Genomic DNA, 50,583 nt, shown 5'->3' on the forward strand with positions numbered 1-50,583 from the left:
CGGGGTGGGCAGCCAGGACGTCCCCGACGTCCAGGCCTGGGACAAGGCGCTGCGCGCCACTGGACGGCCCATCAACTTCGCGCTGTCCAACAACCTTCCGATCGCGGACGCCACCACCTGGAAGAGACTGGCGAACAGTTGGCGCACCCAGGGCGACGTGGAGTGCTACTGCGGCCCCGGCTCCAACGGCAGCGGCTATCCGCTCACCGACTGGTCGCACATCTCCTCCCGCTTCAACTCGGCGGCCTCCTGGCAGCCGCACGCGGGCCCTGGCGGCTGGAACGACCTCGACTCCCTGGAGATCGGCAACGGCGACCGGGTGGGCCTCACCGCCGACCAGCGCCGCTCCCACTTCACCCTCTGGGCGATGGCCGCCTCGCCGCTGCTGCTCGGCACCGACCTGACCGACCTCGACCCGGTCGACAAGGCGATGCTGACCAACGACCGCCTCATCGGGGTCAACCAGGACGGCGTCGCCGCCAAGCGGATCGTGAACAGCGGGGTGAAGCAGGTCTGGAGCAAGAAGGAGAGCGACGGCCAGTACGTGGTCGCCCTGTTCAACACCGGTACGTCCGGCAACGCGACGGTCGCCGTGGACTGGTCCCAGGTCGGCTTCACCGGCTCCGGAGACGTCACCGACCTGTGGTCCGGCTCCCACAAGGGCGTGATCGCCGACTCCTACAGCGCGACCCTGCGGCCCGGCGAGACCCGGCTGATCCGCGTGAAGCCCGTCAACTCCCTGAAGAGCGCGGCCGCTTCGCCGGGCATGGCCGTCGCCCCGTACGAGTACCTCGGCTGGGGCAACCCGCAGAACCCCACCTCGGTGATGTCGGCGACCGGCGTCAAGTGGTTCACGCTCGCGTTCATCCTCTCCGACGGCGGCTGCAACCCGAAGTGGGACGGCTCCCGCCCGCTGACCGGCGGCACCGACCAGTCGAGGATCGACGCGATCAGATCCGCCGGCGGTGACGTCATGGTCTCCGTCGGCGGCTGGAGCGGGAACAAGCTCGGCGAGAAGTGCTCCAGCGCCTCGGCGCTCGCCGGCGCCTACCAGAAGGTGATCAACGCCTACAAGCTGAAGGCCCTCGACATCGACATCGAGAACACCGAGTGGTCGAACGCCACCGTGCGGCAGCGCGTGGTCGACGCCCTGAAGACGGTGAAGGCGAACAACCCCGGCCTGAAGACCATCATCACCTTCGGCACCACCACCAGCGGCCCCGACTCCACCGGCGTCGACATGATCAAGCGGGCCGCGAACTCCGGTCTGGCCAACGACGTCTGGTGCATCATGCCGTTCGACTTCGGCGGCGGCACCACGAACATGGGCACCCTCACCACGCAGGCCATGGAGGGCCTCAAGGCACGGGTCAAGTCGGCGTACGGATACAGCGACGCCACCGCGTACGCCCACATCGGGCTGTCGTCGATGAACGGCACGACGGACGACTCCGGTGAGCGCGTCCGCGTCGCCGACTTCAAGACCATGCTCGCCTACGCCCAGCAGCACCACATCGGGCGCCTCACCTACTGGTCCGTCAACCGCGACCGCCCCTGCGGCTCGGGCACCGACGGCGACTCCTGCAGCGGTGTGACGCAGCAGCCGTACGACTACCTCAAGGTCTTCACCCAGTACACGGGCTGAAGGGAACATCCGTGAAAATCAAGAGAGTTCTGCCCTACGGCCTCGCCGCGGCCCTCGCGCTGCCCCTCGCCGGCCTGAGCCAGGCCACCGCGCTCGCGGCCACCGACTACCAGGCGGAGGACGCGACCGTCGTGCAGGGCACGGTGGCCACCAACCACACCGGCTACACGGGCACCGGCTTCGTCGACTACACCAACGTCAAGGGCTCTTATGTGGAGTTCACCGTCAGTGCCGCCTCCGCGGGCTCCACGGCCGTCACCTTCCGCTACGCCAACGGGACCGCGACCGACCGGCCCATGGACATCTCCGTGAACGGCACGGTCGTGGCGTCGGCCGTCTCCTTCCCGGCCACCGCCGACTGGAACACCTGGGCCACCAGGACCGTCGACGTCCCGCTCACCGCCGGCTCCGGCAAGATCCGCGCGACCGCCACCACCGCCGCCGGAGGCCCCAACCTCGACCGCATCGGCGTCGGCGCGGCCACCGACACGCAGGCCCCGAGCCGTCCCGGGCAGCCCAGTTGCTCCGACATCGGTGAGGACGGGCTCACCCTGGCCTGGGGCGCCTCCACCGACAACGTGGGCGTGACGGCGTACGACCTCTACGAGCACGGCAACAAGATCGGTGAGGCGCCCGGCGGTTCGACCAGCAAGGCGCTCACCGGCCTCAACCCGGGCACCACCTACAACCTCACCGTCATCGCCCGTGACGCGGCCGGCAACACGTCCCCGGCGAGCCCCGTCGTCGACTGCACCACCAAGGCCGGCTCCGACACCACCCCGCCGACGGGACCCGGCACCCTGTCCGCGGCGGACGTCACGGCGAACAGCGCCGTACTGAGCTGGGGCGCCTCCACCGACAACCGGGCGGTCGTCGGCTACGACGTGCGCAGTGACACCACCGTCTACACGTCCGTCACCGCCGGCACCTCGACCACGCTGACCGGGCTCGCCTGCAACAGCCCGTACAGCCTGAACGTCGTAGCCCGGGACGCGGCCGGCAACGTCAGCCCGCCGAGCAACACGGTCACCTTCACCACCAAGGCCTGTGCCACCGACGGCGGCGTCCCCTCCTCCGTCGCCGGCCTCTCCTCCGGCTGGACCATCCCCTGGGGCGTCTTCTGGCTGCCCGACGGCAAGAGTGCGCTGGTCACCGAGCGGGACGACTTCCGGGTCTGGAAGGTCACCAAGGACGGCACGAAGACGCAGGTCGGCACCGTCCCGAACGCCGTCACCACCAACGGCGAGGGCGGACTGCTCGGCGTCGCCGTCGACCCGAAGTGGGACACCAACCACTACGTCTACTTCATGCACACCGCCTCCGAGGGCAACCGCGTGGTCCGCATGACGTACGACGGCACCAAGCTCAGCGACTACAAGGTCCTGCTCCAGGGCATCAAGAAGAACCGCTACCACAACGGCGGACGCCTCGTCTTCGGCCCCGACGGCTACCTGTACGTCTCCACCGGCGAGGCCCAGACACCCGACCTGGCGCAGGACAAGGACTCCCTCAACGGCAAGATCCTGCGCATGACGACGGACGGGAAACCGGCCCCCGGCAACCCCTTCGGGAACTACGTGTACTCCCTCGGCCACCGCAACCCGCAGGGCCTCGCCTTCGACCGCAACGGCCGCCTGTGGGAAGCGGAGTTCGGCAACAGCTCCAAGGACGAACTGAACCTGATCAAGCCCGGCGCCAACTACGGCTGGCCGGTCTGCGAGGGCACCTGCTCCACCGCGGGGATGACCAACCCGAAGGCCACCTGGAACGTCTCCGAGGCCTCGCCGAGCGGCATCGCGATCGTGCGCAACGTCGTCTACATGGCCTCCCTGCGCGGCGAGCGGCTGTGGCGGATCCCGATCAACGGCGACAACGAGAGCGTCGGCACGCCGACCGCGTACTACGTGGGCACCTACGGCCGGCTGCGCACGGTCACCAAGGTGCCGGGCGCCGACCAGCTGTGGCTGTCGACCACCAACTGCGACAACAACGGAGGAGCGGCGGACGGATCGGACAAGATCTTTCGCGTGACGATCAGCTGACAGGCCGTCAGGCCGGTGACAGGGCCGTCAGGCCCGGTACAGCGCCTCGACCTCGTCCGCGTACGCCGTCTCGATCGCCTTGCGCTTGAGCTTCAGGGACGGGGTCAGCAGCCCGTGCTCCTCGGTGAAGGGCTGGGCGAGGATACGGAAGGTACGGATCGACTCGGCCTGCGAGACCAGGGTGTTGGCGGCGACCACGGCCCGCCGCACCTCGGTCTCCAGGTCGGCGTCCCGCACCAGCTGGGCCGCGGACATCCGCGGCTTGTCGCGCATCCCCAGCCAGTGTTCAACGGCCTCCTGGTCGAGGGTGACCAGGGCGGCGATGTAGGGGCGGTCGTTGCCCACGACGATGCACTGGGAGACAAGCGGATGGTCGCGCACCCGCTCCTCCAGTACTCCGGGGGAGACGCTCTTGCCGCCGGAGGTGACGAGGATCTCCTTCTTGCGGCCGGTGATGGTGAGATAGCCGTCCTCGTCGAGGGAACCGAGGTCCCCGGTGGCGAGCCAGCCGTCGTGCAGGGTCTCGTCGGTGGCCTTGTCGTTGTTGAGATAGCCCTGGAAGACGTTGGCGCCGTACAGCCAGATCTCGCCGTCGTCCGCGATGTGCACGGTCATGCCGGGGATGGGCTGGCCGACCGTGCCGTAGCGGGTGCGCTCGGGCGGGTTGGCGGTCGCCGCAGCCGTCGTCTCGGTGAGGCCGTACCCCTCGTAGATGTGCACGCCCGCGCCGGCGAAGAACAGTCCCAGCTTGCGGTCCATGGCCGAACCGCCGGTCATGGCCTGCTTGATGCGGCCGCCCATGGCCGCCCGCATCTTGGAGTAGACGAGCTTGTCGAAGAGCTGGTGCTGCATCCGCAGCCCCGCCGACGGACCGGGCCCGATGCCCCAGGCCTTGGCCTCCATGGCGTCCGCGTACTTCACCGCGACGTCGACGGCCTTCTCGAACGGACCGGCCTTGCCCTCCTTCTCGGCCTTGCGACGGGAGGCGTTGAAGACCTTCTCGAAGATGTACGGCACCCCGAGGAAGAACGTCGGCTTGAACGCGGCGAGGTCGGGCAGCAGGGCGGCCGCGTTCATCTGCGGCTGGTGGCCGAAGCGGACCCGGCCACGGACCGCGGCCACCTGCACCATCCGCCCGAAGACGTGCGCGAGCGGCAGGAACAGCAGGGTCGCCGCCTCGTCGCCCTTCTTGGAGTGGAACACCGGCTCCCAGCGCTCGATGACGGTGTCCGCCTCGTACATGAAGTTGCCGTGGCTGATCACGCAGCCCTTGGGCCGGCCGGTGGTGCCCGAGGTGTAGATGATCGTCGCGACGGAGTCGGGGGTCACGGCCTGCCGGTGGCGGTGCACCACGTCGTCCTCGATGGCCGCGCCCGCGTCGTACAGCTCCTGCACCGCGCCCGAGTCCAGCTGCCACAGCCGGTGCAGCTGCGGCAGCCGGTCGATGACGGTGGCGATCGTCATGGCGTGGTCCTCGTGCTCCACGATCGCGGCCGTGCACTCGGAGTCGTACAGCGCCCAGAAGCACTGCTCGGCGGAGGAGGTCGGGTAGACCGGCACCACCTGCGCGCCGATCGTCCACAGCGCGAAGTCGAACAGGGTCCACTCGTAGCGGGTGCGGGACATGATCGCGACCCGGTCGCCGAAGCGGATGCCCTGGGCAAGCAGTCCCTTGGCGAGGGCCATGACCTCGTCGCGGAACTCCGCGGACGTCACGTCCCGCCACTGTCCGTTCTCGTCCTTGCGGCCGAGGGCGATGTGGAGCGGGTCGTTCTGGGCATGCTCGAAGACGACGTCGGCCAGTCCGCCCACCGGGGGTGCCAACGCCAACGGAGGGTTGGTGAACTCGCGCAAACCCCGCTCCCCGCTCTCCCTGGCGCTCAGTGACGCTCCGCACAGCGCCGTGAAAGCTACCCCACCCAGACATCCGGCGGGAGAGGGGTCGAAGCCGAGCGGTGCTCACGTATGGCCTGGTCAGTACCGGAAAATACGCTCACATGGGGAAGGGTCGGACAGAAAACTGACGGTTGAGTAAGGTTCTGGGCCGTAATCTCCACCGAATCTGTACGAGCCCAGTACGGCTCGCGGCCTTGGTGAAACGGTTACCCACGGGACGCCGTCTCCTCTCCTCCCAGCGCCGCCGACCCGGAATTCGTCACTTCGCTCGGGGGTGTCGATCCGCCCGTCACTGCCGGTGCAGCCGATCCCCGCCCGCCAGAATCGCGGCGGCAAGCGCGTCCGCCGCCCCCTGAGCGGCCGTACGCCGGCGACCGTGCACCAGGACGAAGTCCACCCGCCCGAGCTCGGGCAGTCCGAAGCGTTCCGGCATCCGCACCAGCCCCGGCGGGATCAGCCCCCGGGAGTGCGCCATCACTCCCAGCCCGGCCCGCGCCGCCGCGATCAGCCCGTTCAGGCTCCCGCTGGTGCACACGATCCGCCACTCGCGTCCCTGCCGCTCCAGCGCCTCCAGAGCCAGTGTCCGGGTGATCCCCGGCGGCGGGTACACGATCAGCGGCACCGGCCGCTCCGTGTCCAGGCGCAGCCGTTCCGCCCCGATCCACACCAGCCGGTCGTGCCACACCAGCTCACCCCGGGGATCCTCCGGCCGCCGCTTGGCGAGCACGAGGTCCAGCTTCCCGGCGGCCAGCTGCTCGTGCAGGGTGCCCGACAGTTCGACCGTCAGCTCCAGATCCACCTCGGGATGGTCGTACCGGAAGCCCTCGAGGATCTCCGGCAGCCGCGTCAGCACGAAGTCCTCCGACGCCCCGAACCGCAGTCGCCCCCGCAGCCGGGTGCCGGTGAAGAACGCCGTGGCCTGGTCGTGCACCTCCAGGATCCGGCGCGCGAACCCCAGCATCGCCTCGCCGTCCTCCGTCAGCTCCACGGAGTGGGTGTCCCGCGTGAACAGCTGCCGCCCGGCGGCGTCCTCGAGCCGCCGTACGTGCTGGCTCACGGTCGACTGGCGCAGCCCCAGCCGCCGGGCGGCCTGCGTGAAGCTCAGGGTCTGCGCCACCGCCAGGAACGTTCGCAGCTGCGACGGGTCGTACATGGCGCCAGGTTATCGCGAAACGTGATGACAGTCAGAGTGGTATGCCGGATTCCCGATCAAGGGGTGAAAGAGGACGATGGAAGGGGACCTTCCGTCGTGAGGGAGGTACCCGTCCTGACCCCGTGTCGTCGTCCAACGCGAGTAAGTGGAGCACCGTGAAGCGCCTGAAGTGGCCGGCCTGGATGCCGGTCGACCCGTACATCCTGCTGCTGCTCGGCACGGTGGGCCTCGCGGCCCTCGTACCGGCACACGGGACCTCCGCGGACGTGGCCTCCGGAGCCTCCACGGCGGCGATCGCCTTCCTCTTCTTCCTGTACGGCGCCCGCCTGTCCACCCGTGAGGCCCTCGACGGCCTCAAGCACTGGCGGCTGCACGTCACGGTCCTCGCCTGTACGTTCGTGATCTTCCCGCTGCTTGGCCTGGCCGCCCGCGGACTCGTCCCGGTCTTCCTGACCGACCCGCTCTACCAGGGCCTGCTCTTCCTCACCCTGGTCCCCTCCACCATCCAGTCCTCGATCGCCTTCACCTCGATCGCCCGGGGCAACGTGCCCGCCGCGATCTGCGCCGGCTCGTTCTCCTCGCTGGTGGGCATTGTCATCACGCCGCTCCTCGCGGCCGCCCTGCTCGGCAGCAGCGGCGGGTTCTCCGCCGACTCGCTCCTGGAGATCGTGCTCCAGCTGCTCGTCCCGTTCCTGGCGGGCCAGGTGACGCGCCGCTGGATCGGCGGCTTCATCACCCGCCACAAGAAGGTCCTCGGCCTCGTCGACCGCGGGTCGATCCTGCTGGTCGTCTACACCGCGTTCAGCGAGGGCATGGTCCAGGGCATCTGGCACCAGGTGAGCCCGCTCAGGCTCGGCGGGCTGCTGATCGTCGAGGGCGTCCTGCTCGCCCTGATGCTCACCCTGACCTGGTACGGCGCCAAGGGCCTCCGCTTCGGCCGCGAGGACCGCATCGCCATCCAGTTCGCGGGCTCCAAGAAGTCCCTCGCCTCCGGACTCCCCATGGCCAGCGTCCTGTTCGGCGCGCACGCCTCCCTCGCCGTGCTGCCGCTGATGCTCTTCCACCAGATGCAGCTGATGGTCTGCGCGGTGATCGCCAAGCGCCGCTCGCACGACCCCGTGCCGGAGGAGACCGCGGAGCTCAGCGCGCCGGAGTCAGCCGCAGCGTCACGAACCTCGGTCGGTACAGCGACACGTTCCGGTTGAGCTGCGCCGAAGCGGCCGCCGTCTCCAGCCAGTTGACGTCGTAGCTGAGCACCAGCCGGCCCCCGCCGCTGAGTTCGAGGTGCGTCTGCGGGTTGTAGGCGGCGACCTGGCCCGAGGGCAGGGGCGGGGTGAAGTCCTTCTCCGGACCGTGCCACGGTCCGGTGGGGGAGCAGGCCCAGTACGAGGTCACGGCAGCCAGCCCCTTCGTCCCCGCCGCCATGGTGAACAGCACGTACGTCCCGTCCTGCCGTACGACGGAGAAGGCGCTGCCCACCCCGGTGCGCCGTCCGTCCCCGAGCACCGGGCGCGGGCGGGCCCCGGTCGTCCAGTCCGAGCCGTCCCAGTACTCCCAGGCGCCGGGCTCCGCGAGCCCGCCAACCGGCACCCGGGCCACATACGCCGACGACGCGGAACGGGACGCGGCCTGGCCGTCGTCGCCGCCGAAGACGTACGTCCACTCGCCGTCCTCGACCAGCGTCGTGCCGAACAGCACCCGCCGGGACGGGTCCTCGACCCGCTGCTCGTCGCGGACCTTCGTGATCGACTCGACGCGCAGGTCGGGCAGCGAGAGCGTGGCGACCTCGGTGGCGGTCGGGACGCCGTAGACCCAGGGGTACTGGCCCGCCGTCCGCACCCACAGCAGGACCCTGACGACCTGGTCGTCCGAGCCGGGGGAGCGGGGTTCGACGCGGGCCGCGACCGGCCAGCGCCACTGGTTCGGGCCGGGGTCCGGGAACAGGGGCGCGGGGAGGGTGGTCTCCAGGCGGCCGTCGCGCATCAGCACCGCCGAGTTGCGCACCAGGGGAGCGGTGGTGTCGCGCCAGGCGTGCGGCTCGCCGAACGGGTTGGGCGGGCCGTACACCCGGCCGAGGTAGGTGTCGGAGAACAGCCACAGCAGCCGTCCGTCGGGCAGCCGCACCGAGTGGGTGCCGTCACCGCCGGTCCAGTCGTCGCCGCGGCCGGCGTCGTCGCCGTAGCGGGCGAACTCGGCGGTGAGCCGGTCGTCCGCCGACCAGGAGCCGACGGTGCGCGGTGTGCAGTCGCCGCCGTCCCGCCCGTCGCCGTCCGGAAGAGCGGTGATCAGCACGGCTCCGAGCACCAGCGCCAGCAACAGACCGACGCCGGTGCCCGTTCGCTGTCGTGCTCGTGGGTCCTCGGGCACGGGTCGCGACGTTAGCGGCTGTCGCTCACCTGGTCCATGGGCAGCCACAGGACGGTGTTCCCCGCGACGGCGTCCGCGCCGGTGATCTCCTCGTCGGCCAGGGCCCGGTCCCAGACCCGGACGTCGTCGATCGCGCCGGTGAAGTGGGCCCGGCCGTCCACGCGCTGCCCGACGTGCACGCCGAACGGCGAGTTGCGGCTGACCGAGCCCGGCACGTCGGGAGTGCCGGTCGCCCTGCCGTCGACGAAGAGCGTGAGCCGGCCGCCGCCCCGGCGCAGGGCCAGCCGATGCCACCGCCCGTCGTTGTAGGCGCCGCTCGTGCTCACGAACGCCGTCTGTACGGTCCGCGCGCCCGCCCGCACGGTGATCAGCCCGCGCACCCGGCCGCTCGCGGGCTCCCCGCGCAGCCACACCTGCGGCTGCCCCGTGCCGACACCGCCCATCCACAGCAGCGGCTGCTCCCCGGTCCTGGCCGTGTACCGGAACCACAGGGAGGCGGTGAAGTCCTTCGTGCCGAGCGGGAGTTCCTCGCGGTAGGGCAGGCGTACGGCGTCGTCGGCGCCGTCGAACTCCAGGGCGCCGCCGATGACCCCGGCCCTCCGGCGGGCACCGCCCAGCACCGCCGCCCCCGGGGCGAGGGGAGCGAGGTCGGGGGTGGTCGGGTCGGGGCCGCGGCGCGGGGTCAGCCAGTTCTCGGTGAAGCGGGCGAAGCGGATCTCGTCGCGCGCGTCGACCGCTCCGCCCTCGTACAGCAGGCCCACCGTGTCCTCGTCGACCTGTGCCAGGTCGGAGTAGCCGGACCAGTCCGTGGTGACGACCGTGCCGCGGTCGACGGTGTCCCACGTGCGGCCACCGTCGTAGGAGGAGCGGATCATCATGGTGCGGCGGCGGTCGGGGTCCCCCGGGCAGGACAGCAGGATGCGCTCGCCGAGGTCGAGGGTGGCGCACTGCACCTGCGGTGCGTACAGGTCCGGGAGGGCACGGAAGGGCGAGTCGAAGGTGTCACCGCCGTCGAGGCTGACGGCCTGGGTGCGGTGGCCGAGGTCGCTGCCGTCCTGTTCGCGGCCGCTGACGAGGAGGGAGCCGTCGGTGCGCTCGGTGAGCGTCACCTCGGAGGGCTTCTGCCGGAAGGTGCCGTCGGCGGCCACCGGCCAGGAATCGGTGGCGCCGACCCTCCAGTGCTCGCCGCCGTCGTCGCTCACGACGAGCGCCGCGTGGCCGTCGGTGATCCGACTGCCGTCCCACGTCTCGGCGTTGACCCCGAACACCAGTCGCCCGGCGTGGAGTCCGTGGCTGAGCTGGATGCCGTGCACGGGGCCCGTGGCGTACCAGGCGTTCCACCGCGGGGGCAGGATCTCCTCGCTCAGGTCGCGGGACGCGGACCAGGTGAGGCCGTCGTCGTCGCTGTACTGGAGGTGGGGGACGCGGTCGCAGGGCACCCGGCAGTTCCCGCCGTCCGTACGGCCCGTGTTGTACGTCTCGGCCAGCAGGACCCGGCCCGTTGCGCGGTCCACGACCGGGGCCGGGTTGCCGTGGGTGTCGCCCGCGCCCTCGCTGACCACCTGGAGCGGGCCCCAGGTGCGGCCGCCGTCCGTGGAGCGCTTGAGGACGATGTCGATGTCGCCGGCGTCCCCGCAGTCGAGGACCCGGCCCTCGGCGAACGCGAGGAGGGTGCCGCCGGTGGTCCGGACGATCGCCGGGATGCGGAAGCAGGCGTAACCGGGGTCCCGGTCCGTCCTGAAGAGGATCTGCTGCTCGAACCCCGGTGCGGCGGACGGAGGTTGGGCCTGAGCGGGGCTCGGCAGGGCGAGCATTGCTGCGGTGGCGGACAAGGCGGTGGTGGACACGGCGGTCAGGAAGGATCTCGGACCTGCGCGACTCGACGGCACGGACGAACCTGCCCTTTCATTGTCGTACATCCGGAAATATGACCTTCGGGTCACGGACGGTAGTTCCGCACCCCGCGCCTCACAAGAACCGTGCGCGTGTCCCGTCACGGATGGAGTACGACCTTTCCGAGGTTGCGCCGCGCCTCGATCACCGCGTGCGCCTCCGCCGCGTCCTCCAGGGCGAACTCCCCGTGCACGACGGGCCGGAGGTCGCCGTCCAGGAACATTCGCCACAGCTCCCGCCGCCACCGCTCGTACAACTCCGGCCGCTCACGGGCGATCCGCGCCATCTGGAAGCCCGTCACGGACTTGGCGCCGACGAGGAGGTCGTACGCCTGGATCGTCCCGCCGCCCGAGCTGTACGCCACCAGCCGCCCGCCCGGGGCCAGGGCGGCGAGCGCCGGGGTGAGCAGCTCGCCGCCGACCGCGTCGAGGGCGTAGTCGACGGGGTCGCCCCAACTGTCGTCCGCGTACAGGGTGGTGGCGTCGGCGCCGAGCGAGCGCACGAAGTCCGTCTTGGCCGGGTCGGAGATGGCGCCCACGACGCGGGAGGCACCCCGGGCCCGCGCGAGCTGCACGGCGAGGTGGCCCACCCCGCTCGCCGCCGCCGTGATCAGCGCCGTCTCTCCCGGTTCGGGGTGCGCCGCCTCCAGCGCGCCGAGCGCGACCAGCCCGCTGCGGACCAGCACGACGGCGTCGGTCGCCGAGGCGCCGTCGGGGATCGGGGAGGCCATGGCTTCGCGCAGCAGCGCGAAGTCGGCGTAACCGTCGCCGAAGCACAGGCCCGTGACGCGTTCGCCGGGGCGGAAGCGGGTGACCCCGGCGCCGACGGCCGCCACCGCGCCGGCGAGCTCGCCCCCGAGCGGCACCGGCTCCGCGGCCTCGGTGACCTTGCGGACGACCGGGAGGGTCACGCCCACCGCCTCGCAGCGCACGAGGAGCTCGCCGGGGCCCGGCTCGGGGACCGGTGCCTCCTCCAGGAACAGCGGGCCACCCGTGGACTCGTAACGGACACGACGCATCGACCGGACCTCCCGTGGGTTCATTGGTGGTCCCAACGATAGGTGGGCGATCGTTGGGAAGTCCAATGAATAGTGGCTAGGCTGGCCCCATGGCCGAAGCACCCCTGCCCGCGATCCGCTCCCTCCCCAGCTGGCTCCTCGGCCGCGCCGCCGCCCGCGGCCGGGCTCTGGTGGCCGAGGCGCTGGCCGCCGAGGGCATGAAGATGTGGCACCACGTGGTGCTCTCCGCCGTCCGCGACCTCGCCCCCGTCGCCCAGGCCGACCTCGGCCGCGGGGTGCGGCTCGACCCCAAGGACCTGGTCGGCATCCTGAACGACCTCCAGTCCGCCGGTCTCGTCCTGCGCGAACCGGACCCCGCCGACCGCCGCAAGAACGCGGTGTCCCTCACGGACGAGGGAGCACGGCTGCTGAAACGCTGCGAGAAGGTGGCCCGGGAGGCCAACGACGAGCTGCTGGCCCCCCTCTCGGCGGCCGAACGCGCCCAGTTCATGAGCCTGTTGATCCGGATCTCCGGTACACAGGGCTGATGACGGATAACGTTCCGTCATGACCGGACCCCTCGCGCTCGATCCCGCCCGCAGCGCCCTCGTACTCGTCGATCTGATGGACCGGATCGTCGCGCTGCCCCTGGAACCCCGCACAGGCACCGAAGTCCTCGCCGCCGCCGAGAAGTTGGCGGCCGCCTTCCGTACCGCCGGCGCACCCGTCGTGCTGGTGCGGGTCGAGCGGCCCGGAGTCGCCGACCAGCCACCCGGCAGCGGGCTGGTGCCCGGCCTCGCCCGGCACGGCGACCTCGAGATCGTGAAGCGGACCATCGGCGCCTTCCAGGGCACGGACCTGGACGCCCGCCTTCGTCAACTAGGCGTCACCACGCTGGTGTTCGGCGGGATCGCCACCAACCTCGGCGTCGAGTCCACCGCCCGCGCCGCCCTCGACCTCGGCTACGACCTCGTGTTCGTGGAGGACGCCATGGCCGCCTTCACCGCCGCCGAGCACGAGGCCTCGGCACGACTCGACTTCCCGCGCCTGGGCACGGTGGCGACGGTTGACCAGGTGCGCTTCGTGGCGGGCTGAACGCTCGGACCCGTGGTCAGCTCTGGGTGGCCGTTGTGGTTTCCAGGGCGAGCCGGTGTTCTCCCGCGTACACGTTCATGGAGTGGCCGCGGAGGAAGCCGACGAGGGTGAGGCCGGTTTCGGTGGCGAGGTCGACGGCGAGGGAGGAGGGTGCGGAGACGGCGGCCAGGATCGGGATGCCGGCCATGACGGCTTTTTGTGCCAGTTCGAAGGAGGCCCGGCCGGAGACCAGCAGGATCACGCGGGTCAGGGGGAGGTTCGCGTTCTGCAGGGCGCGGCCGATGAGTTTGTCGACCGCGTTGTGGCGGCCGACGTCCTCGCGTATGTCGATCAGCTCGCCGTGTTCGGTGAACAGGGCGGCGGCGTGCAGGCCGCCGGTGCGGTCGAAGACCCGTTGGGCGGCCCGGAGCCGGTCGGGGAGGCTGGCGAGGAGGTCGGCTTCGATGTGGAGGGGGGGTGTGTCGTTGATGGGCCAGCGGGTGGTGGTGCGTACGGCGTCGAGGCTGGCTTTGCCGCACAGGCCGCAGGACGAGGTGGTGTAGACGTTGCGTTCGAGGGTGATGTCGGGGACGGGCACGCCGGGGGCGGTGGTGACGTCGACGACGTTGTACGTGTTCGACCCGTCGGCGGTGGCTCCGGCGCAGTAGACGATGTTCTGCAGGTCGCCGTGTCCAGCCAGGACCCCTTCGCTGACGAGGAAGCCGACGGCGAGTGCGAAGTCGTCGCCGGGGGTGCGCATGGTGATGGCGAGGGGTTTGCCGTTGAGGCGGATCTCCAGCGGTTCCTCCGCGACCAGTGTGTCGGGGCGGGACGAGATCGCCCCGTCGCGGATGCGGATCACCTTGCGTCGTTCCGTGACTCGTCCCATATGTGTCTCAGTCCCGGTTCTGTACGTGCTGGTAGCCGAAACGGCCCTTGCGGCAGAGGCTGCTCTGGATCACCGCTTGCCCGTGCGGGGTGGTGACCTTCACGACTTCATTGTCCTGCACATGGAGCGTGAGGTCGCAGCCCACTCCGCAGTGCGCGCACACGGTGTCGGTGCGGGTCTGTGACACCTCGTCCCAGGTACCCGCCGCTCGCCTGTCGAACTCCGACCTGAACGACAGGGCCCCCGTCGGGCATACGTCGATGCAGTTCCCGCAGAACACGCAAGCCGAGTCGGTGAGCGGCACGTCGTGTTCCACGGCGATCCGGGCGCCGAAACCGCGACCCGAAACAGCGATGGCGAAGGAGTTCTGTTCGTCCTCCCCACAGGCGTCCACACACCGGCGGCACAGGACGCACTTGCCGTAGTCGCGCACATACAGATCGTTGTCGACCTTCGGCAGCTCCGCGAGGCGGGCCGCATCCGGGCCGAAGCGGTCCGGACGCGCGCCGTACTCCTTGATCCACTCCGCCGCTCGCGGAGTCGTCGACAGATCGGCCGAGGAGGCGAGCAGTTCGAGGACGATCTTCCGGCTGTGCCGGACACGCTCGGTGCCGGTCCTGACGTCCATGCCCGGCTCCGCCCGGCGGGAGCAGGCCGGGACGAGGGCCGCGGCCCCCTCCACCTCGACCACACAGAGGCGGCAGGCGTCGCCGCCAGGGGTGAGCGGGCCGCCCGGGCACAGAGCCGGGACGTCCTTCCCGACCGCCCGGCAGGCGTCCAGAATCGTCGAGCCCTCCGTCACGCGCACGGGCTCACCGTCGACCGTGAACTCCAGCCGGCGGCGCGGGATGCCTAGCGGCACGGCGGTCATCGGTACGCCCCCGGATGCCCGGTATGCCCCGGACGTCGCGGGTGAACCGAAGGGCTCGCGTGACCCAGCGGCACGGCGGTCATCCGTACGCCCCCGGATGCCCCGGATGCCCCGGACGCCGCGGGTGAACCGAAGGGCTCGCGTGACCCAGCGCCGGGTGAACCGAGGGGCTCACGTGACCTAGCGCCGGGTGAACCGAGGGGCTCGCGTGACCCAGCGGGTACGGCGGTCATCCGTACGCCACCAGCCGCCCCGGGCGACCCAAGAGGCTCACATGATCCAGTGGCACGGCTCACCCCCACGCCCACATGCCCGGAAGACCCCGGTGTCCCCACATGAGGGCCCGGCGGTACCCCGCTCATCCGTACACCCCCAGTCGGTCCACGGCGGACTCCACCGCGTTCCACGCGTTCCGACCGAGACCGCACATCGAGGCGTCCCGCATCGCGCGGCCGATGTCCCGGAGCAGGGCGATGTCGTCGGCCGCGGCCGCACCCGTGCGGTCGACGATCCGCCGCAGCGCCTCTTCCTGGCGCACGGTCCCGACCCGGCACGGCACGCACCGCCCGCACGACTCGTCCCGGAACAACTCGGCGATGCGGAGAAGGAGACGGGGAAGCGGGACCGTGTCGTCGAAGGCCATGACCACACCCGAGCCGGCCCCGTCCTCGACGGCGAGGGGTACGTCCAGTTCGTCCGGCCGCACGAAACCGCCGGTGGCCCCGCCCAGCAGTACCGCGCGCAGGTTCTCCCGGACCCCGGCCGCCGACAGCAGCTCGGCCGGTGTCGCGCCGGACGGCAACTCGTAGACTCCGGGCCGTTCCACACTCCCGGACACGCAGAACAGCTGTGGCCCGGTGGACTTCTCGGTGCCGGTCGCCGGGTACGCCGGTGCCCCCAGGGCCAGGATCGGGAGCAGGCCGACCAGCGTCTCGACGTCGTGCACCGCCGTCGGCCTGCCGAACAGGCCCTGCTCCGCCGGGGAAGGCGGCTGACAGCGGGGTTCGCCCCGGTGGCCCTCGACGGAGTTCAACAGGGCGGTCTCCTCGCCGCACACGTAGGCGCCCGCTCCGCGCCGGATCTCGATGTCGAAGGCGTAGCCCCGGCCGAGGACGTCGTCACCGAGCAGGCCGCGGGTCCGCGCCTGCTCGACGGCGTGCCGCACGCGGCTGGTCGCCCGCGGGAACTCGTCGCGCACACAGAGGTAGCCGCGGTGGGCGCCGATCGCGTACGCGGCGATCGTCATCGCCTCCACCAGCGCGAACGGGTCGCCCTCCATGAGCACGCGGTCCCGGAAGGCGCCCGGTGCGGACTCGCCCGCACTGCACACCAGGTAGGGCGGGTGGTCCGGCTGGGAGGCCGCGGCCTGCCAGGTGCGGCCGGCGGGGAACGCGGAGCCACCCTGCCCGACCGGGGCGCAGGCGGTGACCTCGCGGGCGACTCCGGCGGGACCGAGCGCGAAGGCCCGACGCAGGGCGGTGTAGCCGCCGTGGGCGCGGTAGTCGTCCAGGGACGACGGGTCCACGACGCCGACCCGGCTCAGGAGCACCAGACCGTCCTGGCCCGTCTGCGGTACGGCCGTCGCGACCGGCGGCTCCTCGGGCGCCGAGTCCGGCGCGCTCGCGGCGAGGACGGCCCCGGCCACGGTCGCCGGTGCCGAGACCGCCGTACGCACCGGATCGCCCGCCCTGGTCACGAGCGCGGCCGGAGCGCGTTCGCACAGGCCGAGGCAGGGGCTGCGCTCGAGGTGGACACCGCCGCCGAGCCTCTCCTCGATGGCGGCGCACAGGTCGGACGCCCCGGCGGCCGTGCACACGAGGTCCGTGCACACCCGGAGCACGGTGGCGGGGCGGGTCCGTACCGAGAACCGGGCGGAGAAGGTGGCGACGCCGTACGCCTCCGCCGGTGGAACGGTCAGCCGACGGCACAGATAGGTGAGAGCGCCTTCGCTGATCCAGCCGACGCGGTCGTTGATCGCGAGCAGGCCCGGCAGCAACAGATGACGGCGGCCCGGAGACGGACAAGCCCGCCTCAGATCGGCCCCGGAACGGTCCCCGCCCTCCCAGAAGGACGTCGGCGGCCCCAACAGGGCGTCCACGGCGCTCCGTTCGTCCTCCGTCGGCTCACTGTCGCCGAAGCGCAGGTCCACCTGGTCACCTCCTTCTGAGCGGGCGGTCGGGCGGTCGGGCGGTCGGTCCGGCGGCGTCTCGCCGTCAGTCGGTCGGGTCGGTCGGGTCGGTCGGCGTCTCGCCGTCAGTCGGTCGGGTCGGTCGGGTCGGTCGGCGTCTCGCCGTCAGCCGACGATCGTCGTGATCGGCAGCTTCTCGATCCGGACCGCCGCCCGGTCGACATCCACCTCCTCAGGGGAACGCGCGGTCATGAAGGCGAGTCCGGACCTGAGCGCGGTGTCGATCCGCACGGACGCGAGGACCGAGGCGTGCCGTGACGACACGCGCACCTCCTCACCGGCCACGACCTCGTAGCGCTCGGCGTCCTCCGGGGACAGCTCGATGCCGTGCCCAAGAGGGGAGTTGAAGCCCCGGTGCGAGTCCGCGCGCCCCGCGATGCCCAGCCGGATCGGGTACCGCTCGTCGACCCGCTCGGCCGGCGGTACGTGCTGCACGATCCCGAACGGCGCCCGTCTGCCCCGCCTCGCCGGGTCCTTCTCCCACAACCGGCCGTGCAGATACGGCGGTTCGAGCCGGTCGGGGTCAGGGCAGGGCCACTGGAGGCCCCGGTGCTCCCGCAGGCGCGCGTACGTCATCCCGGAGTGGTCCGGCGACAACGACCTGAGCTCGTCCCAAACGGCCTCGGAATCGCGGTACTTCCAGTCGTGGCCGAGTCTCGCCGCCAGATCACGGATGATGGCGATGTGCTCGCGCGCCTCGCCGGGCGGGGTCAGAGCCCGGCGTACGCGCTGAACTCGTCTCTCGCCACTGGTGGTTGTGCCGTCGGTCTCCGTCCAAGCGGCGGCCGCGGGCAGGGCGACGTCGGCCAGCCGGGCGGTCCTGGTGAGGTGCGTGTCCTGGACGACGAGGAAGTCGAGGGATCTCAGACGCCGTACGGCCCGCTCGCCGTTGCCGTTGCCGTTGCCGTTGCCGTTGCCGTTGCCGTTGCCGTCGCCGTCCGCCTCCGACCGCGCCGGGTCCGCGCCGACGCAGTGGAGCGCCTTGAGCGTTCCCTCCTCCATCGCCTCGGACATCTCCGCCAGGTCCAGCCCGTGGTGCGGCTGGACGACGGCGCCCCAGGCCGACTCGAACGTCCGCCGGGCACAGGGGTCGAGGATGTCCTGGAACCCGGGCAGACGGTGGGGGAGCGCGCCCATGTCGCTCCCGCCGTGCACGTTGTCCCGGCCGGACAGGGGCTGCACCCCGCAGCCGTACCGGCCCACGTGGCCGGTCAGCAGCGACAGGTTGACCAGTGCACGGACGTGGTCGGTGCCGTTGCGGTTCCCGGTGACGCCGTGCCCCCAGTACTGCTGGGCGCGATCGGCACGGGCGAGGGCGTGGGCCAACTCCCCGATGACGGCGGCCGGTACGCCCGTCACCCGCTCGGCGAGCGAGAGCGTCCACGGCTCGACCAGGGCCCGGTAGTCCTCGAAGCCGGAGGTGGCCCGCTCGACGAACGTACGGTTGACAAGCCCCGCGTGGATGATCTCCCGGCCGATCGCATGGGCCAGCGGAATGTCGGTGCCGACGTCGAGGCCGAGCCAGCTCTTCGCCCAGGCGGCGGTGGCGGTGCGGCGCGGGTCGACGACGTACAGGCGGGCGCCGCCGCGAATCCCGTTCAGGACGTGCCGGAAGAAGACCGGGTGTGACGAGCGGGCGTCGGAGCCCCACATCACGATGACGTCGGTGTGCGCGCTCTCCTCGTACGACGAGGTCCCGCCGCCCGACCCGAAGACCGCGGCCAGGCCCGCGGCGCTCGGGGCGTGTCGCGCCCGGTCCGGGGAGTCGATGTTGTTCGTGCCCATGACGACCCGGGCGAACTTCTGCGCCAGGTACTGCGTCTCGTTGGTCGCGCGGGCGGAGGAGAACATGCCGAAGACGCCGCGGTGCCTTCCCAGACCGCGAGACGCCCGGTCCAGCGCCTCCCCCCAACTCGCCTGCCGTAGCGAATCGTTGGGTGCGTCCCGGACCAGGGGGTGGGTGAGCCGGGGGCAGGCCGTCGGGGTCGTCATGGGCGCCTCCCCTTCAGGTCGACGAAATATTGTCTACAGTATGGAGTGAGCCGCCGCAAGGTGTAGGCGAGACCCAACCCGCTCTGGTGGCAGGCCGGTTCGACCGTTCACCGCTTCCGGGATACCGCTCATCGCATACGGTCGACGCGCCGCCTTTTCAACTAGCTCGTTTGTTCGTACCGTCCGGGATCATGAGTCCCCCTGTCGCGCCCCCGGGTTGGAGCCGCTGGCTCGTCCCCCCGGCCGCTCTCTCGGTCCATCTCTCCATCGGCCAGGCGTACGCCTGGTCCGTGTTCAAGCCGCCGCTCGAGTCCGCGCTCGGACTCAGCGGCACGCAGAGCGCACTGCCCTTCCAGCTCGGCATCGTGATGCTCGGCCTGTCCGCCGCGTTCGGCGGCACGCTCGTGGAGCGCAACGGGCCGCGCTGGGCGATGACGGTGGCGCTGATCTGCTTCTCTTCCGGCTTCCTGCTCTCCGCGCTGGGCGCGGCCACCGAGCAGTACTGGCTGATCGTCCTCGGCTACGGCTTCGTCGGCGGCATCGGCCTCGGCATCGGCTACATCTCGCCGGTCTCCACCCTGATCAAGTGGTTCCCGGACCGGCCCGGCATGGCCACCGGCATCGCGATCATGGGCTTCGGTGGCGGCGCGCTCATCGCCTCGCCCTGGTCGGCGCAGATGCTGGACTCCTTCGGCTCCGACAGCTCGGGGATCGCACTGGCGTTCCTCGTGCACGGGCTGTCGTACGCCGTCTTCATGCTCCTCGGAGTCCTGCTGGTGCGCGTGCCGCGCAGTGAGAAGCCGGTCGAGAGCGCGCCCAGTGCTTTCGAAGGACCGCAGGTCTCGGCGCGCAACGCCGTGCGTACGCCCCAGTTCTGGTGTCTGTGGGTCGTGCTCTGCATGAACGTGACCGCGGGCATCGGCATCCTGGAGAAGGCCGCCCCGATGATCACCGACTTCTTCAAGGGCACCTCGACACCGGTCTCGGTGTCGGCGGCGGCCGGCTTCGTCGCGCTGCTGTCGGCGGCCAACATGGCGGGCCGGATCGGCTGGTCGTCGACGTCCGACCTGATCGGACGGAAGAACATCTACCGCGTCTACCTGGGCGTGGGCGCGGTGATGTACGGGCTCATCGCCCTGTTCGGTGACTCCTCCAAGCCGCTGTTCATCCTGTGCGCGCTGGTGATCCTGTCCTTCTACGGCGGCGGTTTCGCGACGATCCCCGCCTACCTGAAGGACCTCTTCGGCGCCTACCAGGTCGGCGCCATCCACGGCCGGCTGCTGACCGCCTGGTCCACGGCCGGTGTCCTCGGACCGCTGATCGTGAACTGGATCGCCGACCGGCAGGAGGACGCGGGCAAGAGCGGTTCCGCCCTCTACGGGATGTCCTTCGTGATCATGATCGGGCTGCTCGTCGTCGGCTTCGTCGCCAACGAGCTGGTCCGCCCCGTCAGTGCCCGCCACCACATTCCCGCACCGAGGGAGGCCGCCGATGTCGCCGTCCGACAGCAGCCAGAGTCCGCCTGACCGGCGTCCGCTGATCGCCCTCGCCTGGGTGTGGGTCGGCGCACCGCTCGCCTACGGGCTCTACGAGCTCGTCCAGAAGGCGACGCAGCTGTTCACCAAGTAACCGTTCGGCAGGTGTTCGGGCGTCCGAGGGGTGAGGGAAGCCGACAACTCGGGCGCCCGTTTCCTGTGGCCTTACGTGCCCGCGTACCCGTGAGTCACTGATCAGACTGGGGGATCCGGCTACCCAAGGCAACGAGGGGGACCCCCCATGAACGGCTCGCGGATCGCCGCAGTCGGCCACTACCAGCCCGCCAAGGTACTCACCAACGAGGAACTGGCGGGCCTGGTCGACACCAGCGACGAGTGGATCAGGTCCCGGGTGGGGATCAGGACCCGCCACATCGCCGGTCCCGACGAGCCGGTCGACGAGCTCGCCTCGCACGCCGCCGCCAAGGCGCTGGCCTCGGCCGGGCTCGCCCCCGCCGACATCGACCTGGTCCTGGTCGCCACCTCGACCGCCGTCGACCGGTCCCCGAACATGGCGGCCCGGGTCGCGGCCCGGCTCGGCATCCCCTCGCCGGCCGCGATGGACGTCAACGTGGTGTGCGCGGGCTTCACCCACGCGCTGGCCACCGCGGACCACACCGTCCGGGCCGGTGCGGCGACCCGGGCACTGGTGATCGGCGCCGACAAGATGTCGGCGGTGACCGACTGGAGCGACCGCACCACCTGTGTGCTCGTCGGCGACGGGGCGGGGGCGGCGGTCGTCGAGGGCGCCGACACACCCGGCATCTCTCCCGTGCTGTGGGGATCGGTGCCCGAGATGGGGCACGCCGTGCGGATCGAGGGCGAGCCGGCGCGGTTCGCGCAGGAAGGACAGAGCGTCTACCGCTGGGCGACCACCAAGCTTCCGGCGCTGGCCCGACGGGCCTGCGAGCGTGCGGGGCTCACCCCGGAGGACCTCGCCGCGGTCGTGCTGCACCAGGCGAACCTGAGGATCATCGAGCCGCTCGCGGAGAAGATCGGCGCGGTCAACGCCGTGGTGGCCCGCGACGTCACGGAGTCCGGGAACACCTCGGCGGCCAGCATTCCGCTCGCGTTCTCCAAACTGGTCGAGCACGGCGAGATCTCGGCCGGGGACCCGGTGCTGCTCTTCGGGTTCGGCGGGAACCTGTCGTACGCCGGGCAGGTCGTCCGCTGCCCGTGAGGTGCGGGATGTGACGAGGTCGACTCGCTGTTTACCTGGCCCCTGTGCGCCGTAGACTGTAGACAAAAGGCAACGGGTAGAGGTGTCCGGGGGTGTCCGCCCGCCGAGGAGGGGGACCGCGATGTTGTCGACAGGACTGCCGCAGGGAGCCGTGCCGAAGCTGGAGCGTCCTGGTCCGCTGCGTGATCGTGTGTATGGGGCGTTGTTGGAGTTGATCACGACGCGTGCTTTGCAGCCGGGTCAGCATTTGGTGGAGAGTGAGTTGGCGGGGCATCTGGGGGTGTCGCGGCAGCCGGTGCGTGAGGCTTTGCAGCGGTTGAACACCGAGGGGTGGGTGGATCTGCGGCCTGCTCAGGGTGCGTTCGTGCATGAGCCGACGGATGAGGAGGCTGATCAGCTTCTTACGGTGCGGACGTTGTTGGAGGCGGAGGCGGCGCGGTTGGCTGCGGCGAACGCGGGCAGTGCCGGTATCGCGGTGTTGGAGGAGCTGTGTGCGCAGGGGGAGAGCGCGGTGGCCGCGGATGATGTGGATGCCGCGGTGGCCTTGAACGCGCGTTTCCATGCGACGGTCATGGAGTTGGCGGGCAATGCGGTCCTGTCGGAGCTGGCGGGGCAGGTGGATCGCCGGGTGCGCTGGTACTACACGCCGATCGCCCGGCAGCGTGGCCGCCAGTCCTGGATCGAGCACCGTGAACTGATCGCGGCGATCGCCGACCGCGACGAGCGGCGCGCCACCGAACTGATGCGGGAGCACACCGAGCACACCCGGACCTCGTACCACGCACGCCGGCGCTCGTAGTCACCCCACACCTCACCGGAACGCGTCCGTGTGGTCCCGGGCCCAACGGGCGAACGTGCGCGGCGCCCGCCCCGTGACCTGCTCCACCGTGGGCAGTACCACCGACTCGTCCAGGGTGCCGTCGACGAAGAAGCCGAAGAAGGCGTCGACGTATGGTTTCGGCACGCCGGCCGCCTCCATCTCCGCGCGTGTCTCCTCGTGCTCCAGCCCCACGGCACGCAGGTCCCGGCCCAGCGCCGAGCCGAGGATCCGGACCCGGTCGGCGGGCAACAGCGCCTCGGGGCCGGTGACTTCGAGAACGCGGCCCGCGAACCCGTCGGACAGCAGGGCTCGGAGAGCGACCTGCGCGATGTCGTACGGGTCGATGTCGGTGGTCCGCGCATCCGGGAAGGGCACCCGGACCGTGTCGCCCCCGCGGATCTGGTCCGCGAGCCGGAGCGCGTTGGTCATGAAACTCGTCGGGCGGACGCACGTCCACGTGAGACCCGAGTCGCGTACGGCGTCCTCCGCGTCCAGCAGATAGCCGGCGACCGCGTTGTCCCGGTCGCCGGTGCCCGCCGACAGACCGGAGAGCAGCACCACGCGACGCACACCCGCGGCCCGAGCGTCCGCCAGAATCTGCCGCTGGCCCCCGTACCCGGGCATCAAGAACAGCCCTCGTACGCCGTCCAGCGCGGCCCGTACGGTCTCCGGCCGGTTCAGATCCCCCGCCACTGCCTCCACCCCCGCCGGTAACCCCTCGCTCCGCCCGGACCGGCTGACCGCCCGCACCCGCTCGCCGGACTCCGCGAGCGCCCGCACGAGTTCGGCCCCCACGTTCCCCGTCGCACCCGTCACCAGAAACATGTGCTGCCCTCCCTTGCGCCCATCCTGCGGGGCCGGGTGCCGGGACACCAGAGTGCGGACGAGTCTTTGTCCTGCGAGTGGAGAAAGTCGGCATCAATCTGTGCACAGCTTCTTCCCAGGTTCGGCAGCCGCTGCTACGTTCCCCTCGAAAGCCCGGCAACTGGTGGCCGAATGAGGCGGGGAGGGGCTCGTGAGACGCATGACGGCACGACCCGCGAACGCGCATCAGGCCCGGCTGCTCAAGCTGTTGCGCGACGGAGGACCCAACTCCCGTGCGCAACTGGGCGATCAGGTCGACCTGTCACGGTCCAAGCTGGCCGTGGAGGTGGACCGGCTCCTGGAGACGGGCCTGATCGTGGCCGACGGACTCGCCGCCTCCCGCGGCGGGCGCCGCTCCCACAACATCCGGCTCGCCCCCAACCTGCGTTTCCTCGGCGTGGACATCGGCGCGACCTCGGTCGACGTCGCCGTCACCAACGCCGAGCTGGAGATCCTGGGACATCTCAACCAACCCATGGACGTCCGCGAGGGCCCGGTCGCGGTCTTCGAGCAAGTCCTGTCCATGGCAGCGAAGTTGAGGGCCTCGGGGCTCGCGGAGGGTTTCGACGGCGCCGGCATCGGCGTCCCGGGACCGGTCCGCTTCCCCGAGGGCGTACCGGTGGCTCCGCCGATCATGCCGGGCTGGGACGGCTTCCCCGTGCGGGAGGCGCTCAGCCAGGAACTCGGCTGTCCGGTCATGGTCGACAACGACGTGAACCTGATGGCGATGGGGGAGATGCACGCGGGCGTCGCACGCTCCGTGGGCGACTTCCTCTGCGTGAAGATCGGCACCGGCATCGGCTGCGGCATCGTCGCCGGCGGTGAGGTCCACCGCGGGGTGACGGGCAGCGCGGGCGACATCGGGCACATCCAGGCCGTGCCCGACGGACGCCCGTGCGCCTGCGGCAACCGGGGCTGCCTGGAAGCCCACTTCAGTGGGGCCGCCCTCGCCCGGGACGCCGTGGAGGCGGTCGAGCAGGGGCGCTCCGAGGAGCTCGCCGCACGCCACGCGGCGAACGGCGGTCTGACCGCGGTCGACGTCGCCGCCGCCGCTGCCGCCGGAGACGCCACCGCCCTCGACCTGATCCGTGAGGGCGGCAACCGGACCGGCCAGGTCATCGCCGGACTGGTCTCCTTCTTCAACCCGGGCCTGGTGGTGATCGGCGGCGGGGTGACCGGCCTCGGCCACACCCTGCTCGCCGCGATCCGCACCCAGGTCTACCGCCAGTCACTGCCGCTGGCGACCGGCAACCTGCCCATCGTTCTCGGGGAGTTGGGCCCCACCGCCGGAGTCATCGGTGCGGCCCGGCTCATCAGCGACCACCTGTTCTCACCCGCGTAAGCCACTTCTCGGTACGGCACTGTCCGACACGGCACACCTTCCTGATACGCCCCTCCAGCACAGCGCTCCTGCTTCGCCCTGCCCTGAAACCGGCCCGCACGCCCGCCAAGGGGACCTCATGGCACCAGAACCACCGCTGCTCAGCATGTCCGGCATCACCAAGTCGTTCCCCGGAGTCCGGGCCCTCGACGGCGTCGACCTCGAAGTCCAGGCCGGCGAAGTGCACTGTCTGCTCGGCCAGAACGGGGCCGGGAAGTCCACCCTCATCAAGGTCCTGGCCGGCGCCCACCAGCCCGACACCGGCCGCCTGCGCTGGCGCGGCGAGGAGGTCACGCTCCGCTCGCCGATCGCCGCCATGCGCCTCGGCATCGCCACCATCTACCAGGAACTCGACCTGGTGGAGCACCTGTCCGTGGCCGAGAACGTCCACCTCGGCCACGAACCCACGGCGGCGGGATTCGTCGTACGGGGCAAGGCGGCCCGTCAGTCGACAGCCGCCCTGCTCCGACGACTCGGGCACCCGGAGATCGATCCGGCACGCCTGGTCGGGGAGTTGTCGGCGGCACAGCAGCAGATCGTGTCCATGGCGCGGGCCCTCTCCCACGACGTACGGCTGATCGTGATGGACGAACCGTCCGCCGCCCTCGACCCGGACGAGGTCGACAACCTCTTCCGGATCGTCGGCGACCTCACCGCCGAGGGCGTCGCCGTCGTCTACATCTCCCACCGCCTGGAGGAGATCCGTCGGATCGGGGACCGGGTGACGGTCCTCAAGGACGGCCGGGCCGTCGCGGTCGGACTGCCCGCGAAATCGACGCCGACGCGAGAGGTCGTCGCGCTGATGACGGGCCGCAACGTCGAGTACGTCTTCCCCGAGCGGCCTGTGTCGGGACCTGGCGGTTCGCCGGTTCTGGAGGTCAAGGGCCTTGCCCGACAAGGCGAGTTCGAGTCCCTCGACCTCGTGATCCACCCCGGAGAGATCGTCGGCCTCGCCGGACTCGTCGGCTCGGGACGCTCCGAGATCCTGGAGACGGTCTACGGCGCCCGGAAGCCCACCACCGGGCAAGTCCTCGTGGACGGCAAGGCGTTGAAGCCGGGAAGTGTCCGAGCCGCCGTCCGCGCCGGGATCGGACTGGCCCCCGAGGAACGCAAGGCGCAGGCCCTGCTGATGCTGGAGTCGGTCACCCGCAACGTCTCCGTCTCCTCCATGTCCCGCTTCTCCCGGGCCGGCTGGATCGACCGGGGCGCCGAACTCGGCGCGGCCCGGGCCGCGACCCGCGAACTGTCCCTGCGGCCCGACAACCCCTCCGTGCCGATCCGCACCCTGTCCGGCGGCAACCAACAAAAAGCGGTCCTGGCCCGCTGGCTGCTGCGCGGCTGCCGGGTCCTGCTGCTCGACGAACCCACCCGGGGCGTCGACGTCGGCGCCCGCGCCGAGCTGTACGCGGTCGTCCGGCGACTGGCCGACGAAGGCCTGGCCGTGCTGCTGGTCTCCAGCGAGGTCCCCGAGGTGCTCGGCCTCGCCGACCGCGTCCTGGTGCTCCGCGAGGGCCGCGTCGTGCATACCGCGCCCGCCCGTGAGCTCGACGAACACCGTGTACTCGACCTCGTCATGGAAGGAAGCCCGGCGTCATGACGCAACATGTGTCCCCGCCCAGGGGGAGCGCCGACAAAGTGCCTCCGGCGAGCGAATCGTTCGCGTGGCGCGGGGTGTTCGCCCGCGCCGACGTCCGCACCCTCTCCCTCCTCGGTGTGCTCGCCGTACTGATCCTCATCGGCGGCATCACCAAGCCCGACGAGTTCCTCGACACCCGCAACCTCCAACTCGTCCTCACCCAGGCCTCGGTGATCGGTGTCGTCACCGTCGGCATGACCTTCGTCATCACCTCCGGAGGCATCGACCTGTCGGTCGGTGCGATCGTCGCCCTCGCCTCGGTGTGGGCCACCACCGTCGCCACCCAGGAGTACGGCTTCGCGGGCATCCTCTTCACCGCGGTGATCGTCGGAGTCGGCTGCGGCCTGGTCAACGGGCTGCTCATCGCGTACGGCGGAATGGTCCCGTTCATCGCCACGCTCGCCATGCTCGCCTCGGCCCGTGGACTCGCCCTGCAGATCACCGACGGCAGGACGCAGATCGTCTCGATCAACAGCGTGCTGGATCTCGGAGAGCGCGACGCGTATGTCCTCGGCATCCCTCCGCTGGTCCTGGTCTTCGCGGTCGTGACGATCATCGGCTGGCTGGTGCTGAACCGCACCACCTTCGGCCGCCGCACGGTCGCCGTCGGCGGCAACGCCGAGGCCGCCCGGCTCGCCGGCATCGACGTCCGCCGCCAGCGCCTCTATCTCTACCTGCTGTCCGGACTGTGCTGCGGCATCGCCGCCTTCCTGCTGATCATCCTGTCCGGATCCGGCCAGAACACCAACGGCAACCTCTACGAGCTCGACGCCATCGCCGCCGCGATCATCGGCGGAACCCTGCTCAGCGGGGGCCGCGGCACCATCACCGGCTCCGTGCTCGGCGTCCTGATCTTCACCACGATCACCAACATCTTCGCCCTGAACAACCTGCAGAGCGACGTCCAGCAGATCGCCAAGGGCGCGATCATCGTCGCCGCCGTGCTGGTCCAGCGCCGTACCGCAAGCACGACCTGAGGAAAGGGTTCACCGCCATGCCACAGCACACGAGCCGCTTCACCAGTCGCAGAGGACTGCTCTTCGGGACCGCCGCCGTCGGGGCCGGTGCCCTCCTCGCGGGTTGCACCAGCAACGACTCCAGCGACGACGAACCTGCCGCGAACGACCAGCCGGCCGCCGCCGAGTCGTCCGGCAAGCCCGTCACCATCGGCTTCGCCGGACCGCAGGCCGACCACGGCTGGCTCAACGCCATCAACGACAACGCCAAGAACCGGGCCAAGAAGTACTCCGACGTCACCCTGGAGATCACCGAGGGCTCCAACGACACCGCCCAGCAGATCGGCCAGATAGAGACCCTGATCAACAAGAAGGTCGACGTCCTGGTGGTGCTGCCCGCCGACGGCAAGGCCCTCACCCAGGTCGGTCTCAAGGCGATGCGCGCCGGGATCCCGGTCGTCAACCTCGACCGCATCTTCAACACCCCGCAGGCGTACCGCTGTTGGATAGGCGGCGACAACTACGGCATGGGCCTCAACGCCGGCCACTACATCGGCGAGAAGCTCAAGGGAAAGTCGAACGCCAAGGTCATAGAACTGGCCGGACTCGACAACCTGGAACTCACCAAGCAGCGCACCAAGGGCTTCGACGACGCCCTGAAGAACTACCCGAACGTCAGGAAGGTGGCCCGCCAGGCCGCCGAGTTCACGGTGGAGTCCGGACAGGCCAAGATGGCCCAGCTCCTGCAGGCCCAGTCGAGCTTCGACGCGCTGTGGAACCACGACGACGACCAGGGCGTGGGCGCGCTGCGCGCCATCGACCAGGCCGGCCGCGACGACTTCCTGATGGTCGGCGGCGCGGGCGCCCTGTCCGCCTTCCAGGCCATCAAGCAGGACAACGGCGTCCTCAAGGCGACCGTCCTCTACCCGCCGACCATGGCCGCCTCCGCGATCGACCTCGCCCGCGCCCTCGGCCAGTCCAAGGGCATCAGCGGGCTCTCCGAGTTCGAGATCCCGGCCTCGCTCACCCTCTACTCGGCCGTCGTCGACAAGACCAACGTCGACCAGTACATGTCCACCGGCTTCAAGTGAGGCGTCCCGAGCCGGGGCCTGACTTACCGACCGGACCGGCCGCGAACAGCGGTGCGCCCCGCCCCGGCCGATCCGAACGGCAGGCCCCAGGAGCCCGGTTCGTCGACGGACCGGGCTGCACCCCCCACCGCGCCACGACGACGAGGAGGACATCGCGCATGGCACAGCCGCAGCAGTCAGAAGAGGCCGAGGTGCCGCCGCTCCGGGTCGGCATGATCGGCTACGCCTTCATGGGCGCCGCCCACTCCCAGGGCTGGCGGACCGTCGGACGCGTCTTCGACCTGCCCCGCCGCCCGGTGCTCGCCGCGATCTGCGGACGGGACGCGGACGCCGTGCGCCGGGCAGCCGACCGGCACGGCTGGGCGGCCGCCGAGACCGACTGGCGGGCCCTGATCGAGCGGGACGACGTCGACCTCGTCGACATCTGCACCCCCGGCGACAGCCATGCCGAGATCGCCGTCGCCGCGCTCGCCGCGGGCAAGCACGTGCTGTGCGAAAAGCCCCTCGCCAACACCGTCGAGGAGGCCCAGGTGATGACCCGGGCCGCCGAAGAGGCCTTCGGCCGGGGGCAGTTCGCGATGGTCGGCTTCAACTACCGCCGGGTTCCCGCCACCGCGCTGGCCCGCAGGATGGTGGCGGAAGGGCGGCTCGGCACTCTCCGGCACGTCCGGGTGTCCTACCTCCAGGACTGGCTCGTGGACCCGGAGTTCCCCCTGACCTGGCGGCTGCGCCGGGAACAGGCAGGATCCGGCTCGCTCGGCGACCTGGGCGCGCACATCGTCGACCTCGCCCAGTACCTGGCGGGAGAGCACCTGGCCGGAGTCTCCGCGCTGACCGAGACCTTCGTACGGGAACGCCCGCTGACCGGCGGCGCCGTCACAGGCCTGTCCGCCGTCTCCGGGACCGGCACCGGCCAGGTCACCGTGGACGACGCGGCCCTGTTCACCGGCCGCTTCACCTCCGGCGCCCTCGCCTCCTTCGAGGCCACCCGCTACGCCACCGGCCGCAAGAACGCCCTGCGCATCGAACTCAACGGCGAACGCGGCTCGTTGGCCTTCGACCTGGAACGCCTCAACGAACTCTCCTACCACGACGCCAGGGAACCCGCGGCGCACGCCGGTTTCCGCCGCATCCTCGTCACCGAGCCCGACCACCCCTACCTGGACGCCTGGTGGCCGCCCGGCCACGGCCTCGGCTACGAGCACACCTTCACCCACCAGGCCCGCGACCTCGTCCACGCGATCGCCGAGGGCCGCCGCCCCGAACCCTCCTTCGCCGACGGGCTCCAGGTCCAGCGGGTGCTCGCGGCCGTGGAGGAGAGCGCCGAGAAGAACTCCGTCTACACCCCGATAGCCGTCTGAGGAGGCTCCGAAAAGATGCCGCGTCAGTTCACGCTCTTCACCGGCCAGTGGGCCGACCTCCCCCTCGAAGAGGTCTGCCGCCTCGCCCGCGACTTCGGCTACGACGGACTCGAACTCGCCTGCTGGGGCGACCACTTCGAGGTCGACAAAGCGCTCGCCGACCCGTCGTACCTGGACTCCCGGCACGCGCTGCTCGACAAGTACGGCCTCAAGTGCTGGGCCATCTCCAACCACCTGGTCGGCCAGGCCGTCTGCGACGCCATCATCGACGAACGCCACCAGGCCATCCTGCCGGGCGAGGTGTGGGCCGACGGCGACCCGGAAGGGGTCCGGCAGCGGGCCGCGAACCGGATGAAGGACACCGCGCGGGCCGCACGCGCCTTCGGCGTCGACACCGTCATCGGCTTCACCGGCTCCGCCATCTGGCACCTGGTCGCCATGTTCCCGCCCGCCCCCGAGTCGATGATCGACCGCGGCTACGAGGACTTCGCCGAGCGCTGGAACCCCATCCTCGACGTCTTCGACGCGGAGGGCGTGCGGTTCGCCCACGAGGTCCACCCCAGCGAGATCGCCTACGACTACTGGACAACACAGCGCGCGGTCGAGGCGGTTGGCGGGCGGCCGGCCTTCGGCCTCAACTTCGACCCCTCCCACTTCGTGTGGCAGGACCTCGACCCGGTCGGCTTCCTGTGGGACTTCCGCGACCGGATCTACCACGTCGACTGCAAGGAAGCCCGCAAACGCCTCGACGGCCGCAACGGCCGCCTCGGCTCCCACCTGCCCTGGGGCGACCCGCGACGCGGCTGGGACTTCGTCTCCGCCGGGCACGGCGACGTCCCCTGGGAGGACGTCTTCCGCATGCTGCGCTCCATCGACTACCAGGGCCCCATCTCGGTCGAGTGGGAGGACGCCGGCATGGACCGGCTCCAGGGCGCACCCGAGGCACTGAACCGACTGAAGGCGTACGACTTCGAGCCGCCGTCGGCTTCGTTCGACGCGGCGTTCGGCAACTGAACTCCTTTTCACTCCCCGGGATGACGGCGCATCCCGGCGTACCCGCACCCACCCGTACGACCGGCCCCTTTCTGGAGGCATCCGTGCACGGGAAAGACCGCACCACCCCAACCGACAGAATCGAGACCCACAGACGACGCGCCCCCTGGCGCAGAGCGGCGGCCCTGCTCACCGGCTTCCTGCTGGCCGGCGCCTCCCTCACCCTCGCCGCTCCCCAGGCCGGCGCAGCCGTCGCCGAGCCGGGAGCCGCTCAGGCCGCCGCCGAGGACTTCCAGCAGGTCACCCTCGCCAAGGGCGAGCCGGAGGTCGGGGAGCCCATGTCGCTCGCCGTCCTCCCGGACCGCTCGGTCCTGCACACTTCCCGGGACGGCGAACTCCGCATCACCGACGCGGCCGGAACCACCCGGCTCGCCGGCAAGCTCGACGTCTACTCCCACGACGAGGAAGGCCTCCAAGGCGTCGGCGTGGACCCGCAGTTCACCACCAACCGCTTCATCTACCTGTACTACGCGCCCCCGTTGAACACCCCGGCGGGCGACGCCCCCGAGACCGGCACCGCGGCCGACTTCGCGCCCTTCGACGGCGTCAACCGGCTCTCCCGGTTCGTCCTGAAGACGGACGGCACCCTCGACGCCGCCAGCGAGACGAAGATCATCGACATCCCCGCCACCCGCGGCATCTGCTGCCACGTCGGCGGCGACATCGACTTCGACGCGGCCGGCAACCTCTACCTGTCGACGGGCGACGACTCCAACCCCTTCCAGTCCGACGGGTTCACGCCCATCGACGAACGCGCCAACCGCAACCCCGCCTTCGACGCCCAGCGCACCGCCGGCAACACCAACGACCTGCGCGGCAAGATCCTGCGCATCAAGGTCAACGCCGATGGCTCCTACGCCATCCCCGACGGCAACCTCTTCGCGCCCGGCACGGACAAGACGCGGCCCGAGATCTACGCCATGGGCTTCCGCAACCCGTTCCGCTTCAGCGTCGACAAGCAGACCGGGATCGTCTACGTCGGCGACTACGGCCCCGACGCGGGCGCCGCGGACCCGGCCCGAGGCCCCGCCGGCCAGGTCGAGTTCGCGCGCGTGACCGGCCCCGGCAACTTCGGCTGGCCGTACTGCACGGGCGCCAACGACGCCTACGTGGACTACGACTTCGCGACCGGCACCTCGGGCGCCGCCTTCGACTGCGCCGCGCCGAAGAACACCTCCCCGCACAACACCGGCCTCACCGACCTTCCCCCGGCGCAGGCCGCCTGGATCCCCTACGACAACGGATCGGTACCGGAGTTCGGCACCGGCTCCGAGTCCCCGATGGGCGGCCCGGTCTACCACTACGACCCCGCGCTCGACTCACCCGTGAAGTTCCCCGAGGCCTACGACGGCGACTTCTTCGCCGGGGAGTTCGGCCGCCGCTGGATCAAGCGGATCACCAGTGACTCCGCCGGTACCGTCCAGTCGATCAACGACATTCCCTGGACCGGCACCCAGGTGATGGACATGGCCTTCGGTCCCGACGGCGCGCTGTACGTCCTCGACTACGGCGTCTCCTGGTTCGGCGGCGACGAGAACTCCGCCCTGTACCGCATCGAGAACGCCACCGACGGCCACTCACCGGTCGCCCAGGCAGCGGCCGACCGTACCTCCGGACAGGCGCCCCTGCGGGTGCGGTTCTCCTCCGAGGGCACCAGTGACCAGGACGGCGACGCCCTCACGTACAGCTGGGACTTCGGCGACGGCTCCACGTCCACGGCGGCGAACCCGGCCCACACGTACAAGAAGAACGGCACCTACACGGCGACCCTGACCGCGAAGGACGCGAGCGGCCGCACCGGCAGTGCGAGCGTGCAGATCGTCGTCGGCAACACCGCACCCAAGGTGACGCTCGAACTCCCACAGGACGGCCAGCTGTTCAGCTTCGGTGACGCGATCCCGTTCAAGGTGCGCGTGAGTGACCCCGAGGACGGCAAGACCATCGACTGCACCAAGGTCAAGGTCACCTTCGTCCTCGGCCACGACAGCCACGGCCACCCCGTGACCTCCGCCAACGGGTGCACCGGCACCATCCAGACCAGCGCCGACGGCGGTCACGACGAGGACGCCAACATCTTCGGCGTGATGGACGCCGAGTACACCGACAACGGTGGCGGCGGCCAGGCCCCGCTGACCACCCACGACCAGAGCGTCCTGCAGCCCAGGCACCGCCAGGCCGAGCACTTCGGCACCGGCTCCGGCGTCTCGGTCATCGCCAAGGACACGGCACACGGCGGCAACACGGTCGGCGACATCAACAACGGCGACTGGATCTCCTTCACGCCGTACGTCCTGAGCAACGCCAAGTCCGTCTCGGCGAGGGTGTCCTCCGGTGGTACCGGCGGCACGCTGGAGATCCGCGCGGGGTCCGCGACCGGCACCCTGCTCGGCAAGGCGACCGTCCCGGTGACCGGCGGCTGGGAGACCTTCCAGGACGTCACCGCCAACCTGTCCCGCGCACCCAGGGGCACCACCACGCTCTACCTGGTCTTCAAGGGGAGCGGCACCGGCGCCCTGTTCGACGTGGACGACTTCACCTTCACGACCGGCTGAGAGGAGGAGCACGTATGAACACAACTGGACGATGGACGACGGCGGTTGTGGGAGCCGCCCTGCTCCTCGGCTGCGTGTCCGAACCCGCCGCGTCGCACTCCGCGGACGCCGAACGGGTGCTGGTCTTCTCCAAGACGGCCGGCTTCCGGCACGACTCCATCCCCGACGGTGTCGCCGCGGTGAAGCAGCTCGGTGAGACCGGCGGCTTCACGGTCGACGCCACCGAGGACGCGAACGCGTTCACCCCGAAAAACCTGCGCCGTTACGACGCGGTCGTGTTCCTCTCCACCACCGGAGACGTCCTCGACCCCGCCCAGCAGCGGGCCTTCGAGGGCTACATCCGCAACGGCGGCGGATACGTCGGTATCCACGCGGCCGCCGACACCGAGTACGACTGGGCGTTCTACGGCGGCCTCGCCGGCGCCTACTTCCAGTCGCACCCGGCGATCCAGCCGGCCACGGTGGTGGCCGAGGACCGGGCCCACCCGTCCATGTCGGGGCTGCCTCCGACATGGAACCGGACCGACGAGTGGTACAACTACCGCTCCAATCCCCGTGATCGGGCCCACGTCCTCGCCTCGCTCGACGAGTCGTCGTACACCGGCGGCACCATGAACGGCGACCATCCGATCGCCTGGTGCCAGGACTACCAGGGCGGCCGTGCCTTCTACACCGGCCTCGGCCACACGAAGGAGTCGTACGCGGATCCGGCGTTCCGCGGCCATGTGCTGGGCGGAATCCGGTATGCGATCGGCGACGCCCAGGCCGACTGCCGGCCGGAGAACGGCTACCGTCCGCTCTTCGACGGCACGGCCGAGTCGCTGGACGACTGGAAACAGGCGGGTCCGGGCTCCTTCACCCGGTCCGACGACGGCACGCTCACCTCGTCCGGCGGTATGGGGATGCTCTGGTACGCCGGTTCCGGGCAGGGCTTCGGGGCGTACTCCCTGAAGCTCGACTGGAAGATGGCGAGCGCTTCCGGTGACGACAACTCCGGTGTGTTCGTGGGCTTCCCGCCCTCGGACGACCCCTGGTCCGCCGTCGACAACGGCTACGAGATCCAGATCGACGCCACCGACGTGCCCGAGAAGACGACAGGGTCCGTCTACGGCTTCCGCTCCGCCGACCTGAACAAGCGCGACCGTGCGCTGAACCCGCCGGGGGAGTGGAACACGTACGAGATCCGCGTGGAGGGCGAACGCCTCCGCGTCTGGCTCAACGGCGTGAAGATCAACGATTTCACCAACACCGATCCGGCCCGCAGCCTGCGTGACGGGCATGTCGGCATCCAGAACCACGGAGCCGACGACCAGGTGTCGTTCCGCGACATCCGGATCAAGGAACTGCCCGCGAAGGCCACGCCGGTGGCTTCGCAGGGCGATTGAGCGGCGGCGGGCGGGGGACGCCGGACTCCCGCCCGCCGTCTTCACCCCTTCGTCGTCCATCTCTTCGTCGCAGGGTCTGCGCACCCATGTGCTCGGCAAGGAGGCTGCCATGTCCGCGTCCGATTCCCTACCGCGCGTCGGCGTCTGGCTGATCGGGGCCCGCGGTTCCGTCGCCACGACGGTCGTCGCGGGATGTGCCGCCATGACCGCGGGCCTGCACCCACCGACGGGCCTGCTCACCGAGACTCCACCCTTCACCGGAAGCGGCCTGCCCGCCTTGTCCTCACTGGTCTTCGGCGGCCACGACACGGTGGACTGCCCCCTGCCCAAACGGGCGGAGGCCCTGGCGGCGGGCGGCGTCCTGCCCCACGGCCTGCCGACCGCGGTGAGCGCCGAACTCGCCGCCGCGGAACGGGAGATCAGGCCCGGCGGCCCCCTCCCCGGCGACACGAGGTCCGAGGATGACCTGATCGCCGCCTTCGCCGCCGACATGCAGTCCTTCGTACGACGGTGTCGGCTGACGCGCGCGGTCGTGGTGAACGTCGCCTCCACCGAACCCGCGCCCACCGGCGACGCCCTGCCTCCGAGCTCCCTGTACGCGGCGGCAGCCCTGCGCGCGGGCTGCCCGTATGTCAACTTCACCCCCTCGACGGGCCTGCACCACCCGTCGCTGAGGCGGCAGGCCGAGTCCTTGGGCCTGCCGTTCGCGGGCCGCGACGGCAAGACCGGTCAGACCCTGCTCCGGTCCGTCCTGGGCCCGATGTTCACCCAACGCGCCCTGACGGTCAGGGCCTGGTCCGGCACCAATCTCCTTGGCGGCGGCGACGGAGCCTCCCTCGCCGACCCGTCGGCGGCCGCGGCGAAGAACGCCGGCAAGGAGCGCGTCCTGGCCGACACCCTCGGCACCACCCCGGAGGGCGAGGTCCACATCGACGACGTCCCCACCCTCGGCGACTGGAAGACCGCCTGGGACCACATCGCCTTCGACGGCTTCCTCGGCACCCGCATGGTCCTCCAGACCACCTGGCAGGGCTGCGACTCCTCCCTGGCCGCACCTCTCGTACTCGACCTGGCCCGTCTGACCGCTCGCGCGCACGAGAGGGGGCTGTCCGGCCCGCTGAGCGAACTGGGCTTCTACTTCAAGGACCCGGTGGGGCAGGGACCCTCGGGGCTGGGGGAACAGCACGCGCGGCTGGTGGGGTTCGCGGAGCGGCTGCGGGAAGAGCGCCCCGGGGGCGGGCAGCGGGGCGGTGACTTTGCCGACGGTCCGGTCGCGGAGGGTGCGGACGGCGGGGGTGGCGGGGGCGATGGCGGTGCCGGGGGCGCCTCGAGTTCGGACCGTGGTGGCGCTGCCGGCGAGCCGGGCGATCGTTCGGGGGAGCGGTGGTGAGGGCGAGCAGGGCCGCGGCGCCGGAGGGCCTGTCCAAGTCGGGAGGCGGGGGCGCGGGCGGGACGACGGCGACCCCCACCCCGCCCCCGCGTACGCACCGCAGCCGCCCTGACCGCGCCCGCGCCCGCGCCCGCGCCTGGGCCGAACTCCTGCGCCTGCCCGCCCTGTTCACCGTCCCCGGCGATGCCCTCGCCGGAGCGGCGGCAGTCTCCGCACGCCCCAGTGCCCGGACTCTCCTCGCGATCGCCTCCTCCGTCTGTCTCTACGAGGCCGGCATGGCCCTCAACGACTGGGCCGACCGCGACGTGGACGCTGTGGAACGCCCTCACCGGCCCCTCCCTTCCGGCCGTATCCGCCCCGCGGCAGCCCTCGGCGCGGCCTGCGCCCTCACCGGCGCGGGCCTCACCCTGGCGGCCTGCGCGGGCCGCCCCGCCCTGACGGTCGCGGCCCCACTCGCGGCCACGGTCTGGGCGTACGACCTCGCTCTGAAGAACACCCCGGCAGGACCGTTCGCCATGGCGACGGCACGAGGGCTGGACCTGCTGCTCGGCGCGGCGGCGACAGCGGGGGCCGGCGCCGGGGGCCGGAGGAGCGCGGTGGACGACGGGGTTCGCGGGGGCGGTGCGGGTCGTGCAGGCCACGACTTTGCCGCATACCCCAAGGGTGAGGAGGACCGGCGGGTTGTCACGGGTACGTCGGCCCGGAAGGCCCGGGTGGAGGACGCAGGTGTCTTCGCTCCGAGGGCAGGAGTGGACGGTGCGGGCCGGAAGGACGGTGCGTGCCGCGCGTGGGCCACGGCCGTCGCCGACGAACCTCGGTCGGCCTCGGGTGCGGCAACCGTTCCCGGCGCCGTACACAGCATCCGCCGGGCCCTGCCCTCCGCCGCACTGCTCGGCGCCCACACTCTCGCCGTCACCACCGTGTCCCGCCGCGAAGCCCAGGGCGGCTCACCCCTGGCCCCCTTCGCAGCGCTCGCCGCGACCGCCGCACTGACGCGGACGGTGATCCGACAGCGTTCGCTCCCGACGGACCGGATCGACGGAAGCCGACGCGGCACCGGATCGCGCAGCCTGATGGGCCGGGGGCCCCTTGCTGACCTGGCCGCCGCAGCGGTGTCCCGCCTGCCACGCCCCCTGCGGCAGACCAGTGGTCACCTGCTCCAGACCGGCTCCGGCTCCGAACCCCTCGACACACACGCGGCCCTGCGCCTCGCCCTCGCCGCCGCCTATGCGGCCACTACAGCCCGCCCTTACCTCCACGCCACCCTCAACCCCTCACCCCCGCTCACCCAACGAGCCGTCACCGCCGGCATCCGAGCCACGATCCCCCTCCAGGCCTCCCTCACCGCCCGCTCGGGCGCGAAGGGCGCGACCGCCACGGCACTGCTCATCACCGCCCTCGGCCCCCTGGCCGGACGCTTCGCGAGGAAGGTGAGCGTCACATGACCGGCCCCCTCTCTCCGCGCGGCCCCATCCCGAACCCCGGCGACGACATGACCGCCCCCGTTACCCGGCCTCAGCCCTCCGCCGGCCCCGGCGACGGCATGACCGCCCCCGTTACCCGGCCTCAGCCCTCCGCCGGCCCCGGCGACGACACGACTGCCTCCGTTGCTCCGCCCCGGCCCGCTCCAGGCCCCAACGGCACCATGACCGCCCTCCTCTCTTCACCCCACCCCGCCCCAGCCCCCGGCCCCACCCCGCTCCGCTTCGGCTACGGCACCAACGGTCTCGCCGACCTTCGTCTCGACGACGCCCTCACCCTGCTCGCCGACCTCGGCTACGACGGTGTCGGTCTGACGCTCGACCACATGCATCTGGACCCCCTCGCCTCCGACCTGGCCGACCGCACCCGCCGCCTCGCGCACCGCCTGGACGCGCTCGGACTGACCGTCACCATCGAGACTGGGGCCCGCTATGTGCTCGACCCACGCCGGAAGCACGGCCCCTCGCTGCTCGACCCCGACCCGGACGACCGCGCCCGCCGTGTCGACCTGCTGGTCCGGGCCGTCCAGGTCGCCGCCGACCTCGGCGCGCACGCCGTGCACTGCTTCAGCGGCGTCACCCCGACGGGCACCGACCCGGACACGGCGTGGAAGCGGCTGGCCGAGACACTCGCCCCCGTCCTCGACACCGCCACCACCGCCGGCATCCCCCTCGCCGTCGAGCCCGAACCAGGCCATCTCCTCGCCACCCTCGCCGACTTCCACCACCTCCGCACCACCCTCGGCGACCCGGCGGCCCTCGGACTGACCCTCGACATCGGCCACTGCCAGTGCCTCGAACCCCTGTCCCCCGCCGAGTGCGTACGCGCCGCGGGCCCCTGGCTGCGCCACGTCCAGATCGAGGACATGCGCCGGGGCGTCCACGAACACCTCCCCTTCGGCGACGGCGACATCGACTTCCCACCCGTCCTGGCCGCCCTGGCCGACACCGGCTACCAGGGCCTGACGGTCGTCGAACTGCCCCGCCACTCCCACGCGGGCCCCCACTTCGCCGAACTCTCCCTCCCGTTCCTCCGTCAGGCAGTGGCGCTCTCACAAGGAAGCACCCCATGACCCACTCCCATGCCCACCAGGCAACCTCCCCGGCGGACACCCAGGGCACCACCCTCGCCCGAACCCCGCTGCACGACCTGCACAGCCACGTCTCCGAACGCCTCGGCGAAGCCGCCCGCACCTGGCTCGACCAGGCCCTCGACGAGGCCGCCGCCCACCCCGGCACCCACGGCCCCATCTCCGTATGGGAGTTGCGCCTCGCCGAGGCCGGCCGCCGCTGCGGCCCCGAACACGCCGACGCCGTCCGCATCCTGATCCTGCACGCGGCCCACGCCGACACCGCCGCCCTGACCCGGGTCTACGCCCAGGGCACCGCCGCCGAGCGCCGTGCCGTCCTGCACGCCCTGCCCCATCTGGTGTCCGGACCCGAAGCCCTCCCGCTCGTCGAGGACGCCCTGCGCACCAACGACACCCGGCTCCTGGCCGCCGCCGTCGGCCCCTACGCCGCCCGCCACCTCGACACCCACCACTGGCGCCACGCCGTCCTGAAGTGCCTGTTCACCGGGGTACCCGTCGCCGAGGTGGCGGACCTGGACCGACGGGCCCACGCGGACGCCGAACTCGCCCGCATGCTCGGCGACTACGCCACCGAACGCACCGCCGCGGGCCGTCCCGTGCCCGAGGACCTGCACCGCGTCCTGACCCTGACCGACCCCACCGCCACCCCACCCGCGCCGGCCGCCGACCACGGCCCGAACAGCGCGGACGGCCCCCACGGCAAGGAGTCCTGATGCGCATCTTCGACCCCCACATCCACATGACGTCACGGACCACCGACGACTACCAGGCCATGCACACCGCCGGCGTCCGCGCCGTCGTCGAACCGTCCTTCTGGCTCGGCCAGCCCCGCACCTCTCCCGCCTCCTTCCTCGACTATTTCGACTCCCTGCTGGGCTGGGAGCCCTTCCGCGCCGCCCAGTACGGCATCGCCCACCACTGCACCCTCGCCCTGAACCCCAAGGAGGCCAACGACCCGCGCTGCGTCCCCGTCCTCGACGAGCTGCCCCGGTATCTCGTCAAGGACCAGGTCGTCGCCGTCGGCGAGATCGGCTACGACTCGATGACCCCGGCCGAGGACACCGCCCTCGCCGCCCAGCTCCAGCTCGCCGCCGACCACGAGCTGCCCGCGCTGGTCCACACCCCGCACCGCGACAAGCTCGCAGGGCTGCGCCGCACCCTCGACGTCGTCCGCGAGTCCGCCCTGCCGTGTGACCGGGTTCTGGTCGACCACCTCAACGAGACCACCGTCAAGGAGGCCAAGGACAGCGGCTGCTGGCTCGGCTTCTCCGTCTATCCCGACACCAAGATGGACGAGGAGCGGATGATCGCGATCCTGCGCTCCTACGGCCCCGAACAGGTCCTGGTGAACTCCGCCGCCGACTGGGGCCGCAGCGACCCCCTCAAGACCCGCAGAGTCGCCGACCTCATGCTCGCCGAGGGCTTCACCGAGGACGACGTCGACCACGTGCTGTGGCGCAACCCCGTCGCCTTCTACGGACTCAGCGGGCGGCTCAATCTCGACATCGCGGCCACCGAAGCCACCCACGAGGGCAACTCCATCCTCCGCGGCGGGGCGTGAGCCATGCGCTTCCGCCACCCCGACGGCACCACCGTCCACCTCGCCTACTGCACCAACGTCCATCCGGCCGAGACCCTCGACGGCGTACTCGCCCAACTCCGCGACCACTGCGAACCCGTCCGCCGCCGCCTCGGCCGCGACCGCCTCGGCATCGGCCTGTGGCTCGCCCGCGACGCCGCCCACGCTCTGGTCAGCGACCCCGCCGCACTGCGCGAACTGCGCTGCGAACTCGACCGCCGCGGCCTCGAAGTCGTCACCCTCAACGGCTTCCCCTACGAGGGCTTCGGCGCCGAAGAGGTCAAGTACCGCGTCTACAAGCCGGACTGGACCGACCCCGAACGCCTCGACCACACCACCGCCCTGGCCCGCGTCCTCACCGGACTCCTGCCCGACGACGTCACCGAGGGCAGCATCTCCACCCTGCCGCTCGCCTGGCGCACCGCCTACGACGACGGGAGCGCCGACAAGGCCCGCACCGCCCTGCTCACCCTCGCCGAACGCCTCGACGCCCTCCAGGAACTGACTGGCCGCTCCATCCGCGTCGGCCTCGAACCCGAACCCGGCTGCGTCGTCGAGACCACCCGCGACGCCATCGCACCGCTGACCACGATCGCCCACGAACGCATCGGCATCTGCGTCGACACCTGCCACCTCGCCACCTCCTTCGAGGACCCGCACACCGCCCTGGACGCGCTCACCGCGGCCCGTGTCCCCGTCGTCAAGTCCCAGCTCTCCGCCGCCCTGCACGCCGAACACCCCCATCTCCCCGAGGTCCGCGAGGCACTCGCCGCCTTCGACGAACCCCGCTTCCTGCACCAGACCCGCACCGGCACGTCCGCCGGCCTCCGCGGCACCGACGACCTCGGCGAGGCCCTCGCGGGCGACGCCCTGCCCGACGGGGCACCCTGGCGCGCCCACTTCCACGTCCCGCTGCACGCGGCCCCCGCCGCACCCCTCACCTCCACGCTCCCCGTACTCAAGTCCGCCCTGACCCGGCTCGTCGGCGGCCCGCACCCGCTCACCCGCCACCTGGAGGTCGAGACCTACACCTGGCAGGCCCTCCCATCCGAACTGCGCCCCCGCGGCCGCACCCAGCTCGCCGACGGCATCGCCGCCGAACTCACCCTCGCGCGCGACCTGCTGACGGACCTCGGCCTGAAGGAGCTGCCATGAGCCACCAGCCCAAAGAGGCGGGACCCACCCCTCTTCTCGTCCTCGACGTCGTAGGCCTCACTCCTCGTCTCCTCCACCACATGCCCCACCTCAAGTCACTCGCCCAGTCCGGATCCCACGCCCCGCTCGGCACGGTGCTGCCCGCCGTCACCTGCGCCGCCCAGTCCACCTTCCTCACCGGCACCCACCCGGCGGAGCACGGCATCGTCGGCAACGGCTGGTACTTCCGCGAGCTAGGCGACGTACTCCTGTGGCGCCAGCACAACGGTCTGGTCGCCGGCGACAAGCTCTGGGACGCCGCCCGCCGCGCCCACCCCGGCTACACGGTCGCCAACATCTGCTGGTGGTACGCCATGGGCGCCGACACCGACTTCACCATCACCCCCCGCCCGGTCTACTACGCCGACGGCCGCAAGGAACCCGACTGCTACACCCGGCCCCCGGCCCTGCACGACGAACTCACCGAAAAACTCGGCACCTTCCCCCTCTTCCACTTCTGGGGCCCCGGCGCGGACCTGGTCTCCAGCCAGTGGATCATCGACGCGACCCGGCACATCATGGGCACCCGCCACCCCGACCTGACGCTCTGCTACCTCCCTCACCTCGACTACGACCTGCAACGCTTCGGCCCCGACGACCCGCGCTCCCTGAAAGCAGCCGCCGACCTGGACAGGGCGCTGGCCCCGCTCCTGGACGACGCCCGCGCGGAAGGCCGTACCGTCGTCGCGCTCTCCGAGTACGGCATCACCCGCGCGGACCGCCCCGTCGACATCAACCGCGCCCTGCGCCGCGCCGGACTCCTCGAGGTGCACACACAGGACGGCATGGAGTACCTCGACCCGATGGCGTCCCGTGCCTTCGCGGTCGCCGACCACCAGATCGCCCATGTCTATGTGCGCCGCCCCGAGGACCTGGACGCCACCCGCGCCGCCCTCGACGGCCTGCCCGGCATCGAGCAACTCCTCGACGACGAGGGCAAGAAGGCCCACCACCTCGACCATCCGCGCTCCGGCGAACTCGTCGCCGTGGCGGAGCCGGACGCCTGGTTCACGTACTACTACTGGCTCGACGACGACCGCGCGCCCGACTTCGCGCAGCTGGTCGAGATCCACCGCAAACCCGGCTACGACCCGGTCGAACTCTTCATGGACCCGCTCGACCCCTACGTCAAGGTCAAGGCGGCCACCGCGCTGGCCCGCAAGAAGCTCGGCCTGCGCTATCGCATGGCGGTCGTGCCCCTCGACCCGTCACCTATTCGCGGCAGCCACGGCCGCCTCCCCGAGAGCGACGACGACGGTCCGCTCTTCATCTGCTCCACCCCCCGCACCCTCGGCGACCGCATCGCGGCCACCGACGTGAAGTCACTCCTGCTTCACCTCGCCGGTCTCGGCTGACCGGCCCGACAGAACGGCACCCGACGACCGGTCATTTCCGACTGGTCCCCAGTGAAGCACCCACCACTGACAACGCCCTCTGACCCCGAGGAGAACCCAGACATGAGCCGCATGTTCCAGCCTGACCCCGAACTCACCCACCGCCTCACCAGACGAGGCATGCTCGGCGTGGCCGCGGGCGCCACCGCGGCCGCCCTGCTCGGCGCTGCAGCGACCCCGGCGACCGCCGCCACCGAGACGGCCGACAAGACATCCGGCCGCGGCCGTCCCGTCCTGCCCCCCGGCCGCCTCGGCATCCAGCTCTACAGCCTCCGCGACAAGGTCTCCACGCTCGGCTTCGCCCCCGTCTTCGCCGAACTGGAGAAGTACGGCTACGACGAGGTCGAGTTCGCCGGCTACACCCAGGGCTCCGCCGGACCCATCACCCTCGCGCAGCTCAAGCGGCTGGCACACGACCACGGCCTGAACCCGATCGGCAGCCACGTCGGCTACTACTCCGACGATCCGAACGCCTACACGTTCGCCCAGAACCTCACCAAGGTCCTCGACGACGCCCAGGCCCTCGGCCTCAAGCACATCGGCACCGCCTCGGGACCGTTCCGCTACGGCTCGACCGTCGACGCGTGGAAGCGCGCCGCCGAGGAGTTCAACACCTACGGAGCCGCGGCGAAGGCACGCGGCATGAAGTTCTACCAGCACAACCACTCGGAGGAGTTCTCCTTCGCCACCGACAACCCCAAGGTCCGTCTCTACGACGTGCTGCTCAGGGAGACCGACCCCGACCTGGTGTTCCTGGAGATGGACATCTTCTGGGCGTACTCGGGACAGTTCCGCTTCTCCCAGCGGCCCGACGGCACCCCCGCCCCCTTCGAACCCCTGAACTACGTCCTCAGGCAGCCCCACCGTTACCCGCTCTTCCACGTCAAGGACGGGGTGAGCGACCCGGCCAACACCTACGGCTACCGCATGACCGACGTCGGCGACGGAGACATCGACTACCAGAAGTTCATCTCCGCCGTGACCCGGCTGAAGGGCGAGCGCCTCGCCCACCACTGGCAGGCCGAGCACGACCAGCCCGCCGAGTCCTTCACGTTCGCCCGCCGCTCCAGCGCGTACCTGCACTCGCTGCGGGAGAAGTGCTGACGGCACACGAGTGAGGCGGGACCCCGCCGGCGCAGGGGGCGCTCCCCGCCGGTCGGGGTCCCGCCGTTCGTGCAGCGGGGAGGACCGTCAGCCCTGGGCGGCCGCGACGGCCTGCAGGGTGATGCGGTCCTCTCCCGCGTACACGTTCATGGAGTGGCCCGGCCGGAGACCAGCAGGATCACGCGGGGCAGGAGGAGGTTCGCGTTCTGCAGGGCGGCGGCGTGCGGGCCCCCGGTCCGTTCGAAGACCCGTTGAGCTGCGCGGAGCCGGTCGGGGAGGCTCGCGAGCAGGTCGGGATCGACACGGACCGGGGGAGTGCCGCGGACGGGCCAGCGGGTTGTCGTACGCACCGCGTCGAGGCTCTCGTCCCATGTCCGGCCTCAGTTCCGTATCGCCACGACGGGCATCTTCTCGATCCGAATCGCGGCAGCCTCGAACTCCACAGCCCCCGGGATCGGACAACTGGCCCTGTCGGGACGCTGGTCGGCGGCCAACCCGCCCGGTGAGCGGCCGGTCACGAACGCCACACCGGGCCGCAGCGCCGGATCCACCCACACCGGTGCCGTCGTCGAATCCCGCCGGGTGGCGACCCGCACCTGCTCGCCGACGACCACGCCGTAGCGCTCGGCGTCCTCCGGACTCAGCTCGACGCACTCGGCACGCCGCAACGAAGACGCCGAACCACCCTGCGGCAGGCGGGCGTTGGACGAGTCCGGACGGCGGCCCTTGGTGAGCCTGACCGGATACTCCTCGTCCGTCAGGTCCACGGGAGGGGTGTGCCGGACCAGGTGGAAAGGTGCACGCCGCTCTCTGTCGGTGGGACCGCGGCCGGTGAGAAGTGACAGGTTGATCAGCGCGCGGTCCTCCTCGTGCTCGGTGCCGTCGGACGCCCGGAACGGCTCGCCCCACGGCTCGGTGCCGTCGAACGCCCGCAACGGCTCGCCCCGCGCGCAGGCCTGCGCCAACTCCCGTATGACAGCGGCCGGTACGCCCGTCACCTTCACCGCGAGCGACACCGTCCACGGCTCGACGAGTCGTCTGTACTCCTCGAAGCCCTGGGTCGCACGATCGATGAACTCCCGGTCGGCCAGGCCCGCCCGGATGATCTCCCGGCCGATCGCATGGACCATCGGGACCTCGGATCCGGCGTTCGGCCGGATCCGAGGTCCCGACCCGATGGCGTGGGTGCCCAGTCCCGTCATGCGGCGGACCGGATCGCGAGGAGGTCGGAGAGCGCGTGGACGGTGCGGAGCGTGGGCACGTCCACGCCGGTGATCTCCGCCAGCTCGATGACCGCGGTGAGGAGGACGTCGAGTTCCAGGGGCTTGCCGCGCTCCAGGTCCTGGAGCGTGGAGGTGCGATGGTCGCCGACCCGTTCGGCGCCGGCGAGGCGGCGTTCGATGGAGACACCGACGGTGCAGCCGAGGGCCTCGGCGACCGCGAGAGTCTCGGCCATCATGGTCTCGATGACCTTGCGGGTACCGCCGTGCAGGCACATCTGGCGCATGGTGGCACGGGCCAGCGCGCTGATCGGGTTGAAGGAGATGTTGCCCAGCAGCTTGAGCCAGATGTCGTCCCGGAGGTTCGGCTCGACCGGGCACTTGAGCCCGCCGGCCTGCATGGCCTCGCTGAAGGTCTGGCACCGGGGTGAGAGGCTGCGGTCGGGCTCCCCGATGGAGAACCGGGTGCCTTCCAAGTGCCGTACCACACCTGGCCCTTCGAGCTCGGTCGCCGCGTAGACGACACACCCGATGGCCCGGGAGGGCGCGAGCACCGCACTGACCGCACCGCCCGGGTCGACACTTTCGATGCGGTGGCCGTCATGAGGGCCGCCGTGCCGGTGGAAGTACCACCAGGGGATGCCGTTCTGGGCCGCGATGACCGCGGTGGTGTCGGTGAGAAGGGGCTCGATCAGCGGCCCGCACGCCGCGTACGAGTTGGCCTTCAGACCGAGGAAGACGTAGTCGACCGGGCCGATCTCGGCCGGGTCGTCGGTGGCATGGGCGTGAGCGGTGAAGTCACCGCGACCACTGAGGACTTGGACACCGCGTTGCCGCATGGCCGCCAGATGCGGACCGCGGGCGATGAGGTGGACGTCGGCGCCGGCGCGGTGGAGTGCCGCGCCGACGTAGGCACCGATGGCTCCGGCGCCGAGGATGGCGACTTTCATGGGTGGAAGCTCCGTTCGGTGAGGGTGACCGAGGAACTGCCGACTTTGTCGACTGGATATTGTCTACAGGATGGAGCGAGTGCTCAGCAAGGGTCGTGACGTCACCAAGCCCGTTGAGCTGCTGCTACGCCTGTGTGCCGCCTGGGCGCACGGCGGTTGTGCGCCGTAGACTGTAGGCGAAAACCAATTCATACTTGGCTCTCAGCTGCAGCGACGACGCTGTACGGGAGGGACCGCGATGTTGCCGACGACAGGACTGCCGTACGGGACGGTGCCCAGGCTGGAGCGTCCTGGTCCGCTGCGTGATCGTGTGTATGGGGCGTTGTTGGAGTTGATCACGACGCGTGCTTTGCAGCCGGGTCAGCATTTGGTGGAGAGTGAGTTGGCGGGGCATCTGGGGGTGTCGCGGCAGCCGGTGCGTGAGGCTTTGCAGCGGTTGAACACCGAGGGGTGGGTGGATCTGCGGCCTGCTCAGGGTGCGTTCGTGCATGAGCCGACGGATGAGGAGGCTGATCAGCTTCTTACGGTGCGGACGTTGTTGGAGGCGGAGGCGGCGCGGTTGGCGGCGGCGAACGCGGGCAGTGCCGGTATCGCGGTGCTGGAGGAGCTGTGTGCGCAGGGGGAGAGCGCGGTGGCCGCGGACGATGTGGATGCCGCGGTGGCCTTGAACGCGCGTTTCCATGCGACGGTCATGGAGTTGGCGGGCAATGCGGTCCTGTCGGAGCTGGCGGGGCAGGTGGATCGCCGGGTGCGCTGGTACTACACGCCGATCGCCCGGCAGCGTGGCCGCCAGTCCTGGATCGAACACCGTGAACTGATCGCGGCGATCGCCGACCGCGACGAGCAGCGCGCCACCACGGTCATGCGGCAACACACCGAACACACGCGGAAGATGTACCACGACCGCGAGAAGTAGCCCCCCGAGCGTGTCCGCGGCCGCGAGAGACCATCCCGCCGCCGCGGGCCCACCGCCCCCGGCTCCGGCTGCGCGTAGAGGCCGATAGGGCGGGGCGGCGCGCTGAGCCATGCGTCGAGGCGGATGGAGCGGGGCGGCGGGTTTCGTGGTTGCGGGCACTGCCTCGCGTCCGGACCGTTGTACCTCTGGGCCGCTGATGGGCCGCTGATGGGCCGCTGATGGGTCGCTGGTGGGCCGTAAGCACCGAACCGTCGGATCAGGCGGCCCTTCCCCGGCGAGCGCCGAGGCGGAGGGCCGCCTGATCCGTCCGAACTGGCCTGCTCAGACCGCGGCTTGTGGCCGCGGTGCCGGGGTGCCGCTCCGGGGCCGTCCCGGCTGCCGTAGCAGCAGGGTGATCGCCGCCGCGACCATCGAGGTGGCGCCGGCCAGGGCGTACGCCCCGTCGTAGCCCCAGGCCGCGACGACCATGGAGCCGAGGCCGCCGCCGAACAGGCCGCTGATCAGCTTGCCGCTGTACACCAGCCCGTAGTTGGAGGCGTTGAAGTTCTCCCCGAAGTAGTCGGGCGTCAGCGCCGCGAACAGCGGGTAGAACGCGCCGCCGCCGAACCCGGAGAGGAACGCGAAGACCAGGAACAGCGACTCGCTCCTGATGTCGCCCGCCCAGATCACTCCGAACTGGGCGAGACCCAGCACGACGATCACGAACACCAGCGTGGACTTACGGCCCCACTTGTCGGACAGCCAGCCCACCACCCCGCGCCCGACGCCGTTGATGACCGCCATGACACCCATCGAGGAGGCCGCCACCAGCGGGCCGAAACCCACCTCCTTGGCATAGTCGACCTGGAAGGAGATCCCGAAGATCGACACCCCCGCGGTCATCACGAGGGCCACCCACATGAGGGGAAGCATGCCGGTCCTGACGGCCTCCTTCGGCGTGTACTGCCGTACCGCCGGCGGGTTCTTGGCGAGAACGCCGCCCCCCTTCTCGCTGCCCCCGTGGGTGAGCGGGTCGATGTCCGCGGGCCACCAGTTCTTCGGCGGGTCCTTGAAGAAGAACGCGCACCCGACGACCACGATCAGGATGTAGCAGCCGATGAGGTCCAGCACGCGGTGGTAGTTCGCGGTGTCGAAGCCGTAGTTGAAGATGAAGATGAAGGGCAGTGATCCGTACGCGAAACCGCCGTTGACGAACCCGGTCTTCGCTCCCCGGCGTTCGGGGAACCATTTGCCGACCATGTTGATGCAGGTCGCGTAGACCAGTCCGGCGCCGATACCTCCGATGACGCCGAATCCCAGGATCGCCAGCAGCACGTTGTCGAGGTGCGACAGGGCGAGGAACCCGACCAGACACATGCCCGAGCCGGTGTACATGGCCTTGCGGGCGGTCAGGATGCCTTTCTCCCGCAGCCAGCCCGCCGGGAACGCGATGCCGGCCTGGAAGAAGACCCAGACACTGAGGATCCAGAAGGTGTTGCTCTGCGTCCAGCCGTGGGCGTGGGACAGGGTGTCCTCGGCCGAGCCGTACGCGTACTCGAAGACGCTGATGGCCATCATGGTGATCCAGGGCAGATACACCATGAGTTTGCGCGAGTGGCCGAGGATGTCACGGTCGGTCTCGCCGATGCGGTAGACGCGGCCGTTGGCGTCGGTCACTTCTCGGTAGGGACGTTGTGCGGCGGTGGAGTGTGCGGTCTTGTCGGTCTCGCTGCGTGCTGCGTACGGATCTGCCGTCATGTCAGGCCATTTCCTCGCCGAGCGGTTGCGGGTTGGGTACGGTCCGACGGCTGGTCTGGGGCCTGCCGGGCGCCTTCAGGAACAGCGCGAGGACGGCGGACGCCAGGCCGATCGAGCCGGCCAGGACGAACGCGCCCTGGTAGTCCCAGGCGCCGACCACGATCGAGCCGACACCGGAGCCCACGAGCCCCGAGATGAGCTTCGAGCTGTAGACCATGCCGTAGTTGGAGGCGTTGTTGTTCTCACCGAAGTAGTCGGCCGTCATCGCGGCGAACAGCGGGAAGATCGCGCCGCCGCCGAAGCCGGAGACCATGGAGCAGAAGAGGAAGAACGGCATGCTGCCCATCTGGCCGGAGACCAGCACCCCGAACTGCGCGGTGCCCAGCACCAGACACACGATGATCAGCGTGTTACGACGGCCGAACTTGTCGGAGATCCAGCCGATCACACCCCGCCCGGTGCCGTTGACGATCGCCTTCAGCGACATCGCCGTGGCCACGATCCCGCCCGCGAAGCCCATGTCCTTGCCGAACGGCACCTGGAAGGCGATGCCGAAGATGTTGATCCCGGCCGTGCACAGCAGGCAGAACCACATCATCCACAGGACGGGCGTCCGCGCCGCTTCCTTCGGGGTGTACTGCTTGACGGCCGGCGGGTTCTTCTCCAGCGCCCGCCGGATCTTCGGGTCGTCGGTCTGCCTGAGCGGGTCGACGTGCGGCGGCCACCAGTTCTTCGGCGGGTCCTTGAAGAACCAGCCCGCGAACGCCACCACCGAGCAGCACACGAGGCCCACCGTCACCAGAACGCCCCGGTAGTTGCTCAGGTCCATGTACGAGGTGAACAGGAAGACGAAGGGCACCGAGCCATAGGCGAAACCGCCGTTGACCATGCCGGTCTTGCCGCCCTTGCGCTCCGGGAACCACTTGCCGACCATGTTCACGCAGGTCGCGTAGACAAGACCGGCGCCGATACCGCTGCACACACCGAAGCCGAGGTAGGCCACGATCACGTTCGGCGCGAACGCGAGCGAGATGTAGCCGAGGACGGTGCCCAGCGCGCCGAGCATCATCGCGTAGCGCGCCGGGAGCTTTCCGCTCTCCCGCAACTGCCCGGCCGGGAAGGCCACGGCCGCCTGGAAGAACACCCAGACGCCCATCAGCCAGAAGATGTGCCCACTGCTCCACAGATGCGCCTCGTGCAGTGTGTCCTCGGCCGACGTGAACGCGTACTCCGAGGAACTGATGCCCAGCATGCCCATCCACGGGAAAAGCACCATGGTCCATCGTGGCCGTCCCATGATGTGCCGATCGGTCTCACCGATCCGGTACACGCGACCGTTGCGGTCCGTCACCTCCCTGAAGGCGGCGGACGACGAGTAATCGACGGTTGTCATAGTCTTCAAGCACTCCTTGCGTCGAAAGATCTGGCCAGCGCCCCCTGTCCAAATGCCTTTCGTGCGCGCACGGATCCCCGGGGTCCACCGACGCGCACCGCCGCCGGACCCCGTGCTCGTTCACGTCATGGACCACCGCCCAAGGGCTCCGGGATGTGGCTCCGGTTCACCACGTCAGATCACCCCGCCCGACCCGAGCAGACGCAACTCCTCGTCACCGAGTCCGAGTTCGCCGATGTAGATCTCTTCGTTGTGCTGGCCGAGGAGGGGTGGGGTGGTGATGGTGGTGGGGGAGTCGGAGAGTTTGAGGGGG

General features: G+C 70.7%; 40 protein-coding genes and 2 pseudogenes (1 of these 42 running past the window's edge). 26 read left to right on the forward strand and 16 right to left on the reverse strand.

What is annotated here, in order from left to right; genetic code table 11:
• Positions 1-1,645: the 3' portion of an alpha-galactosidase gene (locus ACIBJB_RS25245; RefSeq protein ID WP_398933379.1), read on the forward strand. 614 nt of this gene lie to the left of the window's left edge; the window shows 1,645 of its 2,259 coding nt (coding positions 615-2,259); its start codon lies off the left edge, out of view; the stop codon is at positions 1,643-1,645.
• Between the two features lie 11 nt (positions 1,646-1,656).
• Positions 1,657-3,687, forward strand: a complete 2,031-nt coding sequence (locus ACIBJB_RS25250; RefSeq protein ID WP_398933380.1) for a PQQ-dependent sugar dehydrogenase — start codon at positions 1,657-1,659, stop codon at positions 3,685-3,687.
• A 27-nt stretch (positions 3,688-3,714) separates the two neighbouring features.
• Here the strand turns inward: ACIBJB_RS25250 and ACIBJB_RS25255 are convergent, their stop codons facing one another.
• Positions 3,715-5,541, reverse strand: a complete 1,827-nt coding sequence (locus ACIBJB_RS25255; RefSeq protein ID WP_398933381.1) for an AMP-dependent synthetase/ligase — start codon at positions 5,539-5,541, stop codon at positions 3,715-3,717.
• Positions 5,542-5,872: 331 nt separating this feature from the next.
• Positions 5,873-6,736: a LysR substrate-binding domain-containing protein gene (locus tag ACIBJB_RS25260; protein WP_398933382.1), complete on the reverse strand. Its 864-nt coding sequence runs from the start codon at positions 6,734-6,736 to the stop codon at positions 5,873-5,875.
• A 182-nt stretch (positions 6,737-6,918) separates the two neighbouring features.
• Here ACIBJB_RS25260 and ACIBJB_RS25265 point away from each other — a divergent pair, with 182 nt between their 5' ends.
• Positions 6,919-7,941, forward strand: coding sequence for a bile acid:sodium symporter family protein (locus ACIBJB_RS25265; protein WP_398933423.1), 1,023 nt, complete (start codon positions 6,919-6,921; stop codon positions 7,939-7,941).
• On the opposite strand, the gene ACIBJB_RS25270 is transcribed toward ACIBJB_RS25265, so the two are convergent.
• From ACIBJB_RS25270 to ACIBJB_RS25280, 3 genes are all read right to left on the reverse strand, one after another.
• On the reverse strand, positions 7,877-9,103 hold the full coding sequence (locus ACIBJB_RS25270; RefSeq protein ID WP_398933383.1) for a DUF4185 domain-containing protein: 1,227 nt from the start codon (positions 9,101-9,103) through the stop codon (positions 7,877-7,879). The genes ACIBJB_RS25265 and ACIBJB_RS25270 overlap by 65 nt on opposite strands.
• Before the next feature lie 11 nt (positions 9,104-9,114).
• On the reverse strand, positions 9,115-10,992 hold the full coding sequence (locus ACIBJB_RS25275) for an exo-alpha-sialidase (protein WP_398933384.1): 1,878 nt from the start codon (positions 10,990-10,992) through the stop codon (positions 9,115-9,117).
• A gap of 104 nt (positions 10,993-11,096) precedes the next feature.
• A complete protein-coding gene (locus tag ACIBJB_RS25280; protein ID WP_398933385.1) occupies positions 11,097-12,014 on the reverse strand; it encodes a zinc-binding alcohol dehydrogenase family protein in 918 nt (305 codons plus the stop codon).
• Between the two features lie 89 nt (positions 12,015-12,103).
• Here ACIBJB_RS25280 and ACIBJB_RS25285 point away from each other — a divergent pair, with 89 nt between their 5' ends.
• Together ACIBJB_RS25285 and ACIBJB_RS25290 are read left to right on the forward strand one after the other, a co-directional pair.
• Positions 12,104-12,541 (forward strand): MarR family winged helix-turn-helix transcriptional regulator, encoded by a 438-nt coding sequence (locus tag ACIBJB_RS25285; RefSeq protein WP_266510117.1) that lies wholly within the window; start codon positions 12,104-12,106, stop codon positions 12,539-12,541.
• Between the two features lie 19 nt (positions 12,542-12,560).
• Complete coding sequence (locus ACIBJB_RS25290) at positions 12,561-13,088, forward strand: isochorismatase family protein (RefSeq protein WP_398933386.1); 528 nt, start codon at positions 12,561-12,563, stop codon at positions 13,086-13,088.
• Between the two features lie 16 nt (positions 13,089-13,104).
• Here the strand turns inward: ACIBJB_RS25290 and fdhD are convergent, their stop codons facing one another.
• The 4 genes from fdhD to ACIBJB_RS25310 all read right to left on the reverse strand — a co-directional run bounded on the left by fdhD (position 13,105) and on the right by ACIBJB_RS25310 (position 19,007).
• Positions 13,105-13,956 (reverse strand): formate dehydrogenase accessory sulfurtransferase FdhD, encoded by an 852-nt coding sequence (fdhD, locus tag ACIBJB_RS25295; RefSeq protein ID WP_398933387.1) that lies wholly within the window; start codon positions 13,954-13,956, stop codon positions 13,105-13,107.
• 7 nt (positions 13,957-13,963) lie between these two features.
• A complete protein-coding gene (locus ACIBJB_RS25300) occupies positions 13,964-14,827 on the reverse strand; it encodes a 2Fe-2S iron-sulfur cluster-binding protein (RefSeq protein ID WP_398933388.1) in 864 nt (287 codons plus the stop codon).
• 358 nt (positions 14,828-15,185) lie between these two features.
• Positions 15,186-16,976, reverse strand: coding sequence for an NADH-ubiquinone oxidoreductase-F iron-sulfur binding region domain-containing protein (locus ACIBJB_RS25305; RefSeq protein ID WP_398933389.1), 1,791 nt, complete (start codon positions 16,974-16,976; stop codon positions 15,186-15,188).
• 144 nt (positions 16,977-17,120) lie between these two features.
• Positions 17,121-19,007, reverse strand: coding sequence for a molybdopterin oxidoreductase family protein (locus ACIBJB_RS25310; RefSeq protein WP_398933390.1), 1,887 nt, complete (start codon positions 19,005-19,007; stop codon positions 17,121-17,123).
• Between the two features lie 191 nt (positions 19,008-19,198).
• On the opposite strand from ACIBJB_RS25310, the gene ACIBJB_RS25315 reads away from it, so the two are divergent.
• The 4 genes from ACIBJB_RS25315 to ACIBJB_RS25330 all read left to right on the forward strand — a co-directional run bounded on the left by ACIBJB_RS25315 (position 19,199) and on the right by ACIBJB_RS25330 (position 22,521).
• On the forward strand, positions 19,199-20,533 hold the full coding sequence (locus tag ACIBJB_RS25315; protein WP_398933391.1) for an OFA family MFS transporter: 1,335 nt from the start codon (positions 19,199-19,201) through the stop codon (positions 20,531-20,533).
• Positions 20,499-20,636, forward strand: a complete 138-nt coding sequence (locus tag ACIBJB_RS25320; protein ID WP_398933392.1) for a hypothetical protein — start codon at positions 20,499-20,501, stop codon at positions 20,634-20,636. The genes ACIBJB_RS25315 and ACIBJB_RS25320 overlap by 35 nt, the downstream gene beginning before the upstream one ends.
• Before the next feature lie 147 nt (positions 20,637-20,783).
• A complete protein-coding gene (locus tag ACIBJB_RS25325; RefSeq protein WP_398933393.1) occupies positions 20,784-21,722 on the forward strand; it encodes a beta-ketoacyl-ACP synthase III in 939 nt (312 codons plus the stop codon).
• A 121-nt stretch (positions 21,723-21,843) separates the two neighbouring features.
• Positions 21,844-22,521, forward strand: coding sequence for a GntR family transcriptional regulator (locus ACIBJB_RS25330; RefSeq protein WP_398933394.1), 678 nt, complete (start codon positions 21,844-21,846; stop codon positions 22,519-22,521).
• A 12-nt stretch (positions 22,522-22,533) separates the two neighbouring features.
• Here ACIBJB_RS25330 and ACIBJB_RS25335 read toward each other — a convergent pair whose 3' ends face one another.
• Positions 22,534-23,367, reverse strand: a complete 834-nt coding sequence (locus ACIBJB_RS25335) for an NAD(P)H-binding protein (RefSeq protein ID WP_398933395.1) — start codon at positions 23,365-23,367, stop codon at positions 22,534-22,536.
• 199 nt (positions 23,368-23,566) lie between these two features.
• On the opposite strand from ACIBJB_RS25335, the gene ACIBJB_RS25340 reads away from it, so the two are divergent.
• The 16 genes from ACIBJB_RS25340 (at position 23,567) to ACIBJB_RS25415 (ending at position 44,054) form a co-directional block, all read left to right on the forward strand.
• On the forward strand, positions 23,567-24,748 hold the full coding sequence (locus ACIBJB_RS25340) for an ROK family transcriptional regulator (protein WP_398933396.1): 1,182 nt from the start codon (positions 23,567-23,569) through the stop codon (positions 24,746-24,748).
• A 118-nt stretch (positions 24,749-24,866) separates the two neighbouring features.
• On the forward strand, positions 24,867-26,384 hold the full coding sequence (locus ACIBJB_RS25345; RefSeq protein ID WP_398933397.1) for a sugar ABC transporter ATP-binding protein: 1,518 nt from the start codon (positions 24,867-24,869) through the stop codon (positions 26,382-26,384).
• The gene (locus ACIBJB_RS25350) at positions 26,381-27,400 is read left to right on the forward strand and encodes an ABC transporter permease (protein WP_057616217.1); all 1,020 of its coding nucleotides are present in this window, start codon (positions 26,381-26,383) and stop codon (positions 27,398-27,400) included. Before ACIBJB_RS25345 ends, ACIBJB_RS25350 begins: the two co-directional genes overlap by 4 nt.
• Before the next feature lie 17 nt (positions 27,401-27,417).
• Positions 27,418-28,470, forward strand: coding sequence for a substrate-binding domain-containing protein (locus tag ACIBJB_RS25355; RefSeq protein ID WP_311715775.1), 1,053 nt, complete (start codon positions 27,418-27,420; stop codon positions 28,468-28,470).
• A gap of 158 nt (positions 28,471-28,628) precedes the next feature.
• Positions 28,629-29,831, forward strand: a complete 1,203-nt coding sequence (locus ACIBJB_RS25360) for a Gfo/Idh/MocA family protein (RefSeq protein ID WP_398933398.1) — start codon at positions 28,629-28,631, stop codon at positions 29,829-29,831.
• Positions 29,832-29,846: 15 nt separating this feature from the next.
• On the forward strand, positions 29,847-30,845 hold the full coding sequence (locus ACIBJB_RS25365; protein ID WP_398933399.1) for a sugar phosphate isomerase/epimerase family protein: 999 nt from the start codon (positions 29,847-29,849) through the stop codon (positions 30,843-30,845).
• 83 nt (positions 30,846-30,928) lie between these two features.
• Positions 30,929-33,436: a PQQ-dependent sugar dehydrogenase gene (locus ACIBJB_RS25370; RefSeq protein ID WP_398933425.1), complete on the forward strand. Its 2,508-nt coding sequence runs from the start codon at positions 30,929-30,931 to the stop codon at positions 33,434-33,436.
• A 14-nt stretch (positions 33,437-33,450) separates the two neighbouring features.
• A complete protein-coding gene (locus ACIBJB_RS25375; protein WP_398933400.1) occupies positions 33,451-34,821 on the forward strand; it encodes a ThuA domain-containing protein in 1,371 nt (456 codons plus the stop codon).
• Positions 34,822-34,930: 109 nt separating this feature from the next.
• The gene (locus ACIBJB_RS25380; RefSeq protein ID WP_398933401.1) at positions 34,931-36,211 is read left to right on the forward strand and encodes an inositol-3-phosphate synthase; all 1,281 of its coding nucleotides are present in this window, start codon (positions 34,931-34,933) and stop codon (positions 36,209-36,211) included.
• Positions 36,205-37,656: a UbiA family prenyltransferase gene (locus tag ACIBJB_RS25385; protein WP_398933402.1), complete on the forward strand. Its 1,452-nt coding sequence runs from the start codon at positions 36,205-36,207 to the stop codon at positions 37,654-37,656. Before ACIBJB_RS25380 ends, ACIBJB_RS25385 begins: the two co-directional genes overlap by 7 nt.
• Positions 37,657-37,856: 200 nt before the next feature.
• On the forward strand, positions 37,857-38,765 hold the full coding sequence (locus ACIBJB_RS25390) for a sugar phosphate isomerase/epimerase family protein (RefSeq protein WP_398933426.1): 909 nt from the start codon (positions 37,857-37,859) through the stop codon (positions 38,763-38,765).
• Complete coding sequence (locus ACIBJB_RS25395) at positions 38,762-39,496, forward strand: EboA domain-containing protein (protein WP_398933403.1); 735 nt, start codon at positions 38,762-38,764, stop codon at positions 39,494-39,496. Before ACIBJB_RS25390 ends, ACIBJB_RS25395 begins: the two co-directional genes overlap by 4 nt.
• Positions 39,496-40,344, forward strand: coding sequence for a TatD family hydrolase (locus ACIBJB_RS25400; RefSeq protein WP_398933404.1), 849 nt, complete (start codon positions 39,496-39,498; stop codon positions 40,342-40,344). Before ACIBJB_RS25395 ends, ACIBJB_RS25400 begins: the two co-directional genes overlap by 1 nt.
• 3 nt (positions 40,345-40,347) lie before the next feature.
• Positions 40,348-41,517 (forward strand): metabolite traffic protein EboE, encoded by a 1,170-nt coding sequence (eboE, locus tag ACIBJB_RS25405; RefSeq protein ID WP_398933405.1) that lies wholly within the window; start codon positions 40,348-40,350, stop codon positions 41,515-41,517.
• A complete protein-coding gene (locus ACIBJB_RS25410; protein WP_398933406.1) occupies positions 41,514-42,911 on the forward strand; it encodes a nucleotide pyrophosphatase/phosphodiesterase family protein in 1,398 nt (465 codons plus the stop codon). Before eboE ends, ACIBJB_RS25410 begins: the two co-directional genes overlap by 4 nt.
• Before the next feature lie 102 nt (positions 42,912-43,013).
• Complete coding sequence (locus ACIBJB_RS25415; protein ID WP_398933407.1) at positions 43,014-44,054, forward strand: sugar phosphate isomerase/epimerase family protein; 1,041 nt, start codon at positions 43,014-43,016, stop codon at positions 44,052-44,054.
• A 152-nt stretch (positions 44,055-44,206) separates the two neighbouring features.
• Here ACIBJB_RS25415 and ACIBJB_RS25420 read toward each other — a convergent pair.
• The 3 genes and pseudogenes from ACIBJB_RS25420 to ACIBJB_RS25430 form a co-directional block, all read right to left on the reverse strand.
• Positions 44,207-44,416, reverse strand: a pseudogene (locus ACIBJB_RS25420) (sulfurtransferase FdhD); the annotation flags it as partial.
• Between the two features lie 18 nt (positions 44,417-44,434).
• Positions 44,435-45,256: a molybdopterin dinucleotide binding domain-containing protein gene (locus ACIBJB_RS25425; RefSeq protein ID WP_398933408.1), complete on the reverse strand. Its 822-nt coding sequence runs from the start codon at positions 45,254-45,256 to the stop codon at positions 44,435-44,437.
• A complete protein-coding gene (locus tag ACIBJB_RS25430) occupies positions 45,253-46,224 on the reverse strand; it encodes a 2-dehydropantoate 2-reductase (RefSeq protein ID WP_398933409.1) in 972 nt (323 codons plus the stop codon). Before ACIBJB_RS25430 ends, ACIBJB_RS25425 begins: the two co-directional genes overlap by 4 nt.
• A 241-nt stretch (positions 46,225-46,465) precedes the next feature.
• On the opposite strand from ACIBJB_RS25430, the gene ACIBJB_RS25435 reads away from it, so the two are divergent.
• Positions 46,466-47,140 (forward strand): GntR family transcriptional regulator, encoded by a 675-nt coding sequence (locus tag ACIBJB_RS25435; RefSeq protein WP_398933427.1) that lies wholly within the window; start codon positions 46,466-46,468, stop codon positions 47,138-47,140.
• A 321-nt stretch (positions 47,141-47,461) separates the two neighbouring features.
• On the opposite strand, the gene ACIBJB_RS25440 is transcribed toward ACIBJB_RS25435, so the two are convergent.
• From ACIBJB_RS25440 to ACIBJB_RS25450, 3 genes and pseudogenes are all read right to left on the reverse strand, one after another.
• On the reverse strand, positions 47,462-48,877 hold the full coding sequence (locus tag ACIBJB_RS25440) for an OFA family MFS transporter (protein ID WP_398933410.1): 1,416 nt from the start codon (positions 48,875-48,877) through the stop codon (positions 47,462-47,464).
• A gap of 1 nt (position 48,878) precedes the next feature.
• Entirely contained in the window at positions 48,879-50,270 is a 1,392-nt protein-coding gene (locus ACIBJB_RS25445; RefSeq protein ID WP_398933412.1) for an OFA family MFS transporter, read from the reverse strand.
• A gap of 174 nt (positions 50,271-50,444) precedes the next feature.
• Positions 50,445-50,583: pseudogene (locus ACIBJB_RS25450) on the reverse strand (formyl-CoA transferase); the annotation flags it as partial.

It is taken from the genome of Streptomyces sp. NPDC050759 (assembly GCF_044456945.1).
GTDB lineage: Bacteria > Actinomycetota > Actinomycetes > Streptomycetales > Streptomycetaceae > Streptomyces.

What these genes read in the sequence shown, in the direction of transcription:
- eboE (WP_398933405.1), top strand. Translation starts at nt 40,348, where the DNA reads ATGCGCTTCCGCCACCCCGACGGCACCACCGTCCACCTCGCCTACTGC.
- ACIBJB_RS25425 (WP_398933408.1), bottom strand. Translation starts at nt 45,256, where the DNA reads ATGACGGGACTGGGCACCCACGCCATCGGGTCGGGACCTCGGATCCGG.
- ACIBJB_RS25280 (WP_398933385.1), bottom strand. Translation starts at nt 12,014, where the DNA reads ATGCGTCGTGTCCGTTACGAGTCCACGGGTGGCCCGCTGTTCCTGGAG.
- ACIBJB_RS25355 (WP_311715775.1), top strand. Translation starts at nt 27,418, where the DNA reads ATGCCACAGCACACGAGCCGCTTCACCAGTCGCAGAGGACTGCTCTTC.
- ACIBJB_RS25410 (WP_398933406.1), top strand. Translation starts at nt 41,514, where the DNA reads ATGAGCCACCAGCCCAAAGAGGCGGGACCCACCCCTCTTCTCGTCCTC.
- ACIBJB_RS25300 (WP_398933388.1), bottom strand. Translation starts at nt 14,827, where the DNA reads ATGACCGCCGTGCCGCTAGGCATCCCGCGCCGCCGGCTGGAGTTCACG.
- ACIBJB_RS25285 (WP_266510117.1), top strand. Translation starts at nt 12,104, where the DNA reads ATGGCCGAAGCACCCCTGCCCGCGATCCGCTCCCTCCCCAGCTGGCTC.
- ACIBJB_RS25345 (WP_398933397.1), top strand. Translation starts at nt 24,867, where the DNA reads ATGGCACCAGAACCACCGCTGCTCAGCATGTCCGGCATCACCAAGTCG.
- ACIBJB_RS25260 (WP_398933382.1), bottom strand. Translation starts at nt 6,736, where the DNA reads ATGTACGACCCGTCGCAGCTGCGAACGTTCCTGGCGGTGGCGCAGACC.
- ACIBJB_RS25390 (WP_398933426.1), top strand. Translation starts at nt 37,857, where the DNA reads ATGACCGCCCTCCTCTCTTCACCCCACCCCGCCCCAGCCCCCGGCCCC.
- ACIBJB_RS25320 (WP_398933392.1), top strand. Translation starts at nt 20,499, where the DNA reads ATGTCGCCGTCCGACAGCAGCCAGAGTCCGCCTGACCGGCGTCCGCTG.
- ACIBJB_RS25315 (WP_398933391.1), top strand. Translation starts at nt 19,199, where the DNA reads ATGAGTCCCCCTGTCGCGCCCCCGGGTTGGAGCCGCTGGCTCGTCCCC.
- ACIBJB_RS25335 (WP_398933395.1), bottom strand. Translation starts at nt 23,367, where the DNA reads ATGTTTCTGGTGACGGGTGCGACGGGGAACGTGGGGGCCGAACTCGTG.
- ACIBJB_RS25330 (WP_398933394.1), top strand. Translation starts at nt 21,844, where the DNA reads ATGTTGTCGACAGGACTGCCGCAGGGAGCCGTGCCGAAGCTGGAGCGT.
- ACIBJB_RS25350 (WP_057616217.1), top strand. Translation starts at nt 26,381, where the DNA reads ATGACGCAACATGTGTCCCCGCCCAGGGGGAGCGCCGACAAAGTGCCT.
- ACIBJB_RS25395 (WP_398933403.1), top strand. Translation starts at nt 38,762, where the DNA reads ATGACCCACTCCCATGCCCACCAGGCAACCTCCCCGGCGGACACCCAG.
- ACIBJB_RS25375 (WP_398933400.1), top strand. Translation starts at nt 33,451, where the DNA reads ATGAACACAACTGGACGATGGACGACGGCGGTTGTGGGAGCCGCCCTG.
- ACIBJB_RS25400 (WP_398933404.1), top strand. Translation starts at nt 39,496, where the DNA reads ATGCGCATCTTCGACCCCCACATCCACATGACGTCACGGACCACCGAC.
- fdhD (WP_398933387.1), bottom strand. Translation starts at nt 13,956, where the DNA reads ATGGGACGAGTCACGGAACGACGCAAGGTGATCCGCATCCGCGACGGG.
- ACIBJB_RS25290 (WP_398933386.1), top strand. Translation starts at nt 12,561, where the DNA reads ATGACCGGACCCCTCGCGCTCGATCCCGCCCGCAGCGCCCTCGTACTC.
- ACIBJB_RS25440 (WP_398933410.1), bottom strand. Translation starts at nt 48,877, where the DNA reads ATGACGGCAGATCCGTACGCAGCACGCAGCGAGACCGACAAGACCGCA.
- ACIBJB_RS25310 (WP_398933390.1), bottom strand. Translation starts at nt 19,007, where the DNA reads ATGACGACCCCGACGGCCTGCCCCCGGCTCACCCACCCCCTGGTCCGG.
- ACIBJB_RS25445 (WP_398933412.1), bottom strand. Translation starts at nt 50,270, where the DNA reads ATGACAACCGTCGATTACTCGTCGTCCGCCGCCTTCAGGGAGGTGACG.
- ACIBJB_RS25360 (WP_398933398.1), top strand. Translation starts at nt 28,629, where the DNA reads ATGGCACAGCCGCAGCAGTCAGAAGAGGCCGAGGTGCCGCCGCTCCGG.
- ACIBJB_RS25430 (WP_398933409.1), bottom strand. Translation starts at nt 46,224, where the DNA reads ATGAAAGTCGCCATCCTCGGCGCCGGAGCCATCGGTGCCTACGTCGGC.
- ACIBJB_RS25340 (WP_398933396.1), top strand. Translation starts at nt 23,567, where the DNA reads ATGACGGCACGACCCGCGAACGCGCATCAGGCCCGGCTGCTCAAGCTG.
- ACIBJB_RS25365 (WP_398933399.1), top strand. Translation starts at nt 29,847, where the DNA reads ATGCCGCGTCAGTTCACGCTCTTCACCGGCCAGTGGGCCGACCTCCCC.
- ACIBJB_RS25415 (WP_398933407.1), top strand. Translation starts at nt 43,014, where the DNA reads ATGAGCCGCATGTTCCAGCCTGACCCCGAACTCACCCACCGCCTCACC.
- ACIBJB_RS25325 (WP_398933393.1), top strand. Translation starts at nt 20,784, where the DNA reads ATGAACGGCTCGCGGATCGCCGCAGTCGGCCACTACCAGCCCGCCAAG.
- ACIBJB_RS25265 (WP_398933423.1), top strand. Translation starts at nt 6,919, where the DNA reads ATGCCGGTCGACCCGTACATCCTGCTGCTGCTCGGCACGGTGGGCCTC.
- ACIBJB_RS25380 (WP_398933401.1), top strand. Translation starts at nt 34,931, where the DNA reads ATGTCCGCGTCCGATTCCCTACCGCGCGTCGGCGTCTGGCTGATCGGG.